We start from the raw sequence: 57,671 nt of genomic DNA on the forward strand, positions 1-57,671 counted from the left end.
CCGATCCTCACTGAAAACAAGGATAATATCTTGGCTTCTTTGGATGGCTACATCTCCAATCTGACGGCTATGCGTGAAAAAATAGCCCAATCTGATTCTGAAGGCATTTATCAGGAGTTTGCAGAAATCAATAAAATCCGGGACATCTTGGATTTAGGGAAATAAATAGACCCAAGCTATAACCTCAAACCACGGAGCAATTCGTGGTTTTTTTGTTGTCTTTGAGACACCTGTGCTTTTAATCCTGAAGATTCGTAATTTCAAACATACTTAAACCTACATAACCATGAAGCCACTCGTTTTTATTTTCTGCCTGATTTTCTCTTTTCAGCTTTTTGCCCAAGACAGCTGGCAGGTAATCGATGCCAAAGGCGAAGCCATGAAACGACATGAAAACTCTTTTGTGGAGTGCAATGGGAAATTTTATGCCTTAGGAGGACGGGGAGATCGTTCCGTGGATGAATTTGATCCCAATACCAATACCTGGCAAAAAGTAGCCGACGCACCGATGGAAATTAGCCATTTTCAGGCAGTCAGCTATAAGAATGAAATATGGGTTGTTGGCGCTTTCACTGGTGGGTATCCCCATGAAACCCCAATCGAGGATCTTTGGATTTTCAACCCGAAAACAAAAACTTGGAGAAAAGGTCCGAAACTTCCTGAAGGCAGGTACAGAGGATCAGCAGGAGTAGCGGTCAGAGGAGATAAAATCTATTTGGTCTGTGGCATTCAAGACGGTCATTATGAAGGTTTCGTGCCTTGGTTTGATGTGCTCGATCCAAAAACCGGAACTTGGACTCCGCTTCCAGATGCCCCAAGAGCCCGAGATCATGTCAGTGCCGCCATCGTCGGAAACAGGCTGTATTTAGCTGGAGGAAGAACTTCTCATGCAGCTATCGGGAAAGTGATTGAAACAACTATTTCTGAGGTGGACTTTTACGACTTTGAAACAGGAAAATGGAAAACGATCGATACAGCTATCCCTACCCAAAGAGCAGGCAATTCAAATTTAGGGATCGGACCCTATTTGGTGGTAATGAACGGAGAAAGCGGCGTTCAGGAATCTGCACATGCCGAGGTGGAGGTATTAGACACCAGAGACAATACCTGGAAAACCCTTGCTCCCTTGAATCAGGGAAGACATGGAACGGGAACCGTTTTCTACAAGGGAAAAATCTATGTTGCCGCCGGTTCAGCCAATCGGGGCGGTGGCCCTGAATTAAATTCAATAGAGGTTATGGAGTTTAAGTAAGTCTCCCTCCTTTGCAAAATCTTATAAAAACCATCCAATAAATTGTAAATCTTCCAGAGCTATTCTTCCCAACTTTGTATTAGTAAAACATCGAAGATTTATAATTAGCACATACCATGAAGACATTAACCTTCAAAACCAATATCAACTGCGGAAACTGCCTCGCCAAAGTAACCCCGATTCTTAATGCAGAATCCAGCATCCAATCCTGGAAAGTAGATTTGGAAGATCCGGAAAGAACTTTGACAGTGGAAACAGAAACGCTTTCTCCTGAAGATGTGAAGAAGACAGTTTTGACATCAGGCTTTTTGGCAACCCCCAAATAAAATTTGAAATCAGAATTTAGAAAGCTGAACATTCAGAGCTTAAACTACTGATATTCAGCATTCTAATTTTAAATAAAAACATTCAAAAAATTTATCCGTAGATTTGAAATGTTGAAAAAGCTGATCTCCATAGTGCTATCCTTAATGGTGCTTTTCTCCTCGGTGGGAATGGCCAAGACAACCCATATCTGTATGGGAGAGGAAATGGAAAGTGCTTTGGGATTTGTCGCTACTCATTTGGATTGTGGAATGGAGACATCCTCTTCCCATTCAAATGAGGATGGAAAAGCGCATTTGGAAAAAACTAAATGCTGTGAAAATCAGAGTCAACAAATTCAACTCGACGACGAAACCTCTCTAAAAAAGCATCAAAGCCAATTGGATTTCAATTTCGCGCTGGCTTTCGTTCAGATCTTTATTTTAGGGTTAGATCAGGATTCTGATGATGATGCCTCCTTCTCACCTTACTATTCCCCTCCGATTGATCAGGATTTATGTATCCTGCATCAAAGCTTTTTGATCTAAAATCATTCTGATGGCTTCGGCCATTCGTGCCCGGATACGCTGTATCCAAGCTTTTCTTTTGCACCATCAGAATGAATCATGCTCAATTCAATCATTAAGTATTTCTTAGAAAACAAGTTAGTCACTGTTCTTTTGCTACTCCTGATCGTAGCCTGGGGCATTGCAACCGCTCCTTTCAATTGGGAAACGGGTTTGATACCCCGAGATCCTGTGCCGGTGGACGCGATTCCGGATATTGGTGAAAACCAACAAATCGTCTTTACAGAATGGATGGGTAGATCACCACAGGACGTGGAAGATCAAATCACTTATCCATTAACTACCTCACTTTTGGGACTGCCAGGAGTCAAAAGTGTCAGAAGTAGTTCTGCCTTTGGCTTCTCCAGTATCTACATCATTTTCAATGAGGACATCGAATTCTATTGGAGTAGATCGCGTGTCCTTGAAAAACTAAACTCCCTTCCTTCCGGTCTTTTACCTGAAGGAGTACAACCCAAATTAGGTCCGGATGCCACGGCTTTGGGACAGGTTTATTGGTATACGCTGGAAGGGCGAGATCCAGAAGGAAATCCTGCTGGTGGTTGGGACTTACATGAATTGCGCTCCATCCAGGATTATTATGTACGCTATTCCCTGACAGCAGTAGATGGCGTGTCAGAGGTCGCATCAGTGGGAGGATACATCAAAGAATATCAAGTTGATGTGGATCCAGCTGCACTAAAGGCAAATGGAGTAACGCTCATGGATGTGATGGCTGCTGTTCAAAAATCAAATCTGGACGTTTCCGCCAACACCATCGAGGTCAACAAAGTCGATTACTTTGTCCGAGGTCTAGGCTATGTCGAAAATCTCAGTGATTTGGATCAGGCTGTTGTCAAAGTCACAAACAATGTTCCTATCCGGATTCAGGATGTTGCCAAAGTCAATATCGGTCCTCAACCCAGAAATATGGGGGGAATTCTGGATAAATCTGGAGCGGAAGCCGTTGGCGGTGTGGTTATCGCCCGATATGGAGACAATCCTCTCCAAGTGATTGAGGGTGTCAAAGCTGAAATCGAAAAGATTTCCGATGGACTTCCCAGCAAAACTTTGGCAGACGGGACTGTTTCCAAGGTAACTATCGTGCCATTTTATGATAGAACCAACCTGATCTACGAGACATTAGGAACCTTGTACGAGGCAATTTCCCTGCAGATTTTGATCACCATCATTGTGATTATTGTGATGGTCTATAATCTGAGAGCATCGCTACTGATTTCTGCCCTCCTGCCTTTGGCAGTTTTGATGTGCTTTATCTTTATGAAGTACTTTGGTGTGGACGCCAATATCGTGGCCCTATCAGGAATCGCGATTGCCATTGGAACCATGGTGGACTTGGGGATTATTTTGAATGAAAATATTCTCAGGCATCTGGAAATGCCGAATGGAGGTAAATCCAAACTCCAAATTGTCTATGAAGCTACCACAGAAGTCGGAGGAGCCATAATAACGGCAGTCAGCACGACAATCGTCAGTTTCCTTCCGGTATTTACCCTTCAGGCTGCTGAAGGAAAGCTATTCGGCCCTTTGGCTTACACCAAATCATTTGCCTTGATCTCAGCGGTCATCTTCACCTTGTTGATCATGCCTGCATTTTCCCACTGGTTTTTCTCATTCAAAAGCTATAAAGGAAAATTCTCTCGCTTAGCAAATTATGCTCTTGTAGTCTTTGGGTTGATTATCGCATTTTCGGTCTGGTCCTGGGCCGGTTGGGTTTTGGTAGGCTATGGATTGATCCATTCCTTGGCTTTTCATTTCCCTGAAATACTGGAAGCCAGAAAGAATGCACTCATCATTGCCGTAACCTTATTGGCTGTTGCTTCCCTCCTGACTTCGGAATGGATGCCCTTGGGAGTCTCCAACAGCTACTTGATCAACTTTGGGTTTATAGCAATTCTATTAACATTGGTATTGGGTGGTTTTACCCTTTTCATTCGGGTTTATCCACAGATTCTAAACTGGTGTCTGAACAATAAAAAGACATTCCTGACATTCCCTGTTGTGGTCTTGCTGTTAGGAGCCTCGGTTTGGTTGGGATTCAATTCGGTTTTCGGATTTATCCCCAAAACTTTGGATAAAATAGGCTTGAATATCCGAACTACTTCCCTTTGGTCTGGCTTATCCCATACTTTTCCTGGATTGGGTGAGGAATTTATGCCATCGCTTAATGAAGGATCATTTCTACTGATGCCAACCACCATGCCTCATGCTGGTGTTCAGGAAAACAGGGAAGTACTTCGAAAGCTTGATATGCTGGTCACAGCAATTCCAGAAGTAGAATTGGTAGTAGGGAAAGCAGGAAGGGCAGAAACTGCGATTGACCCGGCTCCCCTGACGATGTTTGAAAACACCATCAATTACAAAAGTGAGTATCTGACAGATGCAAATGGAACTCGGATCCGGTTCAAAGTGAATGGAGACGGGTTGTTTGAATTGAAAAACGGGACCTACTTTGATCCATCTACCATGGAGCCCCATCTGGTGGAAACTTCCCAGTTGGTAGTGGATTCAGATGGAGAATATTTCCGTCAATGGAGGTCTCATATCCAGAGTCCTGACGATATCTGGAATGAAATTGTAGGTGTTATCCAAATCCCGGGTGTGACTTCTTCTCCCAAACTTCAGCCCATTGAAACCCGATTGGTCATGCTACAAACAGGCATGAGAGCTCCTATGGGAATCAAAGTATATGGACCTGATTTACAATCCATTGAAGACTTTGGGTTAAAGCTTGAAAAATACCTAAAAGAGGTTCCCTCCGTGAAGAGTGAAGCAGTCTTTGCAGATCGGATCGTCGGCAAACCCTATCTGGAACTGGAGATTAAAAGGGATGAGATTTCCCGATATGGAATGAATGTGGTCGATGTGCAGGATTTCATTGAAACTGCCATCGGTGGGATGCAGTTGAGCACAACCGTGGAAGGCAGAGAACGCTATCCGATACGGGTGCGCTATGCACGGGAATTCCGTGATGATCCTGGCGCTATCGAAAATATTCAAGTCCCGACTCCTTTGGGAAATTACATTCCATTGGGTCAATTGGCAGACATAGGCTATAGGCCCGGGCCTGATATGATTCGTGGCGAAAACAGCTTCTTGGTAGGTTATGTATTGCTGGACAAAAAAGATGGATATGCAGAAGTTTCAGTAGTGGAAGATGCCCGGAACTACCTACAGTCCAAGATCGACTCGGGAGAACTGGTAATTCCCAAAGGGGTTAGATATACCTTTTCGGGCAGCTATGAAAATCAAATTCGAGCTGAGAAAAGACTTTCCATTGTGGTTCCACTTTCCCTGATTGTCATTTTCCTAATCCTTTATTTCCAGTTTAGAGCCGTTTCTACCACCTTGTTTGTATTTACAGGAATAGCCATGGCGTTTTCAGGAGGTTTTCTAATGCTTTGGTTATACGGACAGGATTGGTTCATGAACTTCTCCCTGTTTGACATCCCTATGAGGGAGCTCTTCCAGATGAAGGACATCAATCTTTCTGTCGCTGTTTGGGTTGGTTTTATTGCTCTTTTTGGTATTGCGACAGATGACGGAGTGGTCGTTGCTTCCTATCTGGATCAAAGTTTCAAAGCGCATCAACCTACCTCAGTTCAAGAAGTTCGTACCGCAGTAATTGAGGCGGGAAAAAGAAGGGTTCTTCCTTGCCTGATGACCACAGCCACTACCCTTTTGGCCTTGGTTCCCATCCTTACCTCAACTGGAAGAGGATCGGATATTATGATTCCTATGGCTATTCCCTCTCTGGGTGGAATGGTCCTGGAACTGACTACAGTATTCATCGTGCCGACTCTGTATTGCTGGTGGGCCGAAAGAAAATTAAAGCAGAACACTGGTGTCTTTACAACCGAACAAAATCAATAGGCCATGAGAAAAATTTCAATTCTATTCTTCCTACTGACGGCCATCACTACCTTCTCCTGGGGCCAAAATCTGGATGATTACCTGATTCAGGCAGGAGAAAACAATCCTGAATTGCAGGCTTATTATCATGAATATCTGGCTTCCTTGGAAAAAGCTCCTCAGGTAAGCAGTCTCCCGGATCCTGAATTGTCTATGGGGATTTTCTTTTCCCCGATGGAAAGATGGATGGGAAATCAGGTGGCTGATATCAAACTGATGCAGATGTTTCCATGGTTTGGAACTTTGGGAGTAAAAAAGGAGGAAGCTAATCTGATGGCACATGTCCGATACCAGGTATTTCTGGATGCCAAAAACAAACTCTTTTATCAGGTAAAATCCACCTATTATGACTTGTATCAAATTCAGGAAGAAATACAGATCAATCAGGAGAATTTGGAATACCTGAAGGAATATGAACGTCTGGCTTTGGTGAAATTCAAGAGTGCTTCTTCTCCCGGTACCGCCTCCTCCCAGATGCCTCAGGCTACCATGGGCAGCAATAGGACCAGTACAGCTTCGGGAGTGGATGCCATGAACGGATCTCCAGAAAATTCTTCTCCCAATCCAACCCCACAGATGCCAGCTGGTTCGGCAATGGCTTCAGGGACGGGAATGAGTGATATTCTTCGAATCAGAATGCAGGTCAGGGAATTGGAAAACACGATTGCCAATCAATCCGATCAATTGATCCCCCTTCGCATCAAGTTCAATCAATTGCTCAACAGGGAGATCAACACTCCCATTTCTGAATTGGATACCCTGGTCCCTACCCAGTTGATCATGGATAAAATGGCTGTATTGGACAGCATCTCTAGTCAAAATCCCCTATTGGCCATGTATGATACCGAAATGGAAGTTTTGGACCAACAGGAACAAATGGCACGTCTGGATGGAAGGCCTATGTTTGGCGCAGGAGTGAACTACATGCCTTTTCAGGCACGACCGGAAAGTGGAATGATGATGGGGGGAAAAGATATGGTCATGCCCATGGTCAGCCTGACCTTGCCTATTTACAGGAAAAAAACCAATTCCAGGATTAAAGAAACAGAATACCTGAGAGAGGCAACCTTACTGAAAAAAGAGAAAAAGGAAAATATGTTGGCCATGCAGTGGGCCAATGCCATCCTGGATTTGGAGAATGCCAATCGAAATATTGCCCTATACCATGAGCAAAGCCAATTAGCTGAACAAACACTTAGACTTCTTCTCACCTCTTTTTCTACCAATGGACAAGAAATGGAAGAAGTTCTTAGGGTAAATCAGCAACTGCTGAATTATAAACTTCAAAGTATGATCTCTATTGTTCAACAACACAAAAGTTTAGCAATGCTGGAATCCTTAGGAACTGGAACTCCCCTCAATTAAATCATCAAAAGCATGCAAAAGCTATTAGAAAATAAATGGATCAAATTCGGGGCTTTACTCTTGGCAGGAATTGTCATTGGGTGGATAATAAAACCAAGTTCCCCTGCCAGTTCTGAAGACGAGCATAATCATTCGGAGTCTTTGGCGGATCAGCTGTGGACTTGCTCTATGCACCCGCAAATCAAACTAAATGAACCCGGCTCCTGCCCAATTTGTGGAATGGATCTGATTCCGGTTTCCAGCAATACCTCTTCTGGTAATTCCAATGCTTTGGTCTATGAAATGACTCAGGATGCAGTGGCCCTGGCCAATATCCATACTACCAAAGTGGGTGGAGCTGCATCTGGAAATCAGGTAACCTTGACTGGAAAAATTCAAACTGACGAACGTGAAAATGCGGCCATTACAGCCAAATTCCCTGGAAGAATTGAAAAACTCTATGTTTCCTTCACAGGAGAACAGGTACGAGCTGGACAGAAACTGGCAAGTATCTATTCCCCTGAATTGATGACGGCCCAGCAGGAATTATTGGAAGCGTCAAAATCCAAATCCTCTTTCCCTGAACTTTACCAGGCTGCCAAAGAAAAGCTGAAACTATGGAAACTGAGCGAACAACAAATCGCCTCCATAGAAGCTGGAGGGAAAATTCAGGAGCAAATGGATGTGGTTGCCGAGCACGGTGGCGTAGTTACCCAGCGAAACATTGCCGTGGGCGATTATGTAAGCACTGGATCCGTATTATTCAACGTGGTCAACCTTTCCAAACTTTGGGTTTTGATGGATGCCTATGAATCTGATTTGCCATTTTTGAAAATTGGAAATGAAGTTTCATTCACAGCCGCCGGGATTCCCGGTGAAACTTTCAAAGCCAAAGTCAGCTTCATCGATCCCCTGATCAATCCAAGCACTCGATCCGCTTCTGTTCGAGCAGAGATTTCCAATTCCCAAGGAAAGTTGAAGCCGGAAATGTTTGTGACAGGCACGATTTCATCGAATTCATCTTCAGCCAATACCGAGCTCTCTATTCCCAGAACTGCTTTGCTTTGGACTGGAAAGAGGTCTATTGTCTATGTTAAAGTCCCTAATTCTGAAGTTCCGGCATTCGAAATGCGAGAAGTAAGCCTTGGCTCCAAAGTTGGTGATAATTACCTTATAGAGTCTGGAATAATGCCCGGAGAGGAAATCGTCACCAATGGAGTCTTTGCAGTAGATGCGGCAGCACAGCTTTCTGGGAGCTATAGCATGATGAATAGACCTGAATCTAAATCTATGGAAGTTCCGGAAGCTTTTAGATCTCAGATCACAACTTTGGCAGATGCCTATTTTGAGATCAAAAACAATTTGGCTTCAGACAATTTGACTGAAAGTCAGAAAAGTGCAAAAAATGCCCAAAACAGCCTATCTGGAGTAGACATGAAGCTTTTGGAAGGAATGGCCCACGAGCATTGGATGCAACTAATGAAGCAAATTTCCGCAAGTTTAAATCAATTGGAAGCATCATCTGATCTGGAATCATCCAGAAAATATTTCTCAGATCTTTCTACTGCTGTTTTGGATATGACGGAGCGCTTTGGGTTGAACAAAGAGGTCGTATATAAAGATTACTGCCCAATGGCTTTCGGGGATCAGGGAGCATATTGGCTTTCTGAGAGCAAAGCTATTTCCAACCCCTACTTTGGAGCATCCATGCTGACTTGTGGAGAGGTCAAACAAACTTATTTGAAGGGTCAAACTGTATTTGAAACAGAATCACCAAAGACAACAATATCATCAACTCATACTCATTAAATAAAAATTATGAAAAAGACTAGTTTATTCGCCCTAGCCCTCGGAATCGCATTGTATTCTTGCTCAGGTTCCAAAACAGAAGATCATACCATGCATGAAGATCATGATATGAATCAAAAAACAGACCTTGTCAAATCCCAATCTACGACGGCTATCATTGACTCTTACTTGGCTATCAAGAATGACTTAGTCAAAGACGATGCTGCTGCTGTGGCTGCCAAAAGCAGTGATCTTGTACAAGCGATCAAATCTTATGATCCAGCAAGCTTGGAGGCTACAGTCAAAGGTGAAGCAGAAAATCTCCAAATGGAAGCTGCGATGGTAGCTGAAAACCTTGCTACAGAAGATATCGCAGCCCAGAGAGAAAGCTTTCAGGCATTGAGTGTCCTGATGACCGATTTTGTCAAAGTAGCAGGAACAGACCGTACCTTGTATCAGCAGCACTGTCCGATGTACAAAGATGGAAGTGGAGGAATCTGGCTGAGTGCTTCAGAAGAAATCAAAAATCCACTATTCGGAAGTTCTATGTTAACTTGCGGGAAAGTGGAGGAGATTTTGGCTTTGAATTAAACTTAGAAAAATATTGTCAGTCCGAGCGTCCTCGATACCAATCGGGATCGAGGACCCTTCGACTTCGCTCAGGGTGACGTAAATTTTGAAAAAATTCAGAATTTTCATCTCCAATTACCTATTAAAAAGATCCCCGCTAGCCTTAATTGACCATGAAAAAGCAACTCATACTTCTATTTTTCCTAGGGTTTTTGGGTACTTCCATACAGGCTCAGCAAAAAGTTTTGGAACCTTTAAAGGTTTCCCAAATCAGAGGAATTAATGTCTTCGGGAAGCCTGTGGACAATCAAACCCGCTGTGTTCATTGGCATTCGGATTTGGATATCATCGCTATCAAATTCAAATGTTGCGAAAAATATTATCCCTGCTATTCCTGTCATGAGGAAGAAGCCGAGCATGAACCCAAAGTTTGGCCTAGGGAGGAATTTGATCAAAAGGCCATTCTATGCGGGGTTTGCGGGACTGAGCTAAGCATAGCCGATTATATGGCTTCCAATAATACCTGTCCCAAATGTCAATCCGCCTTCAATCCAGGCTGCAGCAAACACTACCACTTGTATTTTGAGACCAAATGATCAGGTCAATTCTAATCTAGAATTGTAAATCTAACTCCCAAGAAGCCCCGAATCCCTTGATTGGGTGCATAGACATAGGTCGGATCAAAAGTCAAAGCATTGGGATTTTCAGGTGTGGGTACTACCATGCCCCCATCGTCGAATACAACATCTCGATCAAAAGGATCAAACGCCCTAGCGATGCTATTGGCTGGTGGAGTAAAGTTCAACAAGTTTTTGACCCCACCATAAACTTCCCATCTGCCAAAATTCTTACTGACTTGGATGTTTTGAAGACTGTACCACGGTGAATATTCTGGTCTATCATCCAGCTCGCCGAGCAAGGGCAATCGCATCGGGCTATACACATTCCCTGTATAATCAATTTTAAGATCGATCGATGGCACCTGATAGCTGATAGTCCATACACCTGAAAACCGCTCGGTCAAAAGCTGTCTTACCTTTTGCCCTTCTTCTTCCAAAGTCACATCCATCAGAGTCGCACCAGCCATAACCTGAAATCCTGAGGCAAATGCAGCGTCCACATTCAGCGAAATTCCTTTGGAAACGGCACTTCCGTCCAGATTGGAGTAAATGATCTGGTTGGGATTAGTCTCATAGTCAGGCACGATTCGATTGGTGAAATAGGTATAAAAGCCAGAAGCATCAAAGGAATAATAGTTTCCTTTCGAAGTATAGAGTTTTTTGACCAAGTTGACATTGCCATTCCAGCTTTTCTCAGGCGCTAATTCCTCTGCGAAAACTACATCCCTCGCTCCTGTCAATGCCGCGTGATCTTCAGTAAATACGTTTGCAACTCGAAAACCATTGCCTCCAGAAAGTCTAAAAACAGTCGTTTTGTCCAAAGAAGACCATTTGTAATTAAGCCTAGGAGTCATAATTGAGCCATGAACAGAATTGTAATCATACCTTAGTCCCAGTAGCAATTTACTTTGACTTGATAGCGTAATCTCGTCTTGTACAAATGCACCGGGAAGATGAACTTTGGAGGGTTCATTTTCTCCACCGACACCTCCAGTGGCTGGCGTATTATCATCATAGTAGGTGTAGCGATAAGCAGCTCCTAGTAAAAACTGATTGACTCCCATCTCTTTTCTCCAAGTCAATTGCCCAAAAGCTATCTTTTGATCAGCTAGGTATTTGGTATCCCCATAAACCGAATTTTGACCGTGTCCATTGGCAGAAAACTGGAAATTTACATTTTCCACGCCCGGTAATTCATAGGTACCAAACAGTTCCCAGCGACTGGTATAGATGCTTTCCCCATAGATTTCATCACCTCCTCTGTATTCTGGACTCCACAGCATCTGACCTCCCCAGCGATCTTCATAGAGATACCTCCCTGCCAAAGAAAATACTTTATTGCCCGGTCTATTCACTTGTATTTTTTCAAAAAACGAGACTCTTCTTTGCAAAGTAACATCTGTAAACCCATCTCCATTTTTATCTATTGGATTGTCATACCAAAATACATTGCCTCCAGTAAGTGACTGTATCTTTTTACCAAAAGTCGTTTTCAATCCCAAATCTGCATTGATTTCACCCCAACTACTCGCCATCAAATCCATGGAAAAAGCGGGCGCCAATTCTGTTTTTTTGGTGATCACATTGATCAATCCTCCTACAGCCTCAGAACCATAAAGGGTAGAAGCCGGTCCTTTGACCACTTCGATCCGATCAATCAGGGACTGAGGAATCCCCGTCAATCCATAAACCGTCGAAAGCCCGCTTACGATCGGCATTCCATCAATCAGCACCATCGTATAGGGCCCTTCCAATCCATTGATATGGATATCTCCCGTATTGCAGACATTGCAATTGATCTGGGGACGAACCCCATTGACATTTTGGAGTGATTCAAAAAGTGAAGGTGTGGGATTAGCTTTAAAAAATGTGGATTTATAAACCTCTATGGGTACAGGACTATCCAATTTGGAAACCTCCTGCAGGGTGCCACTGACTACCACCTCGTCCAAGCTGCTGTCCAATTGCTTCATCTTGACTTGCAATGGAGCGTCCAGAGGCAAGCTGACATCAACTACCTCTCTCTGATATCCGATGAGCGAGAATTCCACTCGGTGTTTTCCTGCTTTCAGATCTTTCAACTCAAAATATCCAGACGCATCTGTGATCGTCCCCCTTTGCAGATCAGGCAAAAATACACTGACAAACTCCAAATGACCTTGTGGCCCCTCTACATGCCCTTTGAAGGCCTGTTGAGCAAAAAGATCTATGACTGTAATGACCAAAATGCAACTTATAGCTATCCCCTTTTTCATAATTTCAAATGCAACATTATTGCAATTATAAAACTTATCGAATCAGAATTCAATTGTTATTTATACAAATGTATTTTGTTAGATTATTCTAACAAAGGAATTTCAAAATTCTTTTCTGCATATTTGAGTATTCAAACAAGCTCATGGCTAGCACTACAGAAGAAAATTATCTCAAAGCTCTATTCAACTTGTCCAATCCTGCTGGGGAAGTTGGGATCTCGGAATTGGCACAGCACCTCCAAGTTTCCATGCCTTCTGCCAATAGCATGGTCAAGACTCTTCACAAAAGCGGTTTACTGATTTATGAAAAATATAAACCGGTCACTCTTACTCAAAAAGGAAAAAAAGAAGCTGCTTTGATCATCAGAAAGCATCGATTGACAGAGATGTTTTTGGTTAATAAAATGGGATTCGGATGGGAAGAGGTGCATGAAATAGCAGAGCAAGTGGAGCATATCCATGCACCTAAATTTTTTGAACGAATGGATGAAATGATGGGACATCCCACGGTAGATCCCCATGGATCACCTATTCCAGACAAACAGGGGCGAATTCAAGAAATGCATTTTAAGAGCTTGGCAGAAGTCCAGCCGGGACAGGAGGTCGTGTTGGTAGCATTGCGCGATTCATCCATTGAATTTTTGGAATACCTGAACAGTCGACAGCTTAGTTTGGGAACAGAATTACGTCTGATTTCCAAAGAAGCCTTTGATGAAAGTATCGTGGTCAGTTATTTAGACTCTGAAAAAGAAACACTCAGTCAAAAAGTCTGTGAAAAATTGCTGGTCAAAATTTACGAGTCGAATAAGTCTTCTCACTAATCTATTTGCTACAGCTATTTTAACAGGAATGCATCTGGTTGGCAACTAGCAAAATAGACCCGTGAAAACACGGATCAAGGCAAATATTCTTATTCAAGTTACTGCTCGTCTCTGTTCGTATCACCACGAACAGCAAAACACTTTTTTTTACAAATTGAAATAAAGGGTCACGGCAAATTCAACCTCATCAAAAATCCTTCTTCCAGTTTCGATTCGATTTTTTCTCCGATTGTTGTTTTTTGGACTGAAGACGTTTTTCGACAGCAGCTTTGCTAGGCTTGCTGGCTTTCCTGATTTTCCGCTTTTCAAAAGCCTTGCGAAGCAGATCGTAAAACTTACCGATCACCAGCTCCTTATTCTGGATTTGAGATCGCTTTTCCTGACTTTGTAATTGAAGTACTCCAGATTGATCTACTTTATTGGAAAATCTGGTCAATAGTTTTTCTTTTTCTTCCTCTGTTAATACCTGAGAATTGGGGATATTGAAGAATAACAAAACCTTGGTCTCCACCTTGTTTACATTTTGGCCCCCAGGCCCACCGCTTCTAGCAGTTTGGAAATTCAATTCCTTCAAAAAATCTCCACGTTCAATCCGGGCTTCTAAGTAATTCATAACTTAAAGGTAGGCGAAATAAATCCATTGACATCAAAGCAGATTTCTTTCCGAATTTTTCAATTTTGAAATCTTTCAATTCCTCACTTTTCCACCAACGGTTCACTAAAACTCCTTTTTTCACCGGAAATTCAAAGAAATAGATTTCATCTATTAAATTGAAATCCGACCAAATCTCAAACCAATTAACACAACCCAAAATCATGAAAAACAGAAGAGAATTCCTGATCAAATCCACTTTGGGCGCAGCAGGCCTTGCACTTGCTCCAGCTTGGCTTCAAGGAGCTCCGGCAATCATCCGCAACTTCAACAAACCTGATAGCAAAATAAACGGAGTACAAATCGGTTGCATAACCTATTCTTTTCGCTCATTACCCGATCAAAGCGCCGAAGCGACGCTGAAATACGTGGTCGATTCAGGCTTGAGCGCCATCGAACTGATGGGTGATCCTGCCGAAAGCTTTGCGGGAATGCCACAGGCAACTTTTGAGAGAAGCAAAATGTGGCAGCTCGGACGTAAAGCAAGAGATGGTGAATTGACTGATGATGAAAAGAAAGAATGGGAAGAGCTTCAAAAGGAAGCCGCTGCTTATTCCCAACAGGTCGCAGCATGGAGAGCGACAGCTGACATGAAGCCTTTTGAGCAAGTCAAAAAAATGTACAAAGATGCTGGCGTGAGTATCTATGCTTTCAAGCCCGCTGCTTTTGGAAGAAATAATACCGATGCAGAAGTAGCCTATGGGATGAAAGCTGCCAAAGCATTGGGTGCAAGTCATGTGACATTGGAGCATCCTTCAAATGACGAACAAACGCTACGTCTGGGCAAGCTAGGAGAAAAATACGGAATGTCTGTCGCCTATCATGGACATGAGCAGCAGACCTTTGACTTCTGGGACACTGCATTGGCCCAAAGCCCAAAAAATGCCTTAAATCTAGACATGGGGCATTTTGTAGCTGCTGGACATAGCGATGAGCTAGTTCCACTGATCCAAAAGCAACACGCTCATATCCTGAGTATGCATACTAAAGACCGACAAACTCCCGCTCATGGTAAAGGAAATCTTGCCTGGGGCGAAGGCGACACACCGATTGGAGATGTCTTGCAACTGATGCAAAAGAACAAGTATAAGTTTCCTGCCACTATCGAACTCGAATATCAAGTCCCAGAGAGTTCTGATCCTGTGAAAGAAGTACAAAAATGCCTTGAGTTTTGTAGAAAAAGCTTGGGATAAGACTCCTCAAACTGGAGTAAAGACACAAAAAAAGGCCGAATTCGGCCTTTTTTTCTTTAACGAGGTAAAGAATCAATTACTATTAACAGCTTGACTAGCTTGATTGGAAAGGGATTTGCCCTTTTCTGCAGCTTGCTGACTCACTTCTTTAACTAATTTTCCGATTTCATTACCAGTCTTTTTCAGGCTATCCATCGCCTTGTTCAGATTTTTCTGATTGATTTGATCTCTGTTTTGATAGATAAGGCTTCCTGCTGCGATTCCAGCTACCAAACCTCCTACCCACATCATCCAAGAATTTTTGTTCGTTTTCATAGTAGTTTCGTTTAGTGGTTATTGTTCTAACGATATTTCACTATCATCTGTCGAATAATCCGGCCAATTTTTGGCTCTTTTCTTCAAAATTCATAAACACCTGTTTTAGAAGCGATTACACAAACAGCTATTTCAATCCCCTCTTTTTCATTTCCCAAATACCTTATTCAATAATCAAAAAAATACACAACTTGTAGAATGGAACCCACATTTCAGTTTGAATCTCAAGTAGGCAAGTTTGATTTCAACCATTGGAACTACCATCTGCCGGTCCCAGATGAGTATGCCCTACAACTCATGGACAAAGAGAATAAGCGGGTGATGGTATGGCTAGCAAATGACGGCCCCTATCACATGGCTCTGATGAAATCCAAGGAATATTGGTATATTTTAGTCAATCAGGAGCTTCGTAAAAAACATCAACTGGAAGAAGGCAGTAAAATCAAAGTGCAATTGGCTAAGGATCCCAACTTCTATGGCCATGAGCTTCCCGAAGAGCTTGAAGTGCTTTTGGATCAGGACAAGGAAGGTCATGATTACTTCAAGTCACTGACTCCGGGCAAACAGAGAAGTTTGGTCTATATCGTCACCAAGGTGAAAAATCCAGAAAGCCGAATGAAAAAATCACTGGCCATTGTCCATCATCTCAAGTTAGCTAAGGGGCTATTGGACTTCAAGCAACTCAATGAGTGGATCAAATATTACAATAATCTCTAATGAGCTTGAATCCAAGAATTCTGAATGGTTTGGATTTATCTAACCATAAAAAAACCCTGATGGCTCAGGGTTTTGTCATGTTCAGTACTACTTCTTATTGATTCCTAATTTTTCTTGATGGCTCCTTCGGTTTGCCTCTTTTTTGGGCCTACTTGCACCGAAAGTTCCTCTACTGATTTTTCCTCTTTTGGATTTCAAATCTCCTTTTCCCATTATTAATTCGGTTTTAGTTAAAAGATATTCTAAGATAAAAAACAGATCTGGCGATGTCAAATGAGCTGTTTTTATCATTTTCAACTACGAAAAATAAGACCTTGAAAAAAACTTCCTAATTTCCGTCTATGCTTCAAATAAACTGTGATCTCGGTGAAGGAATAGCCTGGGAAGAACAACTCATCCCTTGGATCGATGCAGCAAGTGTCGCCTGCGGCGGACATTTCGGGGATGATACTTCGATCCAAAAAACTTTGGACTACTGCGTTCATTTTGGTAAAAAAGCCGGAGCTCACCCCTCCTATCCTGATCGGGAATATTTTGGCAGAAAATCACTGAAGATTGAGAATGAAGCTTTGTTAGCCTCAATTTTTGATCAAATTGAAAGATTTGAGCATGTAAGAAAAACGATGGGAATGGACCTGGACCATATCAAGTTTCATGGGGCCTTATACAACGACGCCGCTAAAAACCCTGAGCTGGCAGATTTACTGGCTGACTTCCTTTTTGACCACTATCCCCAGGCTTGCCTTTTTGTACCACCTGAGTCTGCTATTGAGCAAGCAGCAGCTAACAAAGGATTACCTATAAAAAGGGAAATCTTCGGAGACCGAGCATATGGGGATGATTACAAACTGAGACCTAGATCGGAAAAAGAATCACTTTTCACAGCGCTTGAACAGGTAGAAAAGCAGATCAAAACCATCTTTGAACGCAGTTCAATCTTAGCTACAAATGGCAACTTGATCCCAATAAATGCTGATACAATTTGCTTTCACGGAGACAATCAGGCAGTTCTTTCTATTCTTCCTCAAATCAGAAAAAAATGGTGGAGTTAAAACCCCATATCAATCAAATCACACCTAATTGGACCGAACTAACATGGCCTATCAAAATGGTTGGGAAGTATCTAGCACATAGAATTGCCTGTGAAAATTGGCTTCTTAGCGCTTTTGAAAAGGAAATTGTAGAAATAAGAGCCGGATATCAAAGTAGTTCTATCATCTGGAGTTCCACACCAGATCTTCCATTTTTAAAAGAAACACTTGCCCGGTTTGAAGTCAATTCCACAGAAGTGGAGTGCAGGATATGGAGAATTCCCGTTTGCTATGAACCTGCATATGGAAAAGATTTGCATGCTCTGGCGAAAGCCAAACGAATTCTTCCTGAAGAATTGATCCACTTGCACAGTCGACAAAGCTACCAATTGATTTTCTATGGTTTTCTTCCCGGCTTCATGTACCTATCAGGCTTAGATCCATTGCTTTCGCAGCCAAGAAAATCAATTCCCGACAGGGTTATACAAGCGGGTTCTGTAGCGATAGGTGGTGATCAAACGGGAATATATCCAATGGAAAGTCCTGGCGGATGGCATGTAATCGGCCGTACGCCAATTCCGTTTTTTGATCCAAAAAATAACCCTCCAGTTTGGGCCAAGCCAGGTGATGAAATTCGGTTTTATGCTATCAGTAGCTCAGAATTTGAGTATCTGGAAACAGTGCCAACTCCACTAGCTCCCCTATGATCAGAGACTGGACATTTGCAAAAATTCTAAACACCGGTCCCGGTACATCCATCCGGGATCTGGGAAGATCAGGCTTCGCTTCATACGGAGTACCAAAATCAGGACCAGCTGATCTGATCGCTTATTCGTGGAACAATCTTATTTTGAAAAATAAGCCTGGCGCTGCCCAACTCGAAATCATGCATCCCGGATTCAAGGTTCAGTTTCTCGCACCCACTCTGATTTCTTTGGCCGGTCCCACAGCTGAAATCAAGTTGAATAAACAACCAATAAAACCCCATGGTATTCATGAAATCAACTACGGGGACTATCTGGAAATAGGAAAATTTGAACTCGGAGCGATCATCTATCTTGGAATCCGAGATGGTTTTCAATCAGAAGAGGTACTTCGATCACGTAGTCAATACCCCGGTATCACCAAAAGATACTTTGTCAAAAAAAGTGATGAAATTCCCTATTTCACCAATCAGGAGATTCCTTTCTACCCAAAATCCTCTACTGTCAAGTGGAAAACTGACTACCTACACCAGGAAACAATTCGGGTCTACCCAGGCCCTGAATGGAATCAACTTGCCAAGATTCAGCAAAAGACACTTCTAACACAGCCATTCCACGTTTCCGAAATGAAAAATAGCATGGCTGTACAATTGGATGAGCTCATTCCAAACACCCTGATGCAAATGGCCTCTGCTCCCGTGTTCCCAGGGACTGTCCAATTGACTCCTGGCGGCAAATTACTATGCCTCCTACAAGACTGTCAAGTGACAGGTGGCTATCCTAGACTTTTACAAGTCCATGAAGAGGATCATGGGATTTTAGTCCAGAAAAAACCGGGGCAGTGTATCAGATTCAGACAGTAAAGACTGTTTCTTTCCTAGATTATTGAAGCAAAAAACAATTTATTAGCTTAGTAATTGCACGTAAGCGACAAGGACTAGTAACTTACAACTTTTACGATTAATCTAACAATACATGGACAGCCTGTTGAAAAACAAAATCACAGCTCAGGGTATGGATCCTGAGACTGTTTCCCAACAAATTGAAAACTTTAAAAGCGGATTTCCTTTTTTGACCATCACCGCACCAGCCACTCCAGACAATGGAATCAAGGTATTGAGTGAGGAGGATTTGGATCATTTTGTGGAAACATACCCAATGAATGCAGCGGGGATCGAAGTCGTAAAGTTTGTGCCGGCCTCTGGGGCTGCGTCTCGCATGTTTAAAGATCTTTTTGCTTTTCTGGATGGAAATGGAGATCTGTCTAGCAGTCCATTCGTCCAAAAATTTATGGACAAGATTGAGCGGTTTGCTTTCTATGAGGATCTCAATGAAGTCCTGAAAAATCGCGGAACCTCCATTGAAGACTGTCTTGACAGAAAAGATTACAAGGAAATCGTAGCTGCTTTGTTGCAGGAGGATGGTCTTGGATACGGTAGCCTTCCAAAAGGATTACTCAAGTTTCACACGTATGAAAATGAAAGAAAAACGCCAGCCTATGAGCATTTGACTGAGGGAGTTCAATATGCCGTAGGAAAAAATAATACTGTAAAAATCCACTTTACAGTATCTCCAGAGCACGAGGAAAAATTCAAAAAAGAAATTGCTCAGATACTGCCTGTATTGAAGTCTGAAACAGGGTTGAATTTTGAAATTTCTTATTCCCAACAACAAAAAGCCACGGACACCATAGCAGTAACTTTAGATAATGAGCCATTTATGGAAGAAGATGGATCCATCCTATTTAGACCTGCTGGCCATGGAGCTTTGTTAGCAAATCTCAATGAAATTTCGGCTGATCTTATTTTCATCAAAAACATAGATAATGTGGTTCCAGATCATCTGAAGCCTGAAACCAAAAAATATAAGATGGCTATTGGAGGATTGCTTCTGGAGGTTCAATCCAAAGTATTTGAGGCCCTCAAAAAGCTGGATGAGGAGATATCTACGGAAACGGTTCAAGGAGCTCAGCAGGTGTTTACGGATGAGTTGGGAGCCAAACTTCCAGAAGATTTTGAAAGTAAAACTGAGGTAGACAAAGCGAAATTCCTTCAAGGGAAATTGAATAGACCTCTAAGAATCTGTGGAATGGTCAAAAACACCGGTGAACCTGGAGGAGGACCATTCTGGATTTTGGAGGAAGATGGGAGTCAATCTCTTCAGATTTTGGAAACTGCTCAGATCGATTTGAGCAATCCTGATTCCAAACAAAAACTAGAGACTGCCACCCATTTCAACCCGGTAGATTTGGTCTGTGCCACTCGGGATTACAAAGGCAATAAATTTGACCTCATGAAATATCGTGATATGAAAACCGGCTTTATCACTGAAAAATCTAAAAATGGACGCGACTTGAAAGCACTCGAGCTTCCAGGGCTTTGGAATGGCTCTATGGCAGGTTGGAATACGCTTTTCGTAGAAGTCCCGTTGATCACCTTCAATCCAGTCAAAACAGTCAACGATTTATTGAGAGACGAACATCAATAAAAGCTGAAGACTGAAGGCTAAAATGAAAAAGCTGAAATTGACTCAGAGTCGATTTCAGCTTTTTCATTTCCTGACCACTGTATCACTGATCACTACTCCCTCTTCCCTTCATACAAGTCATATTTCAGCAAGCGGCAGTCGATTGTCCCATTCCAAAACTCAATTCTTCGGCTGGCCTTCAGACCTACCTTTTTTGCCAATTCCATATTTCCGGTGAATATATACCCTCTGTAACCAGCACATTGCTGCTTCATAAAATCTCCCATTCTACGATAAGTCTGCTCCAGCTCTGTTTGCTCCCCTAGCCTCTCTCCATATTCCGGGTTAAACATGATCACACCTCGAGGTCGCTCTGGGATCTCTGTCTCAGCAAAATCACATACCTGAAAATCTATCATATGATCGACTCCCGCAGTGATTGCATTCTCTTTGGCAAAAGAAATCGCCTGAAGAGATATATCAGATGCGATAATTTTCACCTCTGGAACTTCTAATACCTTATTTTCCAACTTTTTCATTTTGGCATGATAAGCTTCCTCATCATAGCCTAAAATGGACATAAACGCATACTGACTACGAAACAAGCCCGGAAAACGCTTGGTAGCCATCAATGCTGCTTCTATGGCCAAAGTACCGGAGCCACACATGGGGTTGATGAATGGCACTCGGGTATTCCACTCCGAAGCATAAATAGTAGCGGCAGCCAAATCCTCCATCATAGGAGCTTTTCCAGGAATCTTGCGATACCCATGCTTTGCCAGAGTATCTCCAGAGGTATTGATATAAGCGGTCGCTTGATTTCCTTTCCAAAAAACCTGAAAGACCGCTCCTTGATACTCAGAACCTGAGTCAGGTCTCCTGCCAAATTTTTCACGAAAACGATCCACTATGGCGTCTTTCACCTTGACATTCACGATCAGAGGTGTGGTGACACTATCATTTTCCACCACAGAATTGATAGAAAAATAGCCATCCACATCCAGGTAATCTTCCCACGAAATAGCTTTAAACCTTCGGTAGATATCGTTGGCATGCCTCAGGTAAAAGGACTTGATCTCAAAAAGCACATGAGAGGCAGTTCTCAAATGTAAATTGAGGTCCATACAGTCTTCCATGGAAGCGACCAATTCTACCCCTGTTCTCTCTACAGCTTCAGGCACAAAACCCAACTCTCTTATTTCCTTCTCTAGATAGGACACCGAGCGATCCTTACAGGTGATAAAGACCTTTCTTCTTTCGTTAAAATCAAGCATGCACAAAAGTATGGATTTCAAGCCAAAGAAAGCCTATTGCGAGGTAGAGTCCATTTGTAAAAAATCAAGCTGCAACTCGCAAACGATTGCGTAACTTACATCTAAGACAGCTTGTAGCTCAGGGTCGAAATGCCCAATTTAGATTGCTATAAATACCTCAAAAACATGAAATATAAGACGATTTTGGGCCTCATGACCGGCCTGACAATTTTAGCAGCTTCCTGCTCAGCTCCGGAGCAAAAAGCAGAATCTGATGGCTGGGTGGATTTGTTCAACGGCGAGGATCTCAGCGGATGGAAACCAGTAGCTGGTACTGCCACTTTTGATGTAGTCGATGGAGTGATCATCGGTACTGCAGTAGAAGGATCTCCCAATACCTTTTTGATCACCGAAGAGACATTTGGTGATTATATTTTGGAACTCGATCTGAAAGTCGAACACAAAACATCTAACTCGGGAGTGATGGCAAGAGGTCAATTTGACCCTGCTGCCAGAGATGGCAAAGGTCTTGTCTTTGGCTACCAGATCGAAGCAGATCCGAGTGACAGAGCTTGGTCAGCAGGTGTATACGATGAGGCTCGCAGAGGCTGGCTTTATCCTTTGGAACTCAATCCTGATGCAAAATCGGCATTCAAACTGGGTGAGTTTAACCATTATAGAATTGAAGTCATCGGTGATGAAATCAAAACTTGGCTAAATGGTCAGGAAGTGGCCTATGTGGTGGACGACATGGATAAAAATGGTTTTGTAGGATTACAGGTGCATAGTATCAGCCGACCAGAAGATGCTGGAAACAAGACCTATTTCAAAAATGTAAGAATCAAAACGGAGAACTTGGATCCAAAACCATTCAGCAAAGACATTTTTGTGGTCAACAATCGTCTCAACTCTCTCACTGATTATGAAAAATCTACCGGTTGGGAGTTACTTTTCAATGGCCAAAATTCAGATGGTTGGAAAGGTGCTTACAAGGAAACGTTTCCTGAGGAAGGCTGGACTATCCAAGATGGTATCTTGACCATCGCAGCGTCTGATGGGAGCGAGTCTACCAGCTACGGGGATATCGTGACAAAAGAAGAGTATGCCGCTTTCGATTTGGCCTTTGATTTCAAATTGACAGAAGGAGCCAATAGTGGCCTGAAATATTTTGTAACACTTTCTGAAAACAACACTGGTTCTGCGATCGGCTTGGAATATCAGATTTTAGACGATGAAAAACATCCAGATGCAAAAATGGGACGAGATGGCAATCGGACTTTGGCTTCTCTATACGATTTGATTAAGGCCGAAAAACAAGGAAGGTTCATCAAGCCAATCGGTGAGTGGAACAAAGGCCGTGTCGTCGTCTATCCTGACAACAAAGTCGAACATTACCTCAATGGAATCAAAGTAGTGGAGTATATCAGAGGTTCGCAGGAATACCTAGATCTGGTCGAAATCAGCAAATACAAGAAGTGGGACAACTTCGGTCAAGCCGAAAAAGGACATATCCTTCTTCAAGATCACGGTAATGAAGTGAGCTTTAAAAACATCAAAATCAAGACCCTACAATAACCCAACGAAACATGAGTAAATCTAACAGACGGGAATTTTTGAAGAAAAGCAGTGTGGCAACTCTGGGAGTTTCAGCCTTGGGAGCTGCTGGCTTTTCAGCCAAATCCTATTCTCGCATACTGGGAGCCAATGAAAGATTGAATGTAGCCATCGCCGGATTGGGTAGAAGGCTGGGAGCTTTCTATGAACCAATATCTCTTGAGTCCTCCAATGTCAACCTGATGTACCTCTGTGATGTCATGGACAGTCAGATGACCAAAGCTGCGGAAAACTTCTCTAAGAGGATTTCTTACCAGCCAAAATTGGAAGGCAATATTATGAAGGTCCTTGAGGACAAAGACCTGGATGTATTGATCAATGCCACTCCGGATCACTGGCATGCTCCAGGCACCTGGCTAGCATTGGAAAGAGGCAAGCATGTCTATGTAGAAAAACCCTGCTCACATAATCCTCGCGAAGGGGAATTGCTGATCGCTTTTCAGAAAAAATTCAATAAAGTAGTGCAAATGGGTAACCAGCAGCGATCTTCTCCAGAAAGCCGGGAAATCATCAGCGCTATTCACAACGGTGCTATTGGCAAAGCTTATAAGGCCGTGGCATTTTATAGCAACCAGAGAGGCGAAGTAGTCAATCCCTCCCCCTCAGCTCCACCAGCTGGATTGAATTGGGATCTATTTCAAGGACCTGCTCCACGCAAGTCTTATCAGCATGACACCTGGGACTACAACTGGCATTGGTACGGCTGGGACTATGGCACTGCTGAGACTGGCAATAATGCTACACATGAATTGGATGTGGCCAGATGGGCACTCCAGGTGGACTTCCCCAGCAAAGTGACAGTAGATGCTGGCAAATATCACTTTGTCGAAGATGGCTGGACCATGTACGACACTATGGAAGCCTCTTTCAAATTTGCAAATGGCTCGACCATCCAATGGGATGGAAAAAGTAGAAATGGCTACAATACTTATGGAGCAGACAGAGGCACTATTATTTATGGAAGTGAAGGAAGTGTTTTTGTAAATAGAAACGGTTACAAGCAATTTGATCGAGGTGGAAAACTGGTCAAAGACAGTTCTTCTGCAAGCAATGAAGCCGGTACAGCACTCGGAGGCGGTGGAGATATGAGTACCACACACGTGCAGAATTTCTTCAATGCTATCCGAGGTACCGAAAAGCAAAACTCCACAATCGAAGAAGGAGCAGTCAGCACCCTGTTATGTCACTTAGCTAATATTTCTTATCGTACAGGTGAGACTTTAGAGTGCGACTCCAGCAATGGACATATTACCAATTCTTCCAAAGCCAAAGCTCTTTGGACTCGCGAATATGAAAAGGGATGGGAACCTCCAAAAGTGTAATGTATTTTATATATAAATAAATGTAAGAGCTAAATCGAATGATTTAGCTCTTTTTCATTTTTATGCAATTGATTTAAACGACCTTTTTGGACATATAATTATATATTATACAACAATGGTGTACAAATATTTTTCATAATTCAATATAAGATCTACTTTTTTACAAAATCCACATATCAGACTGATTGCGAATAACTTAGGAATGCAATCGATTCCGCACTTTCTTATTTACATCTATTGTCGCAGGAAAGGATAATTGGTAAATTTTAAAAATAAACGGTAGGCCTCAGTTCTCACTAAGACTTAGTGTTTATATAATATTCTATCTATCTATTAACATAACCCAAAAACTATGCGCTTAAAGAATTACACTTACCTTTTGGTGGTGGTGTTCTTGATGATGGGGCTATCCACTGCCCACTCGCAAGATCAACAAGTAAGCGGGACCGTATTTGACGAATCCGGAACCCCGCTGCCAGGTGTCACTATTTTACTTAAAGGCACCACAAGAGGAACCACCACAGATCTGGATGGAAAATTCAGCATCGCTTCACCAAACGATGGAGTATTGGTCTTCTCCTTTATAGGATATAATCCCAAGGAGGTCACCGTCGGCAATCAATCACAAATTACAGTCAACCTTACACCAGATCTCGCAGACCTGGAGGAAGTCATCGTCGTCGGCTATGGTACGGCAAAGAAAAGTCAATTGACAGGTGCTATCTCGTCTGTCGGCAACAAAGAAATCCAAGAACTTCCCATCACGGATGCACGTCAGGCATTGCAGGGAAGAGCAGCAGGGGTAGATGTCACACAGCCAGGATCTAAGCCAGGATCTGCTCCGCAAGTAAGGATCCGAGGTAGAAGATCCTTCAATGCCTCTAACGAACCCTTATATGTAGTCGATGGAATTCCCATCGTAGGAGGCCTGAACGACATCAACCCGCAGGATATCACTTCCATGGAGGTTTTGAAAGATGCATCTGCCACGGCCATTTATGGATCTAGAGGATCTAATGGTGTCGTCCTCATCACAACCAAAAGAGGAACAAAGGGAAAAACAATCGTTTCCGTTGATTCCTATTATGGTGTCAATAGAAAACTGGGTACAATCGATGTATTCAATGGGCCTGAATTTGCAGAATATAAAAGAGAGTCACGCCGTGCAAGCGGAGAATATCCTGCCGGACCAGCTACTCCTGAAGCCGATGAATCACTATTTGAGCCAGTAGAACTGGAAGGCATCGCACTCGGAAGAAGTACAGATTACGTGGGAGGACTTTTGAGAAATGGAGCCATCCAAAGTCATCAAGTCGGTGTCAGTGGCGGTTCAGAGAAAACTAGCTTTTTTGTGTCCGCCAACTATTTCAATGACAAAGGTGTCATCATCAATCAGGATTATACGCGCTATACTTTCAGAGCCAACATCGATCACCAGATCAATGACAAAATCAAGTTTGGGACTTCTACCCTAGTATCTTTCAGTGAGAGAAATGGTGAAAACTTCAATCCATTAGGCGGAGCTTTGGCAGAGAATCCACTGGGAAAACCATACGATGATGATGGAAACCTCATATTCCTGCCGACTTCTGATGGTTTGAGAACCAATCCCTTTGCAGAGATCGTCCCTGGTGCTCAGGAAGACTTGACCAAAAACTACCGGATTTTCAACAGCATCTTTGCGAATTGGGAAATCACCAAAGGTTTGACATACAGATTTGTCTTCGGACCGGATATCACGATCAGTAGAAATGGACGGTTTACCGGATCCCAAACAAATGCACGAAGAGGCGGAGATGCTACCGGTAGTGTTTTCGATGAATTCACGTTCAACTATACTTTGGAAAATATCCTGACTTATTCCAAAACATTCAACAGTGATCATAACCTCAACCTGACAGCCCTACAGTCTATCCAAAAAGATCGCTATGAAAATAGCTCCATCAGTGTTTTGGGTATCCCTGCTGAGTCACAGCTATTTCATCGATTGGGAGATGCTTCCCAGATTACAGGAGCCAATACCGCACTAGTTGAGTGGTCTTTGATGTCTTTCATGGGTAGAATCAATTACGACTACAAAAACAAATATCTGATCACAGCCACCTTGAGAGCAGATGGCAGTTCCCGTTTCGGTGAAAACAATAGATTTGGCTTTTTCCCATCTGTCGCATTGGGCTGGAATATCCACTCGGAAGATTTCATGCAGACCTCCAATTTTGTCGATCAGCTGAAATTACGTGTTTCATATGGACAAATCGGAAACCAAGCAATCGACCCATATCAGACACAGGCTCTTCTGGGAAGAACTTCCTATGCCTATGACAATAGCCCGGCTTTTGGTTACAGACCAAGTACCATTGGAAATCCTGATTTGAGATGGGAAACTTCCGCCACATTCAACGCCGGCTTAGACTTTGCCATTTTGGACAGCAGAATCTTCGGGTCATTGGAATATTACATAACCAATACTTCTGATCTCTTAGCACCGCAGCCATTGCCCAATTCCATCGGATTTGGAGGCTTCACCACCAACATAGGCGAAACACAAAACCGTGGTATCGAACTGACACTTTCAACTCTTAACGTCGAGAAAGGAAGCTTCACGTGGACATCTGACATCATTTTCAATAGAAACCGAGAAGAAATCATCTCTCTGCCTAACGGAGATGATATCGCAGCAGGTAGATTTATAGGACAGCCACTGACCATCTTCTATGACTGGAAAAAAATAGGAATCTGGCAACTATCCGAGTCGGATCTGGCTACATCATTTGGTGACAATCCTGGTGAAATCAAAATCGAAGATTTCAATGGAGATGGCAAGATCAATGCAGATGACCGCCAGTTCTTAGGATCCGTTGTTCCAAAATTTGCGTTGGGTCTGACCAATCGATTCTCTTACAAAGGATTCGACATGTCATTTTTCCTTTATGGCAGATTTGGATTTATGATTAGATCTCAATTCCACACCAGCAACAATACTTTGGCAGGAAGATACAATAACTTGGATATAGACTATTGGACTCCAGAAAATCCTACCAATGAATTCCCTAGACCAAATGTAAATCAGGAAAGCGCCAAATACGCTAGCTCCATGCAGTATTTCGATGGGACTTTTATCAAAGTTAGAAACATCAATTTCGGCTACAACTTTACTCCTGAAGCTGCCAAAAAAATTGGTATGACCAGCTTACGCTTGTACACCAGTATCCAGCAGCCTTTCATTTTTGCGGAGTATAGATCCAAGTACAAGGGCATCGATCCGGAAGTATTTATGGACGGAGAGCAAGGTGTAGGCGCCGGCACAGTCAATGCCAACGTCGCACCTGCGGTGACCTCATTTACATTTGGTGTCAATGCTAAATTTTAATCAGCTATGAAAAACGTATCAACAAAAATAAACTATTGGGCTAAGACCACCACTCTAGCCCTGGGATTGACTGCTACGGTATCCTGTAGCGGTTTTTTAGAAGAAGATGTAGTCTCTCAAATCGGCAATGACTACCTCAATACAGCCAAAGGGCTAAATGACGGAATCAATGCAGCCTACAGTACCATGAGAAACTGGTACGGGACAGAGAGAGGAAATAATTTCACGATTTTTGGCACAGACATCTATACTAACGGTGCTGATGGTTCATGGAAATTTATGAACACCTATACGAATCAGTTTGACTCCCAAAATGGGCATGCGAGAGAAGTATGGGACGAACTCTACCGTGGAATCAACACTTGTAATGCCGTCATAGACCGGTCTGCAGATGTCTCTGGAGTCAGCGAAGAACTACTCATGCAGCGTATCGCCGAAGCCAAATTTATCCGCGCTCATCACTACTTTATCTTAGTACAATTATTTGGTGGAGTGGATTTGCAGCTTTCCGAAACACAAGTTCCCACCAAAGAAGTCACAAGAGCGTCTGTTCAGGCAGTATATTCTGCTATCGTACAAGATCTGCAGGAAGCTATTCCCAACCTCGAAGCCAATGCAAGGTCCTCAGATTATGGCAGAGCGACACGACCGGCAGCGGAGCATTTGCTTGGAAGAGTTTACATCACCAAAGCAACATCCGAAGCTGCAGAGTCTTCTGATTATGCTAATGCAGAACCTTTGCTACAAAGCGTCATAGATAATTATGGGTTTGTGTTACTCCCGGATTTTGGAGATGTACATGCCTTTGGCAATGAGATCAATGACGAAGTCATTTGGTCTGTCCAGTACACGCGAGATCCTTTGACTAATGGAGGAGGCAACAATTCTCACGTATTTTTCCTTATGGAGTATGATGTCCAGCCAGGCATGCAACGAGATACTGAAAACGGAAGACCATTCAAAAGGTACATGCCAACGCCTTATACTTTGAATGTCATATTTGCTGATCGGGTCAATGATTCCCGCTACAAAAAAAGTTTCCGAGACGCATTCCTGTCCAATAAGCCTGGAACTTATAACACCACCTTTGACAAGTCCAAAGAGACGGTGACTTTCGCACAAGGAGACACTACCATGTGGCTGCCAGGCTACAATATGTCTGAAGCCGAAAGAGCGAAATACCCCTATCAGGTTTTGACTCCAGAGCTATACACCGAGCGACTTTTCCCTGCCCTACGCAAGCATATGGATCCAGGAAGAGCTGACCGTACTCAATTTGAAGGAGGAAGAGACTACATCGCCATGAGATTGGCTGATACCTACCTGCTATTGGCAGAGGCTCAGTTTAGACAGGGAAAAATCGCTGCTGCGACAGATAACATCAATATGGTCAGAAGACGAGCTGCTTTCCCGGGTATGGAATCCGAAATGGAAATTTCAGAATCTGATTTGACTTTTGAATTCATCACAGAAGAAAGAGCACGGGAGCTCATCGGTGAGCAAACCAGATGGCTGGATCTAAAACGTTGGGGAATACTTGTAGAACGGGTCAAAGCTCACAATCCTCAAGGCGCTCCCAATATTCAGGAGTTTCATACTCTGAGACCAATACCTCAAAACCAAATAGATAGAGCTGAGGGTAACGCCAGCGCATTCCCTCAAAATCCGGGTTATTAATTGAATTAGCTGGTTTATTGAAGCAAATAGCCACACTGATATTCGGTGTGGCTATTTTTTTTGCTGGTAAATATCCATTGCATCCCCCTGTTTTTGTCAGCTTTTGACCTGATAAGAATCATAAAAATGAGCTGGTTCAAAATAAGACTGAACCAAGGATTTGCCCATACTTTTACAGACTCAATTTTGCATCAAACCATGGACAATTTAGCTTCTCATACTTCTCCACATACGTTTCACATTCCAGTCATGGGCTTGGGATATACGGTCGACAGCCCTATCAAGGTAGCGCCTTGGGGAATCTCGAGTGTGATATCCATCATGGATGACCAGCTTTTGGAGGAAATGAGAAAAGTCTATAGTGCAAAATACCAGATGGACTTCACACCAATCGCAGATCACGAATCAGATGCGCGTGCTAAACGAATTACGGCTTTTCTGGATCTGAGCCTAGCATTGGTCAATAGACAAGTCACAAGCATCAAAAATTCTGGCTCTCTTCACTCAGCTCAGGTTCAAAAATACATTCAGCTATTACCTGAAAGTCACCCTCTTAAAAAACTGAATTCCAGTCAAAAAATCCTCATAGACAGGGAATTCACTCAAAGTCTGATCCAGCCCGGAAGCATCGATATCAATATCATGACCAAAGTAGATAAGATCAACTATGACAAAACTGGAACTGCCCTATCCAGAGAATATTCAGATGCTCTTTCTGCCCTGAGGGGCTATGCCAATAGTCAGCTGGACTCGATGGTAATATTCTCAGCAGGTATGAATCCTGCATTGTTTGCCTATGCAGAGAATTTTGCAGATTTTTTTCCTGATGATTCTTCACATATCAAAAAGCGAATCTGTCTCAAAGTAAGTGACTATCGGTCGGCTTTGATTCAAGGCAAATTTTTGGCAAAAAAGGGGCTTTGGGTTTCTGAATTCAGAATAGAATCCGGGCTCAATTGTGGTGGACATGCCTTTGCTACGGAAGGCTTTTTGATAGGCCCCATTTTGGAAGAATTCAAGGCTCAACGGGCTGAACTGGAGCAAACCCTTCGACAGAGCTGCAATCAGACTCTTGGAGATAAAAATTTACCTCAGCTTACTGAAAAGAATCAAATCAAAATCACTTACCAAGGAGGAATTGGCACTTCCGAAGAAGATCAGTTTCTCAAAACCTATTACGAATTGGATGGTACAGGCTGGGGAAGTCCATTTCTATTGGTGCCCGAGGCTACTTCTGTAGACTCGGACACGCTTGATCGCTTAATACAAGCCAAGCAGTCCGATTACTTTCTCAGTGATGCCTCTCCGCTAGGTGTTCCTTTCAACAACCTGAAGACATCAAGCGGAGAGTCACAGCGAAAAGCCAGAATCGCCAAAGGAAGACCAGGAAGCCCTTGTTACAAAAAGTTTCTTTCTTTCAACACTGACTATTCTCAAAAGCCCATCTGCACTGCTTCCAGACAGTATCAACATTTAAAATCCAAAATGTTTGAAAAAGGGGAAATTCCACAACAGGCGATGGATGAAACATTGGCTAAGGATTGCCTGTGCGAAGGTTTGGGTGCTCCTGCCCTCCTATCCAATGGAATCAGTCCAAAGCGAAACCTAAGTGCGGTTACTATTTGTCCCGGCCCGAACTTGGCCTATTTCAAAGGCACTTTTAGCCTCCAGCAAATGGTAGATCATATCTATGGCAGACTGAAGATCAAACTAAGTCCCTCCCGCCCTCATCTTTTCGTGAAAGAACTGGAGCTTTACCTTGATTATTTGCGAAAGGAAGTGGAAAAGACAGGCACAGAACTGAGCGCCAAGAAGGAAAGCTATTTTCGACGCTTTCAATCTAACCTTCAAGCAGGTATCGCCTACTATCGTGACTTGGGCACGAAGATCAATTTCGAGGCAGAGGAAGCGATGACCAAGATTCAAATGCAGCTAGATCAGCTGGCACAAGAACTGAATGACCTCAACTTAAAGCTGCAAAGCCGCCTTACCTAACCAAGGTCGATTCTCTGATTGTAATTTGGCTTGGAATCACTATCGTCTGGTCGATCAGATCCGTGTGCTTAGGCTTCGTAAGCTTTTTGATCAGTAGTTTGGCACATTCCTGACCGATGGTCAAGGCTGGCTGGGTGATCGTCGAAAGAGATGGGCTGAGCAGACCGGCACTACTCATGTTGGAAAAAGTAATAATCTTCAAATCATCGGGAATTCTCAGATCAGTTTTGCGGACAGCATGATAGGTCGCTATGGCAAGTTTTTCTACCGAAGAAAGAATGCCATCGGGTCTATTTTGAGATTTGAGGAGTTGGGTGATACTTTGAATATTCTCTTCTTCATTGAGGCAGCAATGCATACTGAAGGTAGGCTCAGGCGCCAATCCAGCTTCATTCAGTGCATCCAGATAGCCTCTGTGCCTTTCTTTGGTGATGGAGAGTTCCTTACTCAGCATCAAAAATGCTATCTTTTTACACCCTTGCTGGATCAAGTGCTTGGTTCCCTGAAAAGCACTTTCGTAGTCATTTGTTATGAATTTGGTCGTCGGGATTTCACTACAAATCCGATCAAAAAAGATTATGGGAAGCTCTCTTTCGTATAATTTGGTCAGGTGCGAGACATCACTTGTCTGACTGGAAACTGACATCACGATGGCATCAGCTCTTCGGTTTTGAAGAAGAGAGACGATTTTTTTCTCTTTCTCTACATCCTCATGTGTGCTGTAGACCAATAAGTGAAAGCCATGCTCGTGAGTCACCTCTTCGATTCCATCCATGACTTGAGCAAAGAAATTATTGATTCGCTCCGGAATAATGACCGCAATGGTCTTGCTTTTATTTTCCCGCAGGCTTCTTGCAAAAGGGTTGGGTTGATAATTGAGCTTTTCGGCCATGCTGACCACCTTTTTCTTGGTTGCTTCCGAGATCTCATAGCTATCGTTTAGCGCTCGGGACACAGTAGAAGGCGCCAAGTTCAGTTCTGCGGCCAGTTCCTTCAAGCTTATTCCATTACTCATGACTATTCAGGGTCTATCAAAATGTGCCTGAAATTACAAATCAAATAGGGTCCGTCCATGGAATCTTCTAAAAAAATCGCAAACGTTTGCGTATTTAAATCTCAAAAAAAGCGCTTTTAAGGGTACATTCATACTTTGTAAAATGAATCCAAAATCACCTGGAATTCCATCTATGATCTCTACTGAAATCAAGACAAATTTTCTCAGCGAAGATTTCCTACTTCAATCCCCTGTTGCCAAAGTACTCTATCACGAATACGCCAAAGATCTCCCGATCATTGACTACCACAATCACCTTCCTCCTCAGGAAGTGAACTCTAATAAGCAATACGCCAATATGAGTCAGATCTGGTTGGCTGGGGATCATTACAAATGGCGAGCGATGAGAACCTTGGGTATCTCCGAGGAAATGATCACTGGTAAAGCCTCAGATCAGGAGAAGTTTCTGGCTTGGGCCAAGACAGTCCCTTATACGCTCCGTAATCCACTGCATCATTGGACTCACTTGGAGTTGAAAAGATATTTTGGGGTAGACGAACTCCTCCACGAGGATAATGCCCTAGAGATTTATGAGCACTGCAATTCTTTGCTTCAAAATCCCGAGTACAGCAGCAATGGCCTACTCAAGCAGATGAATGTCGAAGTGATATGCTCTACAGATGATCCTGCGGATGGGCTGGAAGAGCAAGTTTCTTTTGCCAAAAAAGCCGACAGTTTTCAACTCTATCCGGCTTTCCGTCCAGACAAATCCTACGCAGTAGAAGATCCCGAATCCTATCTCACCTATCTCGAAAAACTAGGTAAAGCTGCTGGCGTGACTATCGACTCTTATGAGGATCTTCTGATCGCATTAGAAAATCGAATTGCCTATTTCCATGATAGAGGCTGTAGACTTTCGGATCATGGACTGGAGCAATTGTATTTCTTTGATCAAGACGAATACAATATTCAGGAACTATTTGAATTGTTACGATTCAAAAAATCCCTGACCAAACGAGAAGTTGAATTTTTCAAGTTTAAGACCTTGCTTTCCTTATGCAAAATGTACCACCAAAAAGGATGGGTGCAGCAATTTCACCTCGGAGCCTTGAGAAACACCAACACTCGGATGCTTTCTACTTTGGGACCTGACACAGGTTTTGATTCCATCGGTGATTTCAATCAAGCAAGTGCGTTAGCGGGCTTTTTGAATGCCTTGGACTCCAATGATCAGCTGAGCAAAACTATCCTATACAATCTCAATCCAGGATTTAACGAAGTCTTTGCTACAATGATTGGCAATTTCAACGATGGCAGTACGCGTGGCAAAATCCAATTTGGCTCAGGCTGGTGGTATCTAGACCAAAAAGACGGCATGGAAGCACAGATGAATACCCTGTCCAACATGGGGCTGATTTCCTGCTTTATCGGTATGTTGACCGATTCCCGTAGTTTTCTGTCATTCCCGAGACATGAATACTTCCGAAGAATCCTGTGTAATCTATTTGGAAAAGATGTAGAAAACGGAGAACTGCCATGGGATGAGAAATGGCTTGGAAAAATCATCTCCGACATTTGCTATTTCAACGCAAAAAACTACTTTGACTTTCACCCAACCAATTATAAAACCTTACAATGAGTAACAGTCTTTTCTCCCTAAAGGGAAAAATTATAGCTTTTTCAGGAGCCACTGGAGTATTAGGTGAGTCCATGAGTCTCCACCTGGCCAAAGAGGGCGCTACCCTCCTGATCCTAGGCAGAACCCCTCAAAAAGTCGAAGCTCTTGTCGACAAAATCCAAGAACAAGGAGGCAATGTGAAAGGGTATATCTGCGATGTGACTGACGAAGAAAGTCTGGAAACTGCTGCTACTGAAATTGCGAAAGACTGGAACTACATCGATACTTTGATCAATGCGGCCGGAGGAAATATGCCTGGAGCAGTCGTGACTCCGGATAAAAATTTCTTGGATCTGGACACATCCGCACTGCGCAAAGTAATGGATCTGAACTACATGGGCACGGTACTCCCCATCAAAGCCCTACTTCCACTGATGCTTAAAAAGGAGCAAGGCAACATATTAAATATCAGTTCAATGGCTGCTACCAGACCTATGACACGAGTGATGGGATATGCTTCAGCAAAGGCTGCCATTGACAATTTGACCAAATGGCTCTCCGTGGAGTTGGCTGCCAAGCATGGACCTGACTTCAGAGTCAATGCCATTGCCCCGGGATTCTTTTTGACAGAGCAAAACAGAACTCTCTTGACAGAATCTGACGGCTCTCTGACCAAGCGTGGAAATCAGATAATCACTCATACTCCGATGGAGCGTTTTGGCAAACCCGAAGATCTGCTGGGAGCATTGCAATGGCTTTGTTCGGATGCATCCAAATTTGTTTCAGGCACAATAGTTCCTGTAGACGGTGGATTCAGTGCCTATTCCGGCGTCTAATAGTTGAAATACTTCATTCCCAAAATACAGCAATATGATTCCTAAAATGGAACAAACCATGCGCTGGTATGGTCCCAATGACCCCGTAAGTTTAAGAGATATCCGCCAAGCCGGAGCTACAGGTATCGTCACCGCTCTGCATCATATCCCCAATGGAGAAGTATGGTCGGTAGAGGAAATCCAGATTAGAAAAAAAGTCATCGAAGATGCAGGTCTGACTTGGTCTGTCGTCGAATCAGTGCCAGTCCACGAGCGAATCAAAACCCGCACGGGAAACTTTGAAGAGTTGATCGCAAACTATCAGCAAACTTTGAGAAATTTGGCTTCTGAGGGCATATTTACTGTTTGCTATAATTTCATGCCTATTCTCGACTGGACTCGAACAGATCTTTACCGAGAGCTTCCAAATGGTGCCAAGGCTTTGTATTATGAGAAAAAAGCAGTTCAGGCCTTTGACTTATTTATCCTCGAGAGGCCAGCCGCTTTTGACGAATACAGCAAAGAAGAAATAGAAGTAGTCAAAGCCTACTACGAAGCGTTGGATGCTGATAAAAAACAGTTGATCATAGATAATATATTGAAAGGTCTTCCTGGATCTGAGATTGGCTATACGCTGGATGAGTTTAGGGATATGCTTAAGACTTACGATGGTATCGATGAACGCAAACTTCAAGAGCATCTCCGTCTCTTTTTAGACGCCATAGTTCCAGTTGCAGAAGAAGTAGGTGTTTATTTGACTATTCATCCGGATGATCCCCCCTTCTCTCTCTACGGCCTACCTCGAATCGTATCCACAGCAGCAGATGCTCGCAGGATCATTCAAGACAATTCAAGTCCGCACAACGGACTGTGCTTTTGCACTGGAAGCTACGGTGTGAGAGCCGACAATGACCTTCCTGCCATGGTCGCGGAGTTTGGAGATCATATCAATTTTATCCATTTGCGTAGCACCAGAAGAGATGAAGAGGGCAATTTCTTTGAAGACAATCATCTGGACGGCAATGTACCTATGGAAGCAGTGATTGATGAAATTCTCAAAGTGCAGGAAAAAAGAGGAAAAAGCATCCCAATGAGACCGGATCACGGTCATCAAATGCTCGATGACCTTCAGAAAAAGACAAATCCAGGCTACTCAGCCATCGGCCGTCTCAAAGGATTGGCTGAAATAAGGGGGATAGAGGCAGCTCTCCTGTATGTACGCCAAAAGTAAAAGGATAGCCGGAATGTACTGTTCCGGCTTTTTTTATGCTAAATGCGAAACTAATCCTTATTTTCGCAACAGTTCTATTTTAACCTCTCCTTAGACTAAATGAAAAGAGTTTTAGTAAGCGGTGGTGGCGGATTTTTGGGAAGTCACCTATGCGACAGATTATTGAAAGAAGGAAATGAAGTGCTCTGTGTCGATAATTTTTTCACAGGAAACCGGCGAAACATTCACCACTTATTGGACAATAAAAATTTTGAGCTACTTCGGCATGACATTACTCATCCACTGTTTGTAGAAGTAGACGAAATCTATAACCTGGCTTGCCCTGCCTCTCCTATTCATTATCAGTTTGATCCTGTACAGACCACAAAAACCTCTGTGATCGGAGCTATGAATATGTTGGGACTAGCTAAGCGATTGAAAATTAAAATTCTTCAAGCGAGTACTTCCGAAGTTTACGGAGACCCTGAAATTCACCCGCAACCGGAATCCTATCGTGGTAATGTCAATACCTTGGGAATTCGTGCCTGCTATGATGAAGGGAAAAGATGTGCAGAAACGCTGTTTTTCGACTATCACAGACAGCACGGAGTAGATATCAAGGTCATGAGAATCTTCAATACCTACGGCCCGCGTATGCACCCCAATGATGGACGTGTAGTCAGCAATTTCATCGTACAAGCTCTCAAAGGTCAAGACATCACGATCTACGGCGATGGAAAACAAACTCGCTCGTTTTGCTATGTAGATGATAATATCGAAGGGATGTATCGTCTCATGAATTCCAGAGATGGCTTCACTGGACCGGTGAATATCGGGAACCCTGGAGAATTCACCATGCTGGAATTGGCAAATTTGATCATAGAATTGACCAACTCGAAAAGCAAACTGGTATTCTTGCCACTACCTCAAGATGATCCTATGCAAAGAAAGCCTGTAATCGATCTGGCTAAAAAAGAGCTGGGTTGGGAACCTACCGTCAAGCTTCGAGATGGATTGAAAAATACCATCGAATACTTCGAAGGAGTTATTTAAACACAAAGCCATCTGGACCAATTCAGATGGCTTTTTTTATTTGACTTTTAAAATCCAGATAAGCCCATCGAAAGAGTTGAGACTTTTCACTTAGCTGCTTGAGCTTTTCTTCCTCACATCGAAAGCCTTTTTCATAAGGCCATTCACTTCCCTCGTCTATCCAAAAACAAGACCGTATTTTTTCAACAAGCTCTAAGAGATCGGAAAGCTTATGTTCGAATCCGTGAAATCTCCCTCCAAAAATGTACCTGGGCTTTACACCCCATATAAACTCCTCTTCTTGAGCACTACCCTGGCCTGTGTTTAGAAATGTATAGCTGGTGACACATTGGTCCGGAATATAAACGTTCTCATCTTTCAAAGGCATCTCTCCCTCATTTCCTGCACCTAAAGTATAAAGGACACCTTCCTTCTGTACCAAAAAGAAAAGAAGTCTCTGTCCCACCTCATAGGGTGTCCACCTTGCAGCACAGGTCCAGTCTTGAAACTTTCTAATGGTTAAGAAGCCCCAATCATTGTCCAAAGACCTCTCAATTTGAATTGTGAAAAACTCTGAACTTTCATCTACTATTGTCCCTACCACCACTTTGTCAGATTGGATAGCTAAGTGATATAGAGTCAAAGGTTCATACTTAGCCAAACAAATCGGGCTAATCAAAAATAAAGCAAAGCATATAAAAAGTCTTTTCATCAGTTCTAGTTGATGAAAAGTAAGGAATCATTAGGTTGGAATAAAAAAATGGGAGTTAAGGGAAGTTAAGGAGGTAAAAAAAGCCTGACTTGGCAGGTCAGGCTCCATGTGATTAGGCTACTGGATTCTTTTCCAGATGAGCTTCCTTGATCTTTCTTCTCAGGATTTTACCCACATTTGATTTTGGCAATTCATCGGTAAAGTACACCTCTTTCGGTATTTTATAGTTTGTCAGAGACTGATGGCAATGAGCAATCACCTGCTCCTCCGTGAGGCTCTTATCCTTTGCCACTACATAAGCAACGACTCGCTCTGTGGATCGAGGATCGGGCATTCCGATGACTCCTACTTCCAAAACTCCTGGACAAGAGGCGATACAATCTTCGACTTCATTCGGGTAGACATTAAATCCTGACACCAAGATCATTTCTTTCTTCCTGTCGACGATTTTGAAAAAGCCATCCTCATCCATAATTCCTATATCTCCCGATTTGAACCATTCACCATGCATTACATGGGCAGTCTCTTCAGGCTTCTGCCAGTATCCCTTCATCACTTGAGGTCCTTTGATGAGCACCTCGCCTCTCTCTCCTATTGCCACTTCTTCTCCCTCATCATTGGCTACGATCATTTCAGTATTGGGAAGGGGAATGCCTATCGTACCGATTCTCTCCGTCCCATCGATTGGATTACAGGAAGCCACAGGAGATGTTTCGGTCAGTCCATAGCCTTCTGCCAGTGGTACTCCAGTTAATTTCTTCCACTTTTCTGCGGTTGATTTTTGGACAGCCATGCCACCACCCACAGCAATTTTCAGCTTCTGAAAGTTTAGCTTTTGGAAAGATTCCTGATTGAGTAAACCATTGAAAAGGGTGTTCACTCCGGTGAAAACAGTAAACTCATGCTTGGATAAATCTTTGCAAAAAGACTTCATGTCCCTTGGATTGGTAATCAGAAGGTTATGAGCACCAATTTTCATCATTGCTAGGCAGTTGACAGTCAAAGCAAAAATATGATACAGTGGCAAAGCCGTCACTACTACTTCTTCTCTCTCCTTCAGTTTTGGCTTCATCCAGGCAGAAATCTGCTGCATATTGGCCACGATATTTGCATGAGTGAGTTCAGCCCCTTTGGACACACCTGTAGTACCACCGGTGTATTGTAAAAACGCAGTATCGTCCAGTGAAATCTGGGGTGGAGAAAAAGGATGTGCTGCCCCTTGAGCCAAAGCCGACTTGAGTTTTACAGCTCCAGGCAGATCAAATGCCGGTACCATCTTTTTGACATGCTTGACTACCAAGTTGACAATCGTTCCTTTCAAGCCTCCCAATAAATCCCCCAGTTCGGTAAGGATAATATGTTTGGCAGGAATTTCACTTCTTATTTTCTCCAGATTATGAGCAAAATTGCTCACAATCACGATCACATCTGCTCCTGAATCGATAAACTGATGCTTCATCTCAGAAGAAGTGTAAAGGGGATTGGTGTTGACGACGATCATCCCAGCTCTCAGAGCGCCAAACATGACCACCGGGTACTGGAGCGTATTGGGCATCTGGATCGCTATCCGTGATCCTTTTTTGAGCTGGAGCACCTGTGTGAGATAGTTTGCAAAATTGGCACTCTGCTCTTTTAATTCATTAAATGACATTGTCTTGCCCATGCACTCATAGGCCACTGCATTTTGATATTTCTCTACGCTTTCGTCAAAAAGATCCACCACACTGGAGTAGGCAGTACAATCCACCTCTTTGTCCACCGCAGCGGGATAATGGTCTAACCAAGGAAATTTATTCATATCAAGGGTTAATTTGGGTGATCTTATTTTCTTGCTTGAATATACTCTTATTTCAAAATTTTTCGGGCGATTAGCTCTTTCATTATTTCATTTGTCCCAGCATAGATCCGCTGAACACGTGCATCTGCATAGGCCCGAGCTACTCCATACTCCCACATATAGCCATATCCACCATGTAGCTGAACGCATTCATCGGCGACTTTACATTGGAGTTCGGTCATGTTATATTTAGCAGCAGAAGCCATCGCAGAGTCGAGTTTGCCTTCATTGTGCAACTGAACCAAATAGTCGCAATATATCCTGCCTTGCTCCAATGCAGCGGTCATTTCTGCCAATTTAAACCGGGTGTTTTGAAATTCCGAAAGACTCTTTCCAAAGGCTTTTCTCTCCTTCACATATTGAACGGTCGATGCCAACATAAATTCCCCGAGAGCCACAGCCGCCAAAGCAACCACAAGCCGCTCTTGTGCCAATTCAGTCATCAAGTATTTAAACCCTTCTCCTTCTTTGCCAAGTAAGTTTTCCTTGGGAACTTTCACATCTTCAAAAAACAATTCACAGGTATCTTGAGCATGAAGGCCCACTTTTTCAAACGGTTTACCCTTGCTATACCCAGCCATCTCATTGTCCATCAGAATCAGAGAAATCCCTTTTGCTCCCTTGCTGGGATCTGTTTTCACAGCAACCACCACCACGTCCGATAAGTAGCCATTTGTGATAAAGGTTTTGGAACCATTGACCAAATAATGATCGCCCTGATCTACTGCTGATGTCCGGATGCCTTGCAAATCAGATCCTGCACCGGGTTCAGTCATCGCCACAGCACCGATGTATTCTCCTGAGATCATTTTGGGAATGTATTTTTCCAAAGCAGAAGAAGTCGCGTAATGCAGAATATAGGGCATCACGATATCGCTGTGAAGTGGATATCCTATCGCTGGACCAGAACATCCACTCAGGCCCAACTCTTCTATCAGAATGGCATTGTATCGAAAATCTTGAATATTCAGCCCGCCTAACTTTTCTGGAGCTTGAATCCCCAAGAAACCATTTTCTCCAAATTTCAACCACGATTCTCGGGATACCATCTTTTGTTTTTCCCATTCGGCATTGTAGGGTGTGATTTCACGTGCTATAAAATCTCTGACACTTTGGCGAAAAAGCTCATGCTCTTCCGTAAATAACATTCTAGGTAATCCAAACATTGGGTTTATATCTTTTAGATTCTTCCAAAAATAAAAAAATACAGCATTTCAGAACTTCAAAGACACTATTGATTTCAGCAATTCCACCTAAATATTGGTTCTAATATTTAAATATTCCCCTTAATTTGATCGATCCAAAAAATCTGAATTCATGCAATTAACATACGATTCTCTTCCACAAGACCTCAGTCACCTAGGTATTTGGAATCCAGAAGAATCCATCATTTCTATAGCTCCTGCCGGTGAAAGCAATATGAATGTAGTTTTGAGAGTAGTGACCAATCAGCGCTCAGTGATAGTCAAGCAGTCCAAGCCTTTCGTTCGAAAATTCCCTCAGATTCCCGCCCCTATCGACAGAATTGATGTCGAATTCAACTTTTTCAAGTTAATCGAATCAGACTCCGTATTAGCAGGACTTTCTCCAAAAATCCTAAGCTATTTCCCTCAGGACCATCTCTTGATCACCCAAGACTTGGGGGATGAAGGTGATTTTTCTGTTTTGTACTCCCAAAAAAAGCAGTTGACTTCAGAACAAATAACCTCATTAGTCACCTATCTGGATGCATTGCATCGACTACCTGTCCATTCTTTTCCAGAAAATAGAGAGATGAGAAAATTGAACCATGAGCATCTATTCAATTTCCCTTTCCAAGAAGAGAATGGATTTGACCTGGACACAATCCAACCTGGTCTTCAGGAATTGAGTCTGGAATGGAAAAAGGATACAGATATGAAGCAAAAGATCGAGCAACTGGGTGATCGCTATCTGAGTTCCGGAAAGACGCTGCTCCATGGAGATTTTTACCCCGGTAGCTGGATCAGTTCTTCAGGGGAAGTAAGAGTCATTGACCCTGAGTTTAGCTTTCTTGGCGACCAAGAATTTGATCTGGGCGTATTTCTGGCTCATGGAGATTTCTGCGGCGTCACTGAATCTTTGGAAAAAGAGCTGAAATCAAGCTATACTCTGCCCTATGACGAGCGTCTGACCAATCACTATCGAGGAGTGGAGTTACTCAGAAGGTTGATCGGCATCGCGCAATTGCCCTTGCGATTAAGCCTGGAGAAGAAGAAAGCCCTGATGGAAAAAGCCCGAAAACTTTTATTATCATGAGGTTAAAGTTCTCCGTAGTTTTCCTTATTTGGTTTGTGGTATCCTGTAGTAGTCCCAAGCCAGAACCCCTAGACAAATTAGCCGAATCCGGACTTTCGCAGTCTGAACTCAATGATAAAATTCTGGGTATGATTGTCGGCTCAGCCATAGGAGACGCTATGGGAGCTCCCACAGAAATGTGGCCCAGGGAAGACATTCGAGCAACCTACGGATTTGTCACTAGCTTGGACACTATGATTCGAGAGGTATCACCTGAAGGCATTTGGATAGCAGATTTACCAGCTGGAGGCACCACAGATGATACTCGATGGAAGCTTTTGGCGGGAGAATACTTGTTGACTCAACCTTCCAGTGAACTCCATCCAGAAGATTTTGCTTCTCATATCTACCAGCAGTACAAAGTCTATTTTGATCACTTATCAGAACTAGACAGCTCGGACAAAAAAGGAATCGAAAATGCTTTTCTCCGGGTTGGTTGGCTTCAGGAATGGGCAAAAGTCAGCCAACCTTATATCCAGAATGATTTGTCGGGCTATGCGGATTCTTTGGGTAGATTTTATGGTGGAGAAATGGTCTGTGCAGGGCTATTGTATGCGCCAAGTTTGGGAGCGTATTTCCCCGGCAACCCAAAAAAAGCATATGAAGAGGCTTTCAAATTGTCTATATATGATTTGGGTTACGCAAAAGACTTGTCTGCTCTCGCTGCTGCAATGACTGCTGCAGGAATGAAAAAAGGCGCAACCATAGACTCCCTACTGGCAAGTCAAAAGCTGGATCCCTCCCATTATTTTCAAAGTAGACTGGTAGGAAGGACTGCAAATCGAATTCTCCAAGATGCCATCTGGATAGCTAGTGAAGCAAAAAGCAAAGATAGTTTGGGCACTTACTTTGATCCAGAAACTCCTGCTTTGAATTTTGCCTTTGAGCAACTGGATCTAAGACTTCAAGACATGCCGTTTCATGCTGGGGAAATCTACCTCCAGACTATCACAGCGATGATTTATGCAGATTTTGAATTCATGAATACCTTGATATTCTTGACCAATTATGGGCGTGACAATGATACAACAGCCGCTTTGGCCGGTGGGATTCTAGGAGCTTTCTATGGCTTTGATGCTTTACCAGAAAAAGAAAAAATTCAGGTTTTATCTGTCAATAAATCCATACTGAATCAAGACTTAAAAAAGCTGGCCAAAGACCTCAGCGATCACATGTCTCGGTAATTTTTGGCATAAAAAAACCCCGGAAATTCCGGGGCTCCTTCATAGCTGGTTTAGTTTAGAAATGAAGGATTCTTGTTCTTCCTTTGATATCAGTCACTTCCAAGTAGACGTCTTCGGGATTGACACCTTCTAGTTTGTAGTCTTTTCTAAATCCATCCGGGTGATTGATAGTCTCAGCGTAGATGACTTTATCAGAATCTTCATAGCGGATCTTCACATCTACTCCAGGCTCTGCCAGGCCTATCACAGCCAGATTGATCGTCTCACCGTCAATCACTTTTCCGTAGGCCATCAGCGGATATTCTCTGATTTCTGGAGTTTTCTCAAAAGTCTCCACTGTATAGGTTACTTCTTCATCTTCGGTAGAAATCTTCACCTGATATTCTCCGCATGGCATGTCATTGAGGTCATAAGGTACCAGCACTTGTTGGTCACTGACTTTTACTCTCCGCTGATGCAGGATCTTACCATTTTGGTCGAGGATTGCCACTTTGGCTTTTCCCACCCCTTCTTTAAGCAATACATTGACTTTCTTGAACTTAGCTCTCGCATCAGAAAGTGCCATTAAATCTTCGTTGTCATTGGAAGCCAGAGCGCCAGTGGCTAAAAGTCCGGCTAGTGCGAATGTGAATAAAGTTTTCATAGTAGTTGGTTTTTGTTGTCGTGTTGTGCTAGACTACTTGCCAAGCCCATACCAAAAGCCAAAAACCATTAGAAAGCTGGCTTCAGAAAAATTTGGATATTTAGAAAAATTAAGATTTAGGCAAAATATTATTCGGTCAACTTCATCATTTTTTAATGTTTTCTGTCCACTTCCTAGGCAGATCACTGTCCGACTGTCTCAGACCCGTACACATTTGTTTAGTTTTCGAGAAAAGGCCAGGTTACACCTTATTGTGTTTGTTAAGGAAAAATAATTTTCAAAAAAATAGTTTTGACATAAATCAAAGTTCGCCCCTATTCAAAACCTGTACGCCTATGTACAGTCCTTGTCCGCTCTGACACAAAGAAAACGAACACTCAATCGATTGCGAAGGCTGAAAATCAAGGTTTTGTGAAGAAAAAAAGTCCGAAAAGTGATGTCTTCTACTACTTCTTCACCCTCAAATAACCTAGCCATCCATTTAGAAATAGTTAAAGACTTGCTCGTTTGATTCCAGAAAATCTTGTTGCAAATAGATTTCACAAAACGTATTAGTGAAAATCAAATCAACTACAATGAAAAGATTTCATCTCCTCCCTATTTTAGTTTTTTATATGCTAGGCGCATGTGCTCAGACAGATGCCAATCCCGAACTGATCATCGATCCTACAGAGTCCTATGTCGAAGGAAAATGGGAGTTGGTGAAAATTGTCGGGTCCATGATCCAAATAGTCATCGAAGGAGATGATCTAAAAAGAAAACAGCACTATACATTCACCAATGACGGGCACTTCTCGAAAACTACTGAAGAAGATCAATACAAGAGCGAAAGCACAGGCACTTACACTATAGAATCCGTAACTGAGAATTTCGAGGAAAAGTATATAGGAGTCGTAATCCTTATGTTTCTAGAAGGAGATGGCTATGCCGAAAATTGCTCCAGTGGGGAAGTTGAAAAAGAATACTTACATATTTCAAAAGATGGGCAACTGGTAAATATCAGTTCCGCTCCATGCGATGGCCCCTATCTTCACTATCTCAAATTGGAAGAATAAAAAAAACCATCCTTTGGGGATGGCTTTTTTTTTGCAGGTAGTTCGGTCAATTTAAAAATAGAGGGACTTCATAGTTCCTTTATTGTTTTTGACTTCGACCATGATATCGGACGTGTCGATATTCTCAAATTTGTAAACCTTCGTAAAGCCTTCTGCCTGGCTGACGGTTTCGCTGTGAAGTAGCTTATTGGAGAACTTCTCACGGATCGTAACTTCGACACCCGGTGAATCCAATCCGATCACAGTCACTCTCAAAGCATTTTTTCCTATTTCTTTGCCATAGGCCATCATGCTCGGAGCTACCGGCTGCAATTCAGATTTTTTGGATACGAAGTCATAGACCATCTCCTCATCCTCTGAGCTCACTTTAAGTGAATAGTTCCCTTCCGGCAAGTTCTCAAGGTTATAAGGAAGAACAACACTCTTCTCGTAGTCTCTCACTTTTGTTTTGCTTAGCACTTTCCCGTTTTGATCTAGCAAAGCTACTTTTACTGGCCCGCTCTTTTCGTCCAAGTGAAGAGATACTTTTTGATCCTTAGCCACTACATTGGCTAGTTCTTTCAGATCTTCATTGCTGGCGTTTGCTATGCTTGTACTAGCCAAAAGTCCAGCTGCTACTAGTGATAATAAAGTTTTCATTTTTCGTTGGTTTAGATATGCTCTCCTTGTTTCCAATGGCATACCAAACCAAATTTCATGAATCTTAATCCCCATTTTTGAAAAGCATATTTTTAAAAAAATTAAGAAAAACAGCTCTCTTAAAAGTCTAAAAAATCAAGACTTCTCAATCCCTTACATTTTAAAAAACGGCCTATCTCTGCCCAAACTGGCATTTTCAGCTGTTGAAAAGGTTACATTTTTTAAGGAAAATTTTCAGAATTAAATTTTAAAAAAAGTTCTATAAAATTATTTTCATTCTGATTTCAATAAAACAACCTGTACGAAACCGTACAAGCTTTGTCCGATCGGATTCACTCATTTCACTTTTTGAGTTCTAATGAGATCTGTTTGATCCGCTCTTTGATCGACATCTGAGTGATATCGATAGAGTCAGAAGTCGCTTTGAGAAAATCCATGACAGCTCCAGCATGATCTGTCGACTTGCCTTCTGCCATAGTCACATAGCGCATGGTAGACCACAAAAGAGTCTTCAATTGCGTCTTGGAATCATCCGTCATGTAATATTCGACTACGATGGTATTGTGATTGTGCCAAATGATCCGACTCATGATCCTCACCCACTCTCCTACCATAGCAGGTTTTACGTAGCTGATGTTGTGATTGTAGATGACCCACGCAGCCTTGTACTTCCTAATCAGGTCAATGATCTCCAAACCATAGAGTTTGGGTACCTGATCTTCCCTGGCATTGAAGAAATAGTCAAAGTATTTGGCATTATTAAGGTGTCTCAAAGGGTCGCAATCTTGAAACCGGATGACCACCCTACTTTCTGTCTCTTTGGGATAATGCTTTTCTGGATCGTATTCAAACATAGTTCTTATAATTCGCCGGATTCAATCAAGTGTATTCCAGCCGTTTTCATTTCATTCAAAGCCAAGTCTCCATCCTTTTCAGAAAGATTGACAGGGCGAGTGGCATCCGTGACCAAGTATGTTTCAAAGCCCAAACTTTGGCTATCTAAGGCTGTAAACTTCACACAATAGTCCTGCGCCAGTCCCACTATATATACTTGTTTCACTCCTTTGGATTGTAAGTAGTCACCGAGGCCCGTATCTCCACGTCTTGCATTGTCAAAAAAACCGGAATACGAATCTACTTCTGGATTTTTCCCTTTTTGAAAAATAGAATCCCAACTAGTCTGATTCAGTTCCGCAGCAAACTGAGCTCCTTTAGTATAATGCACACAGTGATCCGGCCATAGTATCTGATCTAGCCCATGCAAGTCTATCAGATCTCCAGGGGTCTTCCCAAGATGACTGGAAGCAAAGCTCTGATGGCTCTCAGGATGCCAATCCTGGGTAGCTATGATCAAATCAAACTTCTCCTGAAGCTCGTTGATCACCGGGATGATCTCATCCCCTTCACTGACAGCCAAGGCTCCACCAGGCAAAAAATCGTACTGAACATCGACGATGACCAGTGCTTTTGATTCATTAATCTTCTCCATTTTCTAGTTTTTTAGCTTTCAGCACAAGTTCCATCCGCATATGATGTAGATTTTCCTCCAAACCCACGGGATAGAGGTGCGGATTGACCAGACGCTTATGTGTTTTGTCAAAAGATGCCAGTTGCGCCTGAGCTCTCTCTCGGATCGCTTGGATTTTGGGAGTTTTATAGACCAACTTTCCATTTTTGAAGATTGGCTTGAGCAGTTGCTCTTCCTGATAAAACGCCGGCATGATCCGCTTTCTTCTAGTAGCATCAATGGGATCGATGATTACAGTCCCTCTGGGATTGATCTCCTGATCTTCAAGATAAATCATATCAGAGACTGCTTTTCCATTGGAAAAATACCTTTTGACATTGTGAATTCCTGGGATATTGATCTTAAGCGATTGTTGGGAAATTTTGATTTTGGGCTGCCACTCCCCTTCTTCATTCTTGACTGCAGAAAGCTTATACACCGCGCCAAGAGCCGGCTGATCGTAAGCAGTGACCAGTTTGGTACCGACTCCCCACACATTGATTGAAGCCTCCTGCCCCTTGAGAGAAGAAATGATGTGCTCATCCAGATCATTGGAAGCTACGATTTTTGCATTTGGAAAGCCTGCCTCATCGAGCATTTCACGGGCCTGATTAGAATAATAGGCCAGATCACCACTGTCTATCCGAATTCCGATCATCTCTTTTCCTTTGCTTCGCAAAATCTCGCCGACTTTGATGGCGTTTTTCACTCCATTGATTGTGTCATAGGTATCTACCAAAAACACACATTGATCTGGAAAAGCATCTGCATAGGATTCAAAGGCTTCCAATTCACTCTCGAAAGACATGATCCAGCTATGAGCATGTGTGCCTGACACCGGAATACCGAAGAGCTTTCCCGCCATCACATTGCTAGTAGATGTGCAACCCCCAATATATGCCGCCCGACTTGCTGCCAGAGCTCCATCAATCCCCTGCGCCCTACGCAAACCAAACTCTAAGACAGGTTCACCTTTTGCAGCCAGATTGATTCGGGCAGCTTTGGTCGCTATCAAGGTTTGAAAGTTAAATAAGTTGAGTAGTGGCGTCTCCAAAAGCTGACACTGGATCAAAGGTCCTTTGACTCGAATCATTGGAGCATTGGGAAATACCACTGTTCCCTCCTCAACGGCGTCGATATCGCAGGTAAATTTGAGCTGATCGAGATATTCCAAAAAACCTTTCTCAAACTGAGGCGAACCGTCAGGTGCTTTCATTTTGGACAAATAAGCAATGTCTTCCTTCCCAAATTTGAAATTTCGGCAATAATCAATCACGTAATCCAATCCGGCAGCCAAGGTGAAACCACCTTGAAAGGGATGTTTCCTGAAAAACAGATTGAAAACCGCTTCTTGCTCTCCCTTCCCTGATTTCCAATAGGCATAAGCCATCGTCAACTGGTAAAAATCAGTCAGTAAAGCTAAACTACCCTGATAGAGGTCCTTGGTTATCTTCATAAATAGTATTTCGGCTAATTAATCTTTACTATGAATCCGCTTATTGCTCTGTCTGAAACATCTATATCTTATCAATAGGACTTTAGATCAAGTTATTTATATCAAGTTATTTATACTCCAGGCTTCCAGCATTTTGATTATAGGAATTTGACTGCTGGACAAATTGCGGATACTTATATATTTCATTTGACTCTTAAATTCAACAAAATACCCAGCAAAACCAATCCCATTCCTACATAGGACATCATTCCAAAGGTCTCTCCAAAAAGCAGGAAGCCGAAGAAAAGCGCATACAATAGACCGAGATATGTCATACTGGAGACCTTGGCTACATTGGCATTTTGATAAGCGACTGTCATAAAATACTGTGCTGTCTGGGTACAGATTCCGATCCATAGCAAGATCGCCCAATCCCACCCTACAGGTTGCACCCAAGTAAAATAACTCACCAGCCCAGCAATGGGCAAGGTTACAAGTGGAAAGTAGAATATAATCACGAGCGGATGCTCCGTGTTTTTCAACTTGCGAATCACATTATAAGCCAAGCCAGAGAAAATTGCAGAGGTCACTCCGATGCCGGCATAAAGGAGATTAACACGGGAGTCAAATCCCTGCACTACCAATACCCCGGCGAAAGAAATGGCAAAAAACAGAAACTGGATGGGTTTGACTTTCTCTTTGACCAAAAACACTCCCAGGATGGTCGTAAATATCGGTGACAAATATTGTATCGTGACTGCACTGGCTAGAGGGATTTTCTGTAAGGTGTAGAAGAAAGTAATCAAGCCAATCGAACCTACTACACCTCTCAGAATCAGTAGTTTCTTGTTATTCCCAAAGACGGGTACGTGCTGCTGCTTTAGGATCGCAAAACTAAAGATCAGGCTAAATAAAGAGCGAAAAAGAATAATCTCTATGGCGGGAATGTGTGGGATGAACTTGACTGACACATTCATCAAAGCAAAAAACACCCCAGCCAATAGCATGGATTGTACGCTCGATATTTTCAAAAGATGGTGGTTTTAAGATGATTTTTAGCAAAAGGAAATTTCTAACAAATCAGTTCACCAAAGCCATTCAAATTTACGATTCCATTTACAAAATATCCCCATCCTTCATCTCCACCTTGCGATCGGCCATGCCTGCAAGCTCCTCATTGTGTGTGACAATCACAAAGGAATGCCCCAACTCCTTTCTCAAGGTAAAAAACAACTCATGTAATGCTCTCGCATTTTGAGTATCTAAGTTGCCACTTGGCTCATCCGCAAAGACCACTTGAGGACTATTGATCAAAGCTCTGGCAACAGCCACACGCTGCTGTTCACCTCCAGAAAGACTAGAAGGCTTGTGATCCAAGCGAGAAGAGATTCCCAGCAATTCGGCAAGCTCACCGGCTTTCTTTTCAATTTGTGTAGGGCTCTTCCCCTGGATAAAAGCTGGGATCTGGATATTTTCGAGTGCAGTGAATTCTGGCAGCAGATTGTGAAACTGAAAAATGAACCCGATTTGCTCGTTTCGAAACTTGGCTAACTCTTCTGATTTCATCCGGGAAAGATCTCGTCCTCCCATACTGACCTGACCTGAATCAGGCTGGTCCAAGGTACCCAGAATATGAAGTAAGGTGCTTTTTCCTGCTCCCGAAGAACCGACTATGGAAACAATCTCAGCAGGAGAAATTTCCAAGTTCACTCCTTTCAATACGTGGAGATTTCCATAGGACTTATGGATGTCTCTGGCTATCAACATGCTATTATTTTTTTCAATGCTAAAATTAGTATAAATCCTTGCGCTCCTCTCTATCCCAAAGGCAAATAATGGGTTTATTTGCGAAAAAAGGCAAAATCATAAGTTGATTTATCCATCCGTAGAACTTAACTTCGCCAAAAAATTTTAGAGGATGAATATTCACGAATATCAGGCTAAAGAAGTATTAAAAGGTTACGGCGTAAGAATTCAGGAGGGCATAGTAGCCGACACACCTGAGGCCGCCCATGAAGCAGCAGTAAAACTAAACGCTCAGACCGGAACTTCCTGGTATGTGATCAAAGCTCAAATCCACGCTGGTGGTCGAGGAAAAGGAAAAATCCAAGAGACAGGTTCTAACGGTGTCGTTTTAGCCAAGAAATTGGAGGAAGTTTCCGAAAAGGCCAAGAATATTTTGGGAGGTACTTTGGTTACTCACCAGACAGGTGCCGAAGGCAAAAAAGTAAATAAGGTATTGGTAGCTGAGGATGTATACTATCCGGGCGATTCCGAGCCAAAAGAATATTACCTATCTATCCTTTTGGACAGAGCCACAGGATCTAATGTGATCATGGCTTCTACCGAAGGTGGAATGGATATCGAAGAGGTAGCTGAAAATACCCCTGAGAAAATCATCAAAGAGTGGATCGATCCTAAAACTGGACTTCAGGGATTCCAAATAAGAAAAGTAGCTTTCAAATTGGGATTGACTGGCAATGCGTTCAAAGAAATGGTCAAGTTCATCGCAGCTCTTTACAAAGCTTACGAAGCAACTGACTCTTCTCAGTTTGAAATCAACCCTGTATTGAAGACATCCGATGATAAAATCTTGGCAGTAGATGCAAAGGTAAACTTGGATGACAATGCTTTGTATCGTCACAAAGACCTAGCTGACTTGAGAGATTTGGCTGAAGAAGATCCTTTGGAAGTAGAAGCTGGTAAGTCTGGCTTGAACTACGTTAAACTGGACGGTAACGTAGGATGTATGGTAAACGGTGCCGGTTTGGCAATGGCTACCATGGATATGATTAAGCTTTCTGGCGGTGAGCCTGCCAACTTCCTAGATGTAGGAGGAGGAGCAAACGCTACTACTGTAGAGGCTGGTTTCAGAATCATCCTTCAGGATCCAAATGTAAAAGCTATCTTGATCAACGTTTTCGGTGGTATCGTAAGATGTGACCGTATCGCAAACGGTGTAGTAGAAGCTTACAAATCCATCGGTGACATCAGAGTTCCTATCATCGTAAGACTACAAGGAACCAATGCAGAACAAGGTGCAAAAATCATCGATGAGTCTGGATTGAAAGTTGCCTCTGCAATTACATTGAAAGAAGCTGCTGAGAAAGTACAGGCTGTACTTCAAGGCTAAAAGCAATAATGGCACTCGTAGTTCAACTGGATAGAATATCGGATTTCGGCTCCGAGGGTTGAGGGTTCGAATCCTTCCGAGTGCACTAAGTGACTAGTCTTCAGACTAGTAACCTGTTGGTAAAGAGTTTACTTTATATATTTTTCACGTTAAAAATGTATAATCAAACTCTTAGAAACACTCCTAATTGCCTGTTTTTCAGCGAAATACAGATAAACGGAATCGAGATATCAACAATTATATTCAAAACCTGTAAAGATTTTCTTTACAGGTTTTTTTTTGGTCAAACCACCAAAATTTACACAAATACCAATAATCAAAGTGCGTCATTCGTGTAGTCATTAAATTTCAAAAAAAAGACGCACTGAAACCTGTATAGTTAATTGATTATCGAAAAGTTCAATACGTGAACATCTTGTGATTTAGAACTTGTTTTTAGTGTTTTATTAATCTAAAAGCAAACACTTTGTCAAGAGATTACAGCGATGTGTCAGCTAAAAACCCCATAATCTTTTGAAATTCTTCAAACATTCGAATAGCTATCTAAGTTGTCCTGAAGTACCTCTCAAGAACCGTGTGATACAAGTCTAAAAACAGAGAGCATTCTAACCTATTTTGCTCTAATTCTAGGTAGCTTTATTTTAGACTCATTCGAAAGTGTTCATTGAGAAGATGACTTCATACTATGTCCGAAAATCGATTTCAAGATCAAAACTTACGCATCACAGAATTTCAAACTGAAGTTTTGATTCAATGCCCTAATTGCTCCAAAAAAGCAAACTCAAAGGTTTCCTATGAAGCGAATTTGGCCAGAGTTTATTGCCCTAGTTGCGGACAGAATAAAGAAGTATCAACGGAAATATCTTTTCATGGAAACAAAGCCCATTGGAGAGCTTCTGCAGATCATTATTTCGGCGCAGAGTTGTGGCTACAACACCGGTTCAAAAACGATATTTTCTGGGCTTACAATGAAGCACACTTAGAATACCTAAGACAATACATAGCCGCTGACCTGAGAGAGCATAAAGATCGTCAACACTACACCCTACTGGAGAAACTCCCCAAATTCTACCATGAAGCTAAAAACCGGGAATCACTTTTAAAAATCATTGAAAAGCTAAAGAAGACAATCTGACTTTTTTTGTCAAAAACCCAACCCAAGCTCTTCCTCACTCGACTACGCTTTCTCTGCTTTCATTTAAATTTCCGACATATCGAGTGATTTTCAATTTGGTGATAAGTGTAATCCCCATTACCCACTAAGCCACTTAAGAGAGATAGCTTAGACTTAACCAACAGAAGCAACTATCACTTAAATCTCAAGTCCATAGCAAAATCAACACTTCCATTCATTCATAAAATTCTTCTTGCTAGCAGGAATGAATGATCTTGAAAAGATTTTATTCAGCCTGCAGAAAGATTGTCTTACACTTAACACATGACTTGGCAGACTAGGTAAACCCTTGAACTGCCTACATCTCAATCCAAAAAAGCTCACCCGCGCGATCATAGCGAGTTGTAAACAGTTTGATAATTACTCCCCCAAACTTCCCCAGGTCCGGAATCCATTCATCGATACATGATTACCATTCGTCTATAGGCAAATTCTGCTGATCTTAAAACCAATTTTTTTTCTCTTATAAAAAAGACATTTGTTGAGAAGAAGCTTAGTAAAGGTCAGTTAGTGGGCTTTACAGCTAGGAAATTTGAAATAAATGAGAAACAAGGGAATCCATAAAATGCATTTGTCACTGTAGCGAGGAGAGTAAGTTGTTTGTTCACCCCAGGCTTGCCCCATCAAATCAACAACCCAAAAGTCAAGCATATGTTAAAGCCAACAGATCTGATTGTCACCAAAAATGAGGCTAATGAACTAGATCAAATAATAGATAGCTATGATTTGATCAAAGGGATAATTGATGGTTTTGAGGGGCAAGCCAATTTTAAACTTGACAACACCCTACCCTTAATCAAAGGCGATTTGCAGGAGCTTAGGCAAATTTTTTATGATTTCATCAGGCGAATATTCGATTTCCCTAATGACTCAAATGATGAAATTCATATTGTGCACATCAAAAATCCAAAATCCTGGACTTTTGCACTTATAGCAAAGAGAGCTCTACAAGGAAGTCTGGAAAATGCACAGGATAATTTGGTTGAGACAAAAAGTGAATTCACTCTCGCCATTTCAAAAAAAACAATTTACAATCCGAAAGACTTAAAAATCCCAGTTTGAAAATTTCAATGATGGAGACTCCTTCTTTAAAATATCTGAAAGAATTGTCCAATGGCAATAGAAATTTCGAATTGAGAATCTTCAAACTTTTGCTTGAAGAGCTCCCAGTAGAATATACCGTATATCAAACTGCTATTAGTAAGAAAAATTACTATTGGGCTTCAGAGAGTGTTCACAAGATCAAGCATAAAATTGCATTTTTTCAGATGAGGGAGTCCTTACGGTTAGCCGAGAAACACGAAGTAGCATTGATGTCCGGCAACTTAAAATATCAATCTGAATTTCAGGAAATCATAAGTAATATACTTAAATTCATTCCTGAAATGGATTGTTAGCTATGAATTGCATAATCATTGACGACGAAAGTGTGTCAAGAGAAGTTTTAACTTTTTTATGTGAAAAGGAGCCTGATTTGAAGGTCTCAGGTGCATTCTCTAATGCCTTAGATGCATTTAGATTCCTAAATAAAAAAGAGGTAGATTTAATATTTTTAGACATCCATATGCCTGGATTTAGTGGGTTCGACTTTATTCAGACTTTGAAAAAGCCACCCCACATCATCTTAACAACAACAGACAAAAATTCCGCAATACATGCTTTTGAGTATGAAAGTATTATTGATTTTCTGAGTAAACCAATTGATCCTGTGCGATTAAAAAAGGCAATCAATAAAGTATACAAACTCCATAGCTCAGAAGATAAAGTGATCACACATGCTGAACCAGAAAATGGGGATAAAAACCTATTCTATATCAATATCGATAAACGGTTGATTAAACTAAATGCAAATGAAGTTAATTTAATTGAGGCTCAGGGTGATTACGCTATCATCAAGATGGACGATAAGGAATATAAAGTTCATAGTACACTCTCCAAGATTTTTGAGAAAATGCCATCGGGCTCATTTTTCCAGGTTCATAGATCCTACGTCATAAACCTCCGTAAAATCATCGATATCCAGGACAATACCGTTTTAATAAAAAAATCTGTGATTCCTATCAGCAGATCAAGGCGAGCTGAACTCATGAGTAAACTTAACTTGATTTAAAACTCTATTGGCAGGTATTAACTCTTTAAACTTTGAATTTGCAATTCAACTTCTCTAAGTAATAAACCGATCTCAATTCTTACCTGCTCTAATTTTTGCTGGAGTAAGATTTCATCAAAAATGGAAAGCTGCTCAAAATCGGCAGCTATCTTAGCAAGAATAGCCATACCAGATGACACGGCAGTTCCATATAATTTATGTCCTGCTTCATTCACACCATTCAAATCCTCTTTTGCGATCTTCTCAGTTAAATCATTTAGTGAGTTATTTAACTCAGATTTTACTGTTTCCAAAATCCCTGCTAATACCTCCTTGTTATTATCAGTATAATTAATCAAAGTACTTTTTGAATAGTGATTTTCTGAAATATCTTCATTAGTCAGGGAATCACTATCGGACGGATTTATCAACCACTTTTTAAACACTTCCTGCAAAGTGCTTTCAACGACTGGTTTTACAACAAAATCATCCATACCGGCTTCCAAACACTTCTCTCGTTCCCCCTTTACATTACCGGCAGTGAGCGCCACGATAGGCACTTGGCTTTCTTGACCCAGAGCCCGAATTTTCTTAGTGGCTTCGTAGCCGTTCATTTCAGGCATTTGCAAGTCCATCAGAATGATATCCGGCATCTCCTTTTTACAATATTCCAAAGCTTCCAGACCATTCGCTGATTTGATCAATATCGCATTTGGAAAAGACCGTTTAATAATTGTCTCCGCAAGAAGCATATTGACCAAATTGTCCTCAGCAATTAGAATTTTGTGCTTCGCATGCTGCTGCTCTAGAGCATTCTCTATGGTACTTACTTTCTGCTCCTCAATGGTTCGCAGGCGTGAAAGTGTATAATAAAAATCTTGAAGCTTGACAGGTTTTATCAATCTATGCTTCACCCCCAGCTCGTTGCAGACTTGAAGTATTTTTTGATCATCGGATGAACTTTGAAGCAGAATTACAGGCATTTCGCTTAGATCTTCCAAAAAGTTTTCTTTGATCTTTGCGATAGTTTCCAAACCATTCATAAATGGCATATGATAATCCATTATTATTACATCAAACTGCGCACCTGTGGACAAAATCTGCAAGGCTTCAAGTCCGTTGGTAGCCTCGCTAGCTTGAATGTTTTTCAGCAAAAGCATCTGGCTAACAATCAGCCTGTTGTTTTCATTGTCATCTACGACTAATACATTCTTGATTTCATCTATATTATACCATTCAATAGGTTCCCCCATTTCAGTTTCGAAGGTCACTTCAAAAAAGAAGGTACTCCCTTGGCCGATTTTGGAAACCAATTGCAAGTTGCTATCCATTAATCCCAATAGGCGATTTGAAATAGTCAATCCCAGTCCTGTCCCTCCGTATTTCTTGGTAGTGGAACTGTCTTCCTGAGAGAAGGCATCAAAAATCTTTTTTTGCTTCTCCGGATGAATACCAATACCGGTATCCCTCACTGAAAATCTAAATCTCTTCTTTGCCCCAGTAGATTCCAGACTTTCGACTTTTAATTCGATTTCGCCTTTTTCGGTGAATTTTGATGCATTTCCCAAGAGATTGACCAACACCTGTTTCAGTCTAACTGAATCTGCATGAATAAACCTAGGTAGATCGCTTTCAATATGAAGCAGCATTTCTAGCCCCTTGTTCTGGATTTGGTAGGTAATAATATCTGTGGCCTGGGCGCACATTTCATAGAGATCAGTCTTATGAATATCAAGTTCTAGCTTACCCGCTTCTATTTTAGAAAAATCCAAAATATCATTAATGATACTCAGTAGGGCATTTCCGGATTGGCTGACAATAGACAGGTATTGATGCTGCGTTTCATTCAATTTCGTCTTCAAAACCAAGTCAGTAAAACCAATCACGCCATTGAGTGGTGTTCGTATTTCATGACTCATGTTGGCCAAAAATTCAGACTTGGCTTTGCTTGCTTCCTCAGCCTGACTCTTCGCCAATTTCAATTCTTCCCGTTGATTTATCAGAGAAGTAATATTCTGGGTAAAAATCATCATTCCACCTATTTCGCCACTGTGTAGAAACCAAGGTCGCATTTCCCAGGTCACATATTGTTCATGCTCATAACCTTTGATGGTGAATAGTTCTTCTTCCTTTTTCTCTATCGTTCCGCTTAGCACCCGTTGGTATCTTTCCTTTGCACTTTCAGTCATGCTATCCGCAAAAACATCATAGTGTGATTCACCAATAATCTCCCTTCCATTTAGCTTATACTCATCCTTCCACCTATTACTTACAGCCAGATATTTCATTTCCTTATCCAGCATGGCCACCGCCGCAGGTGTATGTGTCACAAATGCTGAAAGCCTACTTTTTTCATTGATCAGCTCCAGTTCAATTTTCTTTCTTTCATCTATGTCCTGAAATGTACCGAATACACGAGTACATTTCCCTTCAGTAAATTCGGGGTGCCCAATGGCCCGTACCCACAACTCCTTACCTTTTTGGGTAATAAGTTGCAATTCCAGATCCCATGGCTCT

At 42.3% G+C, this 57,671-nt stretch carries 48 protein-coding genes, 1 tRNA gene and 1 pseudogene (2 of these 50 running past the window's edge); 33 read left to right on the forward strand and 17 right to left on the reverse strand.

Annotated elements, in window-relative coordinates:
• From G460_RS0104905 to G460_RS0104945, 9 genes are all read left to right on the forward strand, one after another.
• A protein-coding gene (locus G460_RS0104905) for a prephenate dehydrogenase (protein ID WP_026954317.1) crosses the window boundary here: on the forward strand, positions 1–165 show its final stretch. Its footprint begins 684 nt before the window's first position; the window shows 165 of its 849 coding nt (coding positions 685–849); its start codon lies off the left edge, out of view; the stop codon is at positions 163–165.
• Between the two features lie 121 nt (positions 166–286).
• Positions 287–1,252 (forward strand): Kelch repeat-containing protein, encoded by a 966-nt coding sequence (locus G460_RS0104910; RefSeq protein WP_026954318.1) that lies wholly within the window; start codon positions 287–289, stop codon positions 1,250–1,252.
• Positions 1,253–1,368: 116 nt separating this feature from the next.
• A complete protein-coding gene (locus G460_RS0104915) occupies positions 1,369–1,578 on the forward strand; it encodes a heavy-metal-associated domain-containing protein (protein WP_026954319.1) in 210 nt (69 codons plus the stop codon).
• A gap of 108 nt (positions 1,579–1,686) precedes the next feature.
• Positions 1,687–2,103, forward strand: a complete 417-nt coding sequence (locus tag G460_RS0104920; RefSeq protein WP_026954320.1) for an HYC_CC_PP family protein — start codon at positions 1,687–1,689, stop codon at positions 2,101–2,103.
• A 78-nt stretch (positions 2,104–2,181) separates the two neighbouring features.
• Entirely contained in the window at positions 2,182–6,015 is a 3,834-nt protein-coding gene (locus G460_RS0104925) for an efflux RND transporter permease subunit (protein WP_026954321.1), read from the forward strand.
• Positions 6,016–6,018: 3 nt separating this feature from the next.
• Entirely contained in the window at positions 6,019–7,419 is a 1,401-nt protein-coding gene (locus G460_RS0104930; protein ID WP_026954322.1) for a TolC family protein, read from the forward strand.
• A gap of 12 nt (positions 7,420–7,431) precedes the next feature.
• Positions 7,432–9,207 (forward strand): efflux RND transporter periplasmic adaptor subunit, encoded by a 1,776-nt coding sequence (locus G460_RS21430; protein WP_035463855.1) that lies wholly within the window; start codon positions 7,432–7,434, stop codon positions 9,205–9,207.
• A 9-nt stretch (positions 9,208–9,216) separates the two neighbouring features.
• Complete coding sequence (locus G460_RS21435) at positions 9,217–9,777, forward strand: DUF3347 domain-containing protein (protein ID WP_051315916.1); 561 nt, start codon at positions 9,217–9,219, stop codon at positions 9,775–9,777.
• Positions 9,778–9,929: 152 nt separating this feature from the next.
• Positions 9,930–10,352: a CHY zinc finger protein gene (locus tag G460_RS0104945; protein WP_084421148.1), complete on the forward strand. Its 423-nt coding sequence runs from the start codon at positions 9,930–9,932 to the stop codon at positions 10,350–10,352.
• Positions 10,353–10,363: 11 nt separating this feature from the next.
• On the opposite strand, the gene G460_RS0104950 is transcribed toward G460_RS0104945, so the two are convergent.
• Entirely contained in the window at positions 10,364–12,631 is a 2,268-nt protein-coding gene (locus G460_RS0104950) for a TonB-dependent receptor (protein WP_026954324.1), read from the reverse strand.
• A gap of 143 nt (positions 12,632–12,774) precedes the next feature.
• Here G460_RS0104950 and G460_RS0104955 point away from each other — a divergent pair, with 143 nt between their 5' ends.
• Complete coding sequence (locus tag G460_RS0104955; RefSeq protein WP_026954325.1) at positions 12,775–13,452, forward strand: metal-dependent transcriptional regulator; 678 nt, start codon at positions 12,775–12,777, stop codon at positions 13,450–13,452.
• A gap of 187 nt (positions 13,453–13,639) precedes the next feature.
• Here the strand turns inward: G460_RS0104955 and arfB are convergent, their stop codons facing one another.
• Positions 13,640–14,065, reverse strand: a complete 426-nt coding sequence (gene arfB, locus G460_RS0104960; protein ID WP_026954326.1) for an alternative ribosome rescue aminoacyl-tRNA hydrolase ArfB — start codon at positions 14,063–14,065, stop codon at positions 13,640–13,642.
• Between the two features lie 203 nt (positions 14,066–14,268).
• Here arfB and G460_RS0104970 point away from each other — a divergent pair, with 203 nt between their 5' ends.
• Positions 14,269–15,297 carry a sugar phosphate isomerase/epimerase family protein gene (locus tag G460_RS0104970; RefSeq protein WP_026954328.1) on the forward strand — a complete coding sequence of 343 codons (1,029 nt, stop codon included), beginning with the start codon at positions 14,269–14,271 and terminating at the stop codon, positions 15,295–15,297.
• 72 nt (positions 15,298–15,369) lie between these two features.
• Here the strand turns inward: G460_RS0104970 and G460_RS0104975 are convergent, their stop codons facing one another.
• Complete coding sequence (locus tag G460_RS0104975; RefSeq protein ID WP_157366859.1) at positions 15,370–15,612, reverse strand: hypothetical protein; 243 nt, start codon at positions 15,610–15,612, stop codon at positions 15,370–15,372.
• A gap of 198 nt (positions 15,613–15,810) precedes the next feature.
• On the opposite strand from G460_RS0104975, the gene G460_RS0104980 reads away from it, so the two are divergent.
• On the forward strand, positions 15,811–16,329 hold the full coding sequence (locus tag G460_RS0104980) for a YdeI/OmpD-associated family protein (RefSeq protein ID WP_026954330.1): 519 nt from the start codon (positions 15,811–15,813) through the stop codon (positions 16,327–16,329).
• A gap of 87 nt (positions 16,330–16,416) precedes the next feature.
• Here G460_RS0104980 and G460_RS23510 read toward each other — a convergent pair whose 3' ends face one another.
• Entirely contained in the window at positions 16,417–16,620 is a 204-nt protein-coding gene (locus G460_RS23510) for a 30S ribosomal protein THX (protein ID WP_425393927.1), read from the reverse strand.
• Between the two features lie 50 nt (positions 16,621–16,670).
• Between G460_RS23510 and G460_RS0104990 the strand changes: the two genes are divergently transcribed.
• From G460_RS0104990 to G460_RS0105005, 4 genes are all read left to right on the forward strand, one after another.
• Positions 16,671–17,381: a LamB/YcsF family protein gene (locus G460_RS0104990; protein ID WP_026954331.1), complete on the forward strand. Its 711-nt coding sequence runs from the start codon at positions 16,671–16,673 to the stop codon at positions 17,379–17,381.
• Entirely contained in the window at positions 17,369–18,067 is a 699-nt protein-coding gene (gene pxpB, locus G460_RS21440; protein WP_035463857.1) for a 5-oxoprolinase subunit PxpB, read from the forward strand. Before G460_RS0104990 ends, pxpB begins: the two co-directional genes overlap by 13 nt.
• Entirely contained in the window at positions 18,064–18,927 is an 864-nt protein-coding gene (locus tag G460_RS0105000) for a 5-oxoprolinase subunit C family protein (protein ID WP_026954332.1), read from the forward strand. Before pxpB ends, G460_RS0105000 begins: the two co-directional genes overlap by 4 nt.
• Positions 18,928–19,039: 112 nt before the next feature.
• On the forward strand, positions 19,040–20,551 hold the full coding sequence (locus G460_RS0105005) for a DUF4301 family protein (protein ID WP_026954333.1): 1,512 nt from the start codon (positions 19,040–19,042) through the stop codon (positions 20,549–20,551).
• A 92-nt stretch (positions 20,552–20,643) separates the two neighbouring features.
• Here the strand turns inward: G460_RS0105005 and G460_RS0105010 are convergent, their stop codons facing one another.
• The gene (locus G460_RS0105010; RefSeq protein ID WP_026954334.1) at positions 20,644–21,804 is read right to left on the reverse strand and encodes a THUMP domain-containing class I SAM-dependent RNA methyltransferase; all 1,161 of its coding nucleotides are present in this window, start codon (positions 21,802–21,804) and stop codon (positions 20,644–20,646) included.
• 165 nt (positions 21,805–21,969) lie between these two features.
• Here G460_RS0105010 and G460_RS0105015 point away from each other — a divergent pair, with 165 nt between their 5' ends.
• The 5 genes and pseudogenes from G460_RS0105015 (at position 21,970) to G460_RS0105035 (ending at position 31,761) form a co-directional block, all read left to right on the forward strand.
• Positions 21,970–23,358 (forward strand): 3-keto-disaccharide hydrolase, encoded by a 1,389-nt coding sequence (locus G460_RS0105015; protein ID WP_084421151.1) that lies wholly within the window; start codon positions 21,970–21,972, stop codon positions 23,356–23,358.
• 11 nt (positions 23,359–23,369) lie between these two features.
• A complete protein-coding gene (locus G460_RS0105020) occupies positions 23,370–24,719 on the forward strand; it encodes a Gfo/Idh/MocA family protein (RefSeq protein WP_026954336.1) in 1,350 nt (449 codons plus the stop codon).
• A gap of 352 nt (positions 24,720–25,071) precedes the next feature.
• Positions 25,072–28,089 (forward strand): SusC/RagA family TonB-linked outer membrane protein, encoded by a 3,018-nt coding sequence (locus G460_RS0105025; RefSeq protein ID WP_026954337.1) that lies wholly within the window; start codon positions 25,072–25,074, stop codon positions 28,087–28,089.
• A gap of 6 nt (positions 28,090–28,095) precedes the next feature.
• Positions 28,096–29,703 (forward strand): annotated as a pseudogene (locus tag G460_RS0105030) (RagB/SusD family nutrient uptake outer membrane protein); the annotation flags it as partial.
• A gap of 261 nt (positions 29,704–29,964) precedes the next feature.
• The gene (locus tag G460_RS0105035) at positions 29,965–31,761 is read left to right on the forward strand and encodes a hypothetical protein (protein WP_026954339.1); all 1,797 of its coding nucleotides are present in this window, start codon (positions 29,965–29,967) and stop codon (positions 31,759–31,761) included.
• Here the strand turns inward: G460_RS0105035 and G460_RS0105040 are convergent.
• Complete coding sequence (locus G460_RS0105040) at positions 31,754–32,776, reverse strand: LacI family DNA-binding transcriptional regulator (RefSeq protein ID WP_026954340.1); 1,023 nt, start codon at positions 32,774–32,776, stop codon at positions 31,754–31,756. The genes G460_RS0105035 and G460_RS0105040 overlap by 8 nt on opposite strands.
• Positions 32,777–32,918: 142 nt before the next feature.
• Between G460_RS0105040 and uxaC the strand changes: the two genes are divergently transcribed.
• From uxaC to G460_RS0105060, 4 genes are all read left to right on the forward strand, one after another.
• Positions 32,919–34,394, forward strand: coding sequence for a glucuronate isomerase (uxaC, locus tag G460_RS0105045; protein ID WP_245578699.1), 1,476 nt, complete (start codon positions 32,919–32,921; stop codon positions 34,392–34,394).
• Positions 34,391–35,209, forward strand: a complete 819-nt coding sequence (locus G460_RS0105050) for an SDR family oxidoreductase (RefSeq protein WP_035463859.1) — start codon at positions 34,391–34,393, stop codon at positions 35,207–35,209. The genes uxaC and G460_RS0105050 overlap by 4 nt, the downstream gene beginning before the upstream one ends.
• Before the next feature lie 34 nt (positions 35,210–35,243).
• Positions 35,244–36,419: a mannonate dehydratase gene (gene uxuA / locus G460_RS0105055; protein WP_026954343.1), complete on the forward strand. Its 1,176-nt coding sequence runs from the start codon at positions 35,244–35,246 to the stop codon at positions 36,417–36,419.
• Positions 36,420–36,518: 99 nt separating this feature from the next.
• On the forward strand, positions 36,519–37,451 hold the full coding sequence (locus G460_RS0105060) for a UDP-glucuronic acid decarboxylase family protein (protein WP_026954344.1): 933 nt from the start codon (positions 36,519–36,521) through the stop codon (positions 37,449–37,451).
• A gap of 22 nt (positions 37,452–37,473) precedes the next feature.
• Here G460_RS0105060 and G460_RS0105065 read toward each other — a convergent pair whose 3' ends face one another.
• From G460_RS0105065 to G460_RS0105075, 3 genes are all read right to left on the reverse strand, one after another.
• Positions 37,474–38,091: a hypothetical protein gene (locus tag G460_RS0105065; protein WP_157366860.1), complete on the reverse strand. Its 618-nt coding sequence runs from the start codon at positions 38,089–38,091 to the stop codon at positions 37,474–37,476.
• Between the two features lie 163 nt (positions 38,092–38,254).
• On the reverse strand, positions 38,255–39,940 hold the full coding sequence (locus G460_RS0105070; protein WP_026954346.1) for an AMP-binding protein: 1,686 nt from the start codon (positions 39,938–39,940) through the stop codon (positions 38,255–38,257).
• Between the two features lie 47 nt (positions 39,941–39,987).
• Positions 39,988–41,145 (reverse strand): acyl-CoA dehydrogenase family protein, encoded by a 1,158-nt coding sequence (locus tag G460_RS0105075; protein ID WP_026954347.1) that lies wholly within the window; start codon positions 41,143–41,145, stop codon positions 39,988–39,990.
• Positions 41,146–41,296: 151 nt separating this feature from the next.
• Between G460_RS0105075 and G460_RS0105080 the strand changes: the two genes are divergently transcribed.
• Together G460_RS0105080 and G460_RS0105085 are read left to right on the forward strand one after the other, a co-directional pair.
• On the forward strand, positions 41,297–42,256 hold the full coding sequence (locus G460_RS0105080) for a phosphotransferase (RefSeq protein ID WP_026954348.1): 960 nt from the start codon (positions 41,297–41,299) through the stop codon (positions 42,254–42,256).
• Positions 42,253–43,479, forward strand: coding sequence for an ADP-ribosylglycohydrolase family protein (locus tag G460_RS0105085; protein ID WP_026954349.1), 1,227 nt, complete (start codon positions 42,253–42,255; stop codon positions 43,477–43,479). The genes G460_RS0105080 and G460_RS0105085 overlap by 4 nt, the downstream gene beginning before the upstream one ends.
• 55 nt (positions 43,480–43,534) lie before the next feature.
• On the opposite strand, the gene G460_RS0105090 is transcribed toward G460_RS0105085, so the two are convergent.
• The gene (locus G460_RS0105090; RefSeq protein WP_026954350.1) at positions 43,535–44,122 is read right to left on the reverse strand and encodes a hypothetical protein; all 588 of its coding nucleotides are present in this window, start codon (positions 44,120–44,122) and stop codon (positions 43,535–43,537) included.
• A 575-nt stretch (positions 44,123–44,697) separates the two neighbouring features.
• Here G460_RS0105090 and G460_RS0105100 point away from each other — a divergent pair.
• Entirely contained in the window at positions 44,698–45,177 is a 480-nt protein-coding gene (locus G460_RS0105100; protein WP_026954351.1) for a hypothetical protein, read from the forward strand.
• A gap of 51 nt (positions 45,178–45,228) precedes the next feature.
• Here the strand turns inward: G460_RS0105100 and G460_RS0105105 are convergent, their stop codons facing one another.
• The 6 genes from G460_RS0105105 to G460_RS0105130 all read right to left on the reverse strand — a co-directional run bounded on the left by G460_RS0105105 (position 45,229) and on the right by G460_RS0105130 (position 50,525).
• Complete coding sequence (locus G460_RS0105105; RefSeq protein WP_157366861.1) at positions 45,229–45,816, reverse strand: hypothetical protein; 588 nt, start codon at positions 45,814–45,816, stop codon at positions 45,229–45,231.
• Positions 45,817–46,157: 341 nt separating this feature from the next.
• Complete coding sequence (locus G460_RS0105110; RefSeq protein ID WP_026954353.1) at positions 46,158–46,670, reverse strand: acyl-CoA thioesterase; 513 nt, start codon at positions 46,668–46,670, stop codon at positions 46,158–46,160.
• A 5-nt stretch (positions 46,671–46,675) separates the two neighbouring features.
• The gene (gene pncA / locus G460_RS0105115) at positions 46,676–47,305 is read right to left on the reverse strand and encodes a bifunctional nicotinamidase/pyrazinamidase (protein WP_026954354.1); all 630 of its coding nucleotides are present in this window, start codon (positions 47,303–47,305) and stop codon (positions 46,676–46,678) included.
• Complete coding sequence (locus G460_RS0105120) at positions 47,292–48,779, reverse strand: nicotinate phosphoribosyltransferase (RefSeq protein ID WP_026954355.1); 1,488 nt, start codon at positions 48,777–48,779, stop codon at positions 47,292–47,294. The genes pncA and G460_RS0105120 overlap by 14 nt, the downstream gene beginning before the upstream one ends.
• A gap of 182 nt (positions 48,780–48,961) precedes the next feature.
• Positions 48,962–49,765, reverse strand: coding sequence for a DMT family transporter (locus tag G460_RS0105125; RefSeq protein ID WP_026954356.1), 804 nt, complete (start codon positions 49,763–49,765; stop codon positions 48,962–48,964).
• Positions 49,766–49,874: 109 nt separating this feature from the next.
• On the reverse strand, positions 49,875–50,525 hold the full coding sequence (locus tag G460_RS0105130) for an ABC transporter ATP-binding protein (RefSeq protein WP_026954357.1): 651 nt from the start codon (positions 50,523–50,525) through the stop codon (positions 49,875–49,877).
• Positions 50,526–50,676: 151 nt separating this feature from the next.
• Here G460_RS0105130 and sucC point away from each other — a divergent pair, with 151 nt between their 5' ends.
• From sucC to G460_RS0105160, 5 genes are all read left to right on the forward strand, one after another.
• The gene (gene sucC, locus G460_RS0105135; protein WP_026954358.1) at positions 50,677–51,891 is read left to right on the forward strand and encodes an ADP-forming succinate--CoA ligase subunit beta; all 1,215 of its coding nucleotides are present in this window, start codon (positions 50,677–50,679) and stop codon (positions 51,889–51,891) included.
• Between the two features lie 11 nt (positions 51,892–51,902).
• Positions 51,903–51,976, forward strand: a tRNA-Arg gene (locus tag G460_RS0105140).
• Positions 51,977–52,576: 600 nt separating this feature from the next.
• Complete coding sequence (locus tag G460_RS0105145; protein ID WP_035463860.1) at positions 52,577–53,026, forward strand: hypothetical protein; 450 nt, start codon at positions 52,577–52,579, stop codon at positions 53,024–53,026.
• A 690-nt stretch (positions 53,027–53,716) separates the two neighbouring features.
• Positions 53,717–54,127 (forward strand): hypothetical protein, encoded by a 411-nt coding sequence (locus G460_RS0105150; RefSeq protein ID WP_157366862.1) that lies wholly within the window; start codon positions 53,717–53,719, stop codon positions 54,125–54,127.
• Between the two features lie 367 nt (positions 54,128–54,494).
• Positions 54,495–55,175, forward strand: coding sequence for a LytR/AlgR family response regulator transcription factor (locus G460_RS0105160; protein ID WP_245578700.1), 681 nt, complete (start codon positions 54,495–54,497; stop codon positions 55,173–55,175).
• A gap of 17 nt (positions 55,176–55,192) precedes the next feature.
• Here the strand turns inward: G460_RS0105160 and G460_RS0105165 are convergent, their stop codons facing one another.
• Positions 55,193–57,671, reverse strand: partial view of a PAS domain-containing hybrid sensor histidine kinase/response regulator gene (locus G460_RS0105165; RefSeq protein WP_026954362.1) — the 3' portion only. The gene runs 1,430 nt beyond the window's last position; 2,479 of the gene's 3,909 nt are visible here — the last part of the coding sequence; its start codon lies off the right edge, out of view; the stop codon is at positions 55,193–55,195.

Source organism: Algoriphagus vanfongensis DSM 17529 (assembly GCF_000429465.1).
GTDB classification, from domain to species: domain Bacteria; phylum Bacteroidota; class Bacteroidia; order Cytophagales; family Cyclobacteriaceae; genus Algoriphagus; species Algoriphagus vanfongensis.

Bases quoted from the DNA above. Each gene is read 5' to 3' on its own strand.
- G460_RS0104910 (WP_026954318.1), top strand. From the start codon at position 287: ATGAAGCCACTCGTTTTTATTTTCTGCCTGATTTTCTCTTTTCAGCTT.
- G460_RS0104915 (WP_026954319.1), top strand. From the start codon at position 1,369: ATGAAGACATTAACCTTCAAAACCAATATCAACTGCGGAAACTGCCTC.
- G460_RS0104920 (WP_026954320.1), top strand. From the start codon at position 1,687: ATGTTGAAAAAGCTGATCTCCATAGTGCTATCCTTAATGGTGCTTTTC.
- G460_RS0104925 (WP_026954321.1), top strand. From the start codon at position 2,182: ATGCTCAATTCAATCATTAAGTATTTCTTAGAAAACAAGTTAGTCACT.
- G460_RS0104930 (WP_026954322.1), top strand. From the start codon at position 6,019: ATGAGAAAAATTTCAATTCTATTCTTCCTACTGACGGCCATCACTACC.
- G460_RS21430 (WP_035463855.1), top strand. From the start codon at position 7,432: ATGCAAAAGCTATTAGAAAATAAATGGATCAAATTCGGGGCTTTACTC.
- G460_RS21435 (WP_051315916.1), top strand. From the start codon at position 9,217: ATGAAAAAGACTAGTTTATTCGCCCTAGCCCTCGGAATCGCATTGTAT.
- G460_RS0104945 (WP_084421148.1), top strand. From the start codon at position 9,930: ATGAAAAAGCAACTCATACTTCTATTTTTCCTAGGGTTTTTGGGTACT.
- G460_RS0104950 (WP_026954324.1), bottom strand. From the start codon at position 12,631: ATGAAAAAGGGGATAGCTATAAGTTGCATTTTGGTCATTACAGTCATA.
- G460_RS0104955 (WP_026954325.1), top strand. From the start codon at position 12,775: ATGGCTAGCACTACAGAAGAAAATTATCTCAAAGCTCTATTCAACTTG.
- arfB (WP_026954326.1), bottom strand. From the start codon at position 14,065: ATGAATTACTTAGAAGCCCGGATTGAACGTGGAGATTTTTTGAAGGAA.
- G460_RS0104970 (WP_026954328.1), top strand. From the start codon at position 14,269: ATGAAAAACAGAAGAGAATTCCTGATCAAATCCACTTTGGGCGCAGCA.
- G460_RS0104975 (WP_157366859.1), bottom strand. From the start codon at position 15,612: ATGAAAACGAACAAAAATTCTTGGATGATGTGGGTAGGAGGTTTGGTA.
- G460_RS0104980 (WP_026954330.1), top strand. From the start codon at position 15,811: ATGGAACCCACATTTCAGTTTGAATCTCAAGTAGGCAAGTTTGATTTC.
- G460_RS23510 (WP_425393927.1), bottom strand. From the start codon at position 16,620: ATGATAAAAACAGCTCATTTGACATCGCCAGATCTGTTTTTTATCTTA.
- G460_RS0104990 (WP_026954331.1), top strand. From the start codon at position 16,671: ATGCTTCAAATAAACTGTGATCTCGGTGAAGGAATAGCCTGGGAAGAA.
- pxpB (WP_035463857.1), top strand. From the start codon at position 17,369: ATGGTGGAGTTAAAACCCCATATCAATCAAATCACACCTAATTGGACC.
- G460_RS0105000 (WP_026954332.1), top strand. From the start codon at position 18,064: ATGATCAGAGACTGGACATTTGCAAAAATTCTAAACACCGGTCCCGGT.
- G460_RS0105005 (WP_026954333.1), top strand. From the start codon at position 19,040: ATGGACAGCCTGTTGAAAAACAAAATCACAGCTCAGGGTATGGATCCT.
- G460_RS0105010 (WP_026954334.1), bottom strand. From the start codon at position 21,804: ATGCTTGATTTTAACGAAAGAAGAAAGGTCTTTATCACCTGTAAGGAT.
- G460_RS0105015 (WP_084421151.1), top strand. From the start codon at position 21,970: ATGAAATATAAGACGATTTTGGGCCTCATGACCGGCCTGACAATTTTA.
- G460_RS0105020 (WP_026954336.1), top strand. From the start codon at position 23,370: ATGAGTAAATCTAACAGACGGGAATTTTTGAAGAAAAGCAGTGTGGCA.
- G460_RS0105025 (WP_026954337.1), top strand. From the start codon at position 25,072: ATGCGCTTAAAGAATTACACTTACCTTTTGGTGGTGGTGTTCTTGATG.
- G460_RS0105035 (WP_026954339.1), top strand. From the start codon at position 29,965: ATGGACAATTTAGCTTCTCATACTTCTCCACATACGTTTCACATTCCA.
- G460_RS0105040 (WP_026954340.1), bottom strand. From the start codon at position 32,776: ATGAGTAATGGAATAAGCTTGAAGGAACTGGCCGCAGAACTGAACTTG.
- uxaC (WP_245578699.1), top strand. From the start codon at position 32,919: ATGAATCCAAAATCACCTGGAATTCCATCTATGATCTCTACTGAAATC.
- G460_RS0105050 (WP_035463859.1), top strand. From the start codon at position 34,391: ATGAGTAACAGTCTTTTCTCCCTAAAGGGAAAAATTATAGCTTTTTCA.
- uxuA (WP_026954343.1), top strand. From the start codon at position 35,244: ATGATTCCTAAAATGGAACAAACCATGCGCTGGTATGGTCCCAATGAC.
- G460_RS0105060 (WP_026954344.1), top strand. From the start codon at position 36,519: ATGAAAAGAGTTTTAGTAAGCGGTGGTGGCGGATTTTTGGGAAGTCAC.
- G460_RS0105070 (WP_026954346.1), bottom strand. From the start codon at position 39,940: ATGAATAAATTTCCTTGGTTAGACCATTATCCCGCTGCGGTGGACAAA.
- G460_RS0105075 (WP_026954347.1), bottom strand. From the start codon at position 41,145: ATGTTTGGATTACCTAGAATGTTATTTACGGAAGAGCATGAGCTTTTT.
- G460_RS0105080 (WP_026954348.1), top strand. From the start codon at position 41,297: ATGCAATTAACATACGATTCTCTTCCACAAGACCTCAGTCACCTAGGT.
- G460_RS0105085 (WP_026954349.1), top strand. From the start codon at position 42,253: ATGAGGTTAAAGTTCTCCGTAGTTTTCCTTATTTGGTTTGTGGTATCC.
- G460_RS0105090 (WP_026954350.1), bottom strand. From the start codon at position 44,122: ATGAAAACTTTATTCACATTCGCACTAGCCGGACTTTTAGCCACTGGC.
- G460_RS0105100 (WP_026954351.1), top strand. From the start codon at position 44,698: ATGAAAAGATTTCATCTCCTCCCTATTTTAGTTTTTTATATGCTAGGC.
- G460_RS0105105 (WP_157366861.1), bottom strand. From the start codon at position 45,816: ATGAAAACTTTATTATCACTAGTAGCAGCTGGACTTTTGGCTAGTACA.
- G460_RS0105110 (WP_026954353.1), bottom strand. From the start codon at position 46,670: ATGTTTGAATACGATCCAGAAAAGCATTATCCCAAAGAGACAGAAAGT.
- pncA (WP_026954354.1), bottom strand. From the start codon at position 47,305: ATGGAGAAGATTAATGAATCAAAAGCACTGGTCATCGTCGATGTTCAG.
- G460_RS0105120 (WP_026954355.1), bottom strand. From the start codon at position 48,779: ATGAAGATAACCAAGGACCTCTATCAGGGTAGTTTAGCTTTACTGACT.
- G460_RS0105125 (WP_026954356.1), bottom strand. From the start codon at position 49,765: ATGCTATTGGCTGGGGTGTTTTTTGCTTTGATGAATGTGTCAGTCAAG.
- G460_RS0105130 (WP_026954357.1), bottom strand. From the start codon at position 50,525: ATGTTGATAGCCAGAGACATCCATAAGTCCTATGGAAATCTCCACGTA.
- sucC (WP_026954358.1), top strand. From the start codon at position 50,677: ATGAATATTCACGAATATCAGGCTAAAGAAGTATTAAAAGGTTACGGC.
- G460_RS0105145 (WP_035463860.1), top strand. From the start codon at position 52,577: ATGTCCGAAAATCGATTTCAAGATCAAAACTTACGCATCACAGAATTT.
- G460_RS0105150 (WP_157366862.1), top strand. From the start codon at position 53,717: ATGTTAAAGCCAACAGATCTGATTGTCACCAAAAATGAGGCTAATGAA.